Source organism: Paenibacillus sp. GCM10027630 (assembly GCF_042676305.1).
In the GTDB taxonomy this organism is placed as follows: domain Bacteria; phylum Bacillota; class Bacilli; order Paenibacillales; family NBRC-103111; genus Paenibacillus_S.
The window spans coordinates 1-48,925 of sequence record NZ_JBHTGY010000088.1; the positions used below are offsets into that span (position 1 = coordinate 1).

Sequence of the window (48,925 nt, forward strand, 5' to 3'; positions counted from 1 at the left end):
TCACTGAACCTCTGTCTCATCTCACCCACACCGGACACCTCTTCCTCTTTGTAATTTAATTATCTGCATTCTCTTATGAGGTGTCCACTTTTTATTCTAGATCTATTGCTTCTCTTATTCTAACGTAACGGATGCTGCTTATGTTAAACGTCTATTAAACCTGTACCTCAGCTTTGACCGCCTGAAGCAGCCTGGATTTCACCTGAGCTTCATAGAATTGGCGCAGCTGCACCTTTTCTGCTTCAGTAAATTGGTACTCACAATCACGTCCCTCATCTTGAGGGACGATTTGAAAAATTTCACCGGATCGGGTACAAACAAGCAACGCGGTCAAATCCGTTAAATCTGTAGGCATCAAGCTGTCCTCGGATAACTCGAAGCTCAGTTCTACATCAACCCATTGACTGTCACGCACTTCTATTGAGGCTTGTAATTGTAGAAACTTCAAATCTGCATTATGCTCTGACCCATATTGAATCATACTGCTACCTCTTTTCAATCATTCTCTGCCCAAGCTTTACCCATATGCAGTTCGTTATTTAACCAGATCCTTCAAGGCGAGCTCAATAACCGGATACTTATATTGAAATTCATATTCAACCGCCAGCAGAGGCATCACCTTCTGACCGTCAAGGAGCAGCGTAGATAACTCACCAAAGATCAGCTTCATCATAAATGCAGGCACCGGCATTCGATGTGACTTGTTCATCGCTTGAGCTAAGGCTCGTCCAAACTCATCATTGGTCACCGGATGTGGGGAGGTTGCATTTATCTGCTCAATAATATCCTCATTCTCAATACAAAATTCGATCAACCTGCATAAATCTTCTATATGTATCCAGGACATTATCTGTTTACCGCTGCCGATTCGGCCACCGATTCCAAACTTATAGGGAGTCATCATTTTGGGAAATGCTCCCCCGTCTTTCCCCAGCACGATTCCAAGACGAAGTTTAACTACGCGGGTCTGCTGAATCTGATCCATAGCCCGCTCCCATTGCTCTACAACCCCTGATAAAAAATCCATAACATTCGGGTCGCTGTGCTCCACGAAGGAGGCCTTCTCCGAAGTACCGTATATGGATATCCCTGATGCGTTGACAACAACAGACGGCTTGATCTGCATTCGGTCTACAATATTAGCGACTTTCCCTACCGTTTCAAGCCTTGATTGAAGAATTCTTTCCTTCGCCGCTTTTGTCCACCGCTGATTTATAGACTCTCCGGCCAAATTCACTATAGCATGCGTGCCTGCCATCAACTTAACATCCTTCTCCAGCTCCGACCAAGTAGCATAACGAATTAATGGATGTTTCGATGCTTGACGTTGCCTAGAGATAATGATCAGGGTATGTTTGCGTTCTAAAAAATATTGAGTCAAATGGCGACCCACAAAACCGGAACCGCCAGTAATGGCAATCTTCATCTCTGGTTCCTCACTTTCAGATTATCTCTATATATAAAAGCATTATATAACAAATTATACCCTAAACAAATCCCCTTAAAAGGACACAACAAAAAACACAACGCACGCATTGAATTAATTCCGCCAAATAGCGCCTCTAAGCCTGGTTTTATTCTTCCAAATCGAACGTAGGGACATGAAGATTTTGTCGTTTATTGTAACATCCTGTAAATTTATATTGATTACTTTTTTGGTAAAAAGTAAAATGAAGGCACTAGTAATGTATCGGAGGCTACTTGCTTGTCATTAACATTTAAAGATTTTCAACTACAGAAAATGTACGATCACGATCCTTTTACGATATACCGGGGCATAAATCCAGCCACTCAGGAAGCTTGTTGGATCAAAGCGTTAAAAGCCGATTACCCCTCACAAGAAGAAGTTCACTGGATAACAGCTGAATACGAGAATAGTTTGCAGCTTCATTTGGATGAGATGATTAAGCCGCTGCGCCTGGAGCCTTATAATAAGACCTTCCACCTTTACATGGAATATTCCAATGGGCGACCGCTCTCTCATTTATTGGCTTCGGGTCAATTGGAAATCACGCTGTTTTTACGTGTGGCCATTGCTTGCACTTCGGTTTTACTTAAACTGCATCAATCCAAAAACATTCATTTAAACATCACTTCCCATGCCTTTATCATTGAGCCGGATAAATGGAGCGTGCAGCTCACCGATTTCAACGATCTGCTGTATCTTTCAAATAACAACCCGTCTATATACGAGCCAATGATGTTTCCAGCTAACCGTCTTCCCTATATGGCTCCAGAGCAAACCGGACGCATGAATCGGCAGGTTGATTATCGAACCGATATTTATTCTATAGGTGTTGTATTTTATGAACTGCTGACCGGTAGGCTCCCCTTTCTTTCGCGGGATGTCCCTGAGCTTGTTCACCAGCATATAGCCATGGAGCCTGATGCTCCGTCGCATATCGCATCTAACGTACCTAAGCTGATTTCTGACATCATTATGAAATGTTTGGCCAAACAGCCTGAGCATCGCTACCAAAGCGTATTTGAACTAAGACGTGACTTGGAGGCATGTCAAGAGGGCTTCCTTCAAGCAGGCTTCCTAGACTTCGATAGCTTGCCGGATCTGTCCCCTGCTGTCTCCGATAACTTCCGAATTCCGGATGCTATATACGGCCGGGAAGCAGAACTGCTGGAGCTTCGCGAGGCTTACAAGAGAACCTTGCTCGGCAGCAATGAAATGGTACTTGTGTCAGGTATGTCGGGGATTGGCAAGTCGTACCTTATTCAACAGTTTCAGAAATCAATTCAGCGAGAGAAGGTACTGTTTATTTCCGGCAAATTCGAACAGTACAACCGAGATACTCCCTTCCAAGCTATCATTCAAGCTGGTCAGCAGCTCATTCAGTACGTATTAACGATGCCGGATGAAAAATTTGCGGTTTGGAAGCAGAAGCTTGCTCATGCTGTCAGCCCGAATGGACAAGTGTTGATTGATTTGATCCCTGACATGGAGAAAATACTCGGCAAGCAGCCTCCGCTTCCAAAGCGGCCTCCAGTCGAAACGCATAATCGTTTCCTGCACACTTTGCAGCAATTTATAGACGTTTTTGCAGTAAAAGAGCAGCCTCTTATTATTTTTATCGATGATTTACAATGGGCGGACAATTGTTCCTTACAGTTGATTCAAGATCTGGCATCACTTGCAACTTCTTCATATCTCCTGTTCATTGGAGCTTATCGAGCGAATGATATTACAGATGCACACCCGCTTCGCTGGACGATTGACAAACTGGATCGAATGTCCAATATTCATTCTACATATCTTGACCTTGAGCCGTTGAATATCGATGAAATCATCCAGATGCTTAAGGATATTCTAATGCCTGATTCTGACCTCGGGCTAGAGGAATTAGCTTCCTTAATGATTCAGAAAACGAAAGGGAATCCTTTTTTCACCAAACAATTTTTGCATTCGCTTTATGATCAGCAGCTGCTTGAATTTAATTACGAAAGCAGTCAGTGGAGCTGGAGTATTAGTAAGATGAAAGAATTCCACATTACAGACGATGTAGTCGAGCTTATGCTTGATAGAATCCGCAGGCTTGCCCATCCGGTGCAGGCTTTGCTTATGCATGCCTCCTGTATCGGGAGATTATTTTCAGTCGAGCTGCTTGCACTAACAGCTTCAATCCCACCTGAGCATATTGAAGCTCATTTGACTGCAGCATTTCATGAAGGCTTGATCCTTCCGTTGAATAAAACACAATCGGGCGACAACGCGGCAGCCTACAAGTTTTTGCATGACCGTGTACATCAAGCCGTATATTCGCTCGTTACCAAAGATCAGAAGCAAGAGCTTCATTACCAAATTGGCAAACAAATGCTGCTGTCTATAAATCCGGATGACCATTCCGACTATTTATTCGTCATGACGAATCAACTGAATATGGGCAAAGAGCTGCTAACGCTAACTCGGGAGAAGGAGCAGCTGATAGAGCTCAACTTAAAAGCGAGTAAAAAAGCCAAATCAAACACGGCATACGAAACTGCGTTAAAATACGCAACTCAGAGTTTACAGCTGCTGGATAAAAACAGTTGGATTAGCCAGTATGAGTTATCTTACGCCGTTCATGCGGAGCTCGCTGAGCTGGAATATTTATGCGGACATTTTGAAGCAGCCAAGCGCTCCTTCCAGCTCATCCTCAAGCAAGCACGTACCCAGTTGGAGAAAGCTGACGTCTACAATTTAATGATAGTGCTCTATACAAATCTGGGTCTGCATGAGCTGGCGATGCATATAGGTCTGGAGGGATTGCAGTTATTCGGAATTTCGATACCTCCGAAGGTTAACAAGGCAGCCATACTGTGGGAAATGGCAAAAGCCAGATGGAATATGACTTCCAAAAAGCCAGAGCAGCTGTTCGATCTGCCTCCAATGACGGATCATGTTCAGCGTGCCGTAATGAAGCTTATGGTTAACCTGATCCCGCCAACCTATTATTTAGATTCAAATTTGTATGTATTCTTAATGCTCAAAATGTTTAATTATTCGCTGCGCAACGGTAATTCAGAAGGTTCCGCCCTCTCCTATTCAACCTACGGCGTTATTACCAGCTCTATTATGGGCAATCTCAATGGCGGTGTACAATACGGTGAAGTCGGACTTCGGTTGAGCGATGCCTATGATTGGCTGCCTATAAAAAGCAAAGTGTATTTTGGCCATGGAGCATTCACGAGCAACATAAAGCAGCATATTAAAACCCAAATTGATTACTTGAAGCAAGCCCATCTATTCGGGGTAGAGGGCGGAGATTTTGTATATGCCGGCTATTCCATTACGTTCAGCTTCTTCCTACGGCTGTTCAAGGGTGATGCTTTGCGTGATGTTTATGAGGAAGCGGATACGTACCAGCCTTTTGTCCAACGTTCACAGGACAAGGATACGATGTATATTTTAATGGTCCTGCAAAGGTTTATGCTTTTTATGAATGAGGATTCTCTCTCCCCTCAGCCTTTGTTCATGAATACATCCAGTTTATTCATCAGTCAAGATGAGCTGCAGCAGCTGCAAAACTTCAGTAATAAAGCTCCTATACATACTTACTACGCTCTTCAGCTAATGAGTTGTTACTTACTGGACAGTCTTGAGGAAGCCAAAGCAATTATGGAAGCCGCCGAGGAAACTTTGCAAGCCGTATTCGGTCTTATTCATGTTCATCTTCATTACTTCATGAGTTCGCTTGTTATGACCGCCCTCTATTCTGCTGTGAGCAAAACTGATCAAAGGCTGTACGATAAAAGGCTGAACAAATATTTGAGGTTTATGAAAAAGTGGGCCTATCACTCGCCAGAAAACTTTTTACATCTCAAACTGCTGATGGAGGCCGAGATAAATCGAATCTATGGGAATCATCTATTAGCGGCTGAACAATATGAGCAGGCCATTTTTCACGCAAATAAGCAAGGCTTTATTCAATATGAAGCTGTTGCCAATGAATGCGCCGCGAAGTTTTACATGCAAACCGGCAAGTTAAAAATAGCCAAGACATATTGGCATGAAGCTAAAGCGTTGTACACTCAATGGGGAGCTCTAAGAAAAGTCGCTCATTTAGAGGAAATGCATCCTTATCTGATTAGCAGAAATCCTGCGGATCAAGCAGTTATCGATGTTTCTACAATGGCTAAAGCTTCTCATGCTCTTTCCAATGAGGCGGTGTTTCATAAGCTGCTGGAAAGCTTTATGAGCATCGTGATCGAGAATGCAGGCGCGGAAAAAGGGCTTTTGCTTTTGATGCGGGAACAAGGTATGTATATCGAGGTCGAGAAAATTCCGGGCCAAACCTTCAGAGCCTTACAATCCATTTCTTTGGATGGGTATAATCAAGCAGCTATTACCGCTATACAGTATGCTGTTCGCACCGAGCAAACCGTACTGCTCAACGACGCCGCTAGCTCCGACATGTTTAGCAAGGACGACTATATCCAGCGTTGCCACCCTAAATCACTGTTAATTGTACCTATAATGAAGTTGGGGAAAATGGTCGGTCTTCTCTATTTGGAAAACAATTTGGCCAGCCATGTTTTTCAAGAGCAGCGCTTGGATACGTTGAAGCTGTTGACGGCTGAAATTGCCGTAACGATTGAAAATGCAAAGTTGTACTCCAATTTGGAATACAAGGATTACAAGCTTCAGCTGCTTGAGGAGCAGGAGAAAAATATTCGATTGCAGCTTGATGAGAAGGAGCAATGGGTTCAATCTTCCGAAGCAACTATGCTGAATATTCGAAAGTCTCAGCACGAGCTTATCAATAATGTGCAAACCATCCATGCATTATTAATGATGAATAAATACGACATGGCAAAGGATTATATCTCGGTATGGTGCAAAGAGATCGTTCAGCAGTCTGTTGTAAACTCTATCAAATTTCCGGTTTTAGGTGTCGTCTTGAACAATATTAGCCTATCCTGCATATCCAATAAAATCGATCTTCAGGTCAATGGCCATCTGGAGTGTACATTTGAGAGCTTGACACTGCCGATCAGTTATTTTTCCAGCATTATGCATAATTTGCTTAAAAATGCTGTGGAAGCCATTCCTCAGGAGGACCTCTTACGAACGGTGAGGCTGACAATAGAAGAGCAGGATCACACTTATATGCTCTCTGTGTTCAACTCAGGGTCAATAGTTAAAGAGGAGGATCTTAATCATATATTTGACAAAGGCTTCTCCACCAAGCCAGGGGCTACCAACTCTGGATTGGGCTTGCATATCGCACAAAATTATTTGCTTCATTATGAGGGCTCCATCGAGTGTCATTCCGTAGAAGGCTCTGGTACGACATTTACGGTTCATTTCAAGAAAAAGTAATCGGAGGTAGTTAAAAAAGCCTTAAGCCCTTGATTACCAAGGCCTTAAGGCTTTTTCTGCCGCCATAACGATAATAGCAGGACTTCCAATTTCACTTATCTTGTGAAGCAAAATAATCTTCGATAAAGCTTAACGCATCCGGCAAGTGCTCCGTCCAATATTTCCAGTTATGCTCACCAGGAAATTGCTGATACTTGTGCGCATATCCGATCTGATTGAGATGCTCATGATAATCTGCATTAGTGTTATACAGAAAATCCTCTGTCCCACAGTCAAAATACAAGGCTGGTCTCTGTTCGTCCATAACCCGTTTACTCGCGCATACTTGCAAATCATACTCTTGTGCATAGGGTCCTTGCAGAGGCCCAATCATCCTCGCTACGTCGCTGCGGGAAAATCTCTCAGCAACATAAGCTGTTGATGTGAGTGCACCAGATAAGCTGGCAGCCGCGCCAAACAAACCAGGATTACGTAAAGACAGCGAGAAGGCACCGAATCCTCCCATAGAGAGGCCGCATACAGCACGCGAATGAGCCGCCTTGATAGTTCGATAATGCTTGTCGATATCCGGTATCAGATCATAAATGAAATATTGCTCAAAGTTACCGGTTCCATCGTACCAATCCATATAAAACGTACCTAGACCGTATTCGCCATCATTTGGCATAACCACAATACTTTTGCGAAGCTGACTCGTGGATATCATCCGGTCCAAAGTCTGTTCTGCGTTTCCCTTAAGCAGCCAATGTGATTCACTGCCATACATGCCGTGCAGCAAATAAATAACAGGATAACATTGATCCGTATCTTCATAGCCTTCCGGCAAATAGACGAAACATGATTTACGCGCAAACAATGCCCCGGAGAAAAAGGGATGCGGCCGGACAGTCATAAGAAGCTCCTCCTAGTCAAGCACGGCGGTAATATGAGCCCGTGTAACTGACCAGTGAGATGTATTCCAGACAGCTTCTTTGTTCTTGACATACAATATTTGTGGGGAAGCGTGCTTCACACCTGTATCCTCGGCAATCTGGTTAGAAACCGGACGGGATTCGATGACCTTGACCAATACGTATTCAACGCCTGTATTCGGTTCCTTTTGCAAATAGCTTTCAAATTCATCCAGAGCATTCGAGCTTACAGGGCAAGTAGTGCTGTGCTTAAGAACGACAACCGGCTTTTGTGTGCTTCCTTCAAACAGTTCATTCCATTCATCCTGGCTTGTAATTTCTTTCCATTGAGTCATTGGTATTCCCTCCATTAGTTGAAATGCATGTTTTCAAGATTTGTCATTGTAATAAAAGATCTCAGCTTCTATTGTCTTGCCTAGATGAATAATGCCATACGAATATTGAGATTGACGCCGTTTATCAGTAGGAGAACCCGGATTGAACAGAAGAACGCCATTATGCATACCTTGGTAAGGCGTATGGGAGTGACCGAAAATAATCACATCAACACTCATGCCGTTAAATACGTCCAATGCTTGCTCCAGCGTTGATTTCCTTCCTCCATCCCCGTGGACCATTCCTATTCGATAATTACCCATTTGCAGCACCTTACAGCGTCCAAAACGTTCAACAATATCAGCACCATCATTATTGCCTGCAATACCGTCGATCGGAGCAATCCGCTCAAACAAGCCTACAACCTCTGCGTCCATCCAGTCGCCGGCATGCAGAATCTGATCTACTCCCTGCAGCCCTGCAACCAGAGCCTTCGGAAGCTGCTTTGCCCGCCCGAACATATGCGTGTCGGATACAATCCCTAAGCGCACTGAGATCTTCTCCTTTCTATTGGCTTTCCGAATGGAAAGACTGCATGGGATGCATTCGCAAAGTTTTGCTTCAGCAAAACATGCATCGTAAGCATTAACTGCAACTTGCTTCATTTTACCATAACTAAAGGAAAAGAAAAAAGCATCACAAGGATGCTCTAATCTCATCGATACAAATCAGGTTACTTGGTTACTCCGAACCAATCCAGTACCTGGGAAGCAAGAAGCTTTCGTTTGCCTTGAAACTCATGATAAATGCTCATTTTAAATTGCTTTAATGACTCGATTTTAAACAACAGGGTATCATCCTGACGGACTATCCTATAATCATGTTCTCCCAAAGTAACCCGTTTGTCAGTATCCTCGGGAGCCGTTTCCAGATAAAAGGTTTCATCAATATTCACTTTGCCGTTACTGTCAGTAAATTGAATAACCAGCTTGCTGCCTTCGTTGCTTGTTTCGTAATAGCTGTCTTTACTTAAATTATACGTGAAATTAACCTTAAGCTGTTTATTGTCCAACCATGTCTGGATATTGCTCAAAGAAATGGTATATGGATAAAAGGTAACATCCTTCAGTGTTGGATTTATTGCTTCGTTCAAAACCGCCAGATCCATCTCTACAGCATTGATGTAAGCATCGGCTTTATCTTCAACTCCGCTAAATCTTTGTTCGGTAACCGATTCACCAATAACAAGCCTTAATCCTTTAGTGCTTAACTCCTTAGGAATCTTGCTGGAGAAGGATAGAAGCGCCTTGCCTTGCGGATTCAGCTTCTGTTTAACCTCACGTATTTTAGTTGGATACAAAGCGTCTTCTTCTGTTTTGAAAAAAGCTGTCAGCCGCGGAATACTATTGGAACGTTTCTCCAAGTTGACTACCTCCACCTGTGCCTCCAGCAAAGTACTGTTTCCATCCGTATACAAATTCAATTCGCGCGGAGCGTATTGAGCTGCACGTCCTGCACCTGTAATGGGCTGCGACTCACCATAGGAGAGATAGGGTAGCTTAACACTGGCGGGAGGCAGCTTGAATTGTGCCATTTCTTCCGTTAGGTTTGCATTCACCTTTTCTTCAATGACGAGCTTGGTTTGGGCAAATGGATACGTATAAGGGACTTTAGCAACCACTTGCACATGGACAGGCACACCCGGCGGTACGCCGACTGCTCTGTCAGTCTGAATTACCTTCGCCTCCACTACGACCCCTCCATCCAGCTCATAGTAGGCTTTTAAAGCCGGAAAAGGCAGAGCATCCGCTTGATTATGGGAAACGGCCAAATCTGTGGTCAGGATATCCTGATCCTCCCAAGGGGTACGGCTTAGCTTCTCAGCCTTTAACAAATAGGTTCCCTGAGAATTCAGGTACTCTACGCTATCACCCAATTGGGGAATATCCGAGGAATCCGTTGGTATTCGAAGCGCGGCCATGGGATAGCTCAGCTTGAGCTCATTGCTTACAGTCACCGTCTGATTAATCAGCAAATCCCATACCTCTGAAGCCGCTGACACCGGCAGATGAACTGCCTTCAGCTGCAATTCTTCTGTCACCTCAGGCTGTAACAGCAGGGAAGCTGCACCTGTTTCCAATATACTCTCAAGCGGGTACATAGCACCGTTGGCGGCACGCAGAGTGTACTGATAGGCCGGCATGCGGATACTGGCTTTCCCCTTATTCGTCAACTTAAGCAGTAGCTTGTAAGATAAGGTACTATCCTTTTGCTGCAACGACCAACGGGATACATCCAGGACAACAGGCATACTGCCTATAAGCACCGACCTGCTGCGTACTATGGGAGCCATAACGGCTGATGCCGGATCAGGGAATCGAATATCGCCAATATTGGTCTCAAGCTCCGAGCTTGAATAATTCCACTGCGTAATTCGAAAAGTCAGCTCCTCCAGCAGCGTCGTATCATTAACCGGGGCATAGAACGAATAATCAACTCGCTGTCCGGCAGGAATCTCCTTTTTCAGTTTGTCCTGAGGGATCAATTCAGCTTTAAATTCGGCTCCTGAAGCATTTATGATTTTGACCCAGTAATCCAAAAAAGATAGTTTACTTCCCGTTCCATTCGTTACGGTCATAGTAAAATATAACGTTTTTCCTCCATCGGCAGGCAGCACTACGGCACTTTTTAATTCAAACGAGCTGCCGCTGCCAATTGGCACCTGGTTTAATTGAAGAGTTGGATCAATCTCATCCCTCAAGTAGCTTTCGCCTTCTGCATGCGCGGTAGTGCCAGAAGCAAATGAAAAAGTCACGGATGTAAAAATGAATATGAACCATAATAAAAGTCGCTTCGATACGAATGTCTTCAACTCACTGCTCCCCCTTCTCTTCCGGTGGCAATAAAACAATACGGCCGTCCTCCACTTGAACCCTGACTTTATTTGCGGAGCGAAGTCCAGTTGATTTAAGCATTTCTTCAGGAACCTGCAAGCGCCCGGATTTATCGAGAACGGCATACTCCACATGTGAATCCTCATCATTCTGCTGAAGGCCTTGCTCCAGTTCCTCCAGCTCATCGGCATAGGACTTGCGCCTAATAATTTCGGAGGAAGTTTTCCCGTCGCGGATGGCCACCACTCTATCAACCTTCTTCGCCAGCAGCGGATCATGCGTAACAATGACAACCGTCAATCCCAATCGGCGGTTCAAATCGCGAAACAGATCCAATATTTGATTCGCCATCTTCGTGTCAACAGAGCCTGTGGGCTCATCGGCAAGCAGCATTTTGGGACTGTTTGCCAATGCAATAGCGATGGCTACACGCTGCTGTTCACCGCCGGACAGCTCGTTTAGGCGGTTTTTGATCCGATGGCCGAGTCCAACCGCCTCCAGCAGCTCAAGGGCTCGTTCACGCTTGCGTTTACCTTGAAGCAATATCGGCAGCTCCACATTCTCCAGCGCCGTTAAATAAGGGATAAGATTACGCGCATTATTTTGCCATACAAAGCCTACCGTTTCACGCTTGTATTTAACGAGATCCTTCTCGTTAAACTTCAGCAAATCCTTTCCGTCCACATGCAGCTGCCCCGCAGAGGGGCGGTCCAGCCCGCCCAGCATGTTCAGCAGCGTTGACTTGCCGCTGCCGCTGTTGCCGATTATAGCCATCAGCTCGCCGGGCTGAACATGCAAATCCAATCCTTGCAGAGCTACAACCTCCAAATCGGCCACCTTGTAAATTTTTACGAGGTTATCACAATGAATCATGATCAGTCCTCCCCGAGCTTGACTGCTTGATGAATTTTTACCCGTGAGAGCATCGTGCCGAGTATGAATAGCCCCACAGTCAGCATGATGCTGACTATAATGTACAGCTGCAATTGATCACGCGGATCAAATGTAACCAGAAACGGCGGCACCTGGCTTGACGTCTGCATAGAGAGCTGAAACATAGGCACAAAAAATCGGCTGGTCAGGTTGCCGGTCAGCATTCCAATGGCAACAGCGGCACCTGAAGTAAGCAGCTGTTCGCCAATAAGCATCATAATGAGCTGGCGGAAGGATATCCCCATTGCTCGCAAAATCCCGAACTGCAATACTCTCCCTGATAGCGACAGTACCCAATAAAGCAAAAATCCAAAAAAGCTGATCACAATCGAAATAATAAAGCCTAATGTCATAACCCCATTGATCGCTAGCAGGAAAGGATCATTTTTGGAACGGATCAGCTCTTGCTTCGCATCGTTAAGCTTGGTCACCGGAATTTTCTTTTCCTCCAGTGCATCATAGAGCTCTTGGCTTTTGGCTCCCGGCTTCAGAGTCAACCACACATCGTAAGGCTCCAACGCCATATTGTTATGAATATAAGACAAGTGCCCCACGATCAGCATAGGCGCTTTTATCTTCTTATTTTTGGCATTGGCCGCACTTCCTGCAGAAGTCGTCGAAACGGCAGATTTATCGCTGAACAATGGATTCGGATTCCATGACGGCCAATAATCAACGATACCGAAAACATTGAACATCGTGCTTTCAACACCGTCCCAGCTCGCGTATAAATTGTCACCTACCTTGACATTGTGTTGATCTGCCAAGGTGCGGGAAATAAGCACCGCGGATGGACTGGAAGCCAGCACATTCAAGTAATCATTAAAATGATGATCCAGGAGTCCATTTCGCAGCCACGCCGTATTGCCAAAATCATCCGTATCAATTCCCATCAGCGTTGCTGTTCCACGCTCCTTCCCGATGGTGAAAGCGGCATTGGACTTCGTGAACACTTTAGCAGCATGCTCCACTCCGGGAAGCTGAGTAAAGGGAAGAAACGGCGGCTCCGAAAATTGCACCTTTTTCTTAGCTACCAGCAATTCTGTCGGATCAGGTTCACCCCCGCCTTCATTTCCCATACTTGGAGGAGGGGCATCATCTTCCCATTTTACTGACATCGTAATGTCGGCTCCGTTGCCGTACATTATTTTTTCATCGGCATTCTTGTTTATAGTCCGCGCAGCGCTTGCACTAAAGAGCCCTGTAGCCAGCGTTACGCTCAAAAAAACCATAATAGCCTGGTATTGTGTAATGGAGCGGCCTACCTGCAGTAGAGTGGAATATAGAGACGGCGGCCACCATCTCCTTCCTGCCTGATAAATGAGTCTCACTAACCAAGGATAAATTCGTAGTAGTAAAAAGCTGGCCCCTAGTATGAACAACGCTGGAATAAGGAACAGCAAAGGGTCCATTTGCAAGTCTGTAATGTCCAGGCCCAGCGATTGCATATCGCTCATTTTGGCACGAAACGTATGCAGTCCATACAAAGAAATGATCATTAAAATGACATCGATGAAATATTTATGCCAAAAGGATAGCGTGGTTTGCCTCGCCATCTGCTGCTTATGCCCCACAATCGTAGCCCTGGTTGCAAACAGCACTGGAAGCAGTGTCATAGCTAAGGAACAGAGCACTGCCATTACCCCGTATTGAAACGCAGTCTGATTCAATTTGACATCTAAAGCGGCCCGCTGCACAAACTCCAGAAACCCGTTGGACGCGCCCAGCATTTTCGTTAAAAACAGCCCGAAGAATGGTCCGCAAGCAAGGGCTATTCCGCCGAGCAGCAATCCCTCGAACACATACCCAAGCACGATCTGCAGCCTGCTAGCGCCACGGCTCCGCAATACTGCGATTTCGGTCTTCTGTCTGTCAATGATCAGATTGGAAACCATGAACAAATAGTAAGCCAGCATGATCATAACTGGAACATTCAACGACCATAACATTAAGCGAAGCTTTTCTTCTTTGACGAAATACCCATTCAGAGTTGGCAGCGCAGGAGCCTTAAGCGTGTAATTAGGAAAATGATTCGCCAAAAAATTTTCCGTATTCTGATAAGTCCCAATAAAGCGTTCTATCGAATCGAGTTTCATGTAGCTGTAATCCACAGCCAAGTACCATATGCTGGAACGGAGCTTAAGCAACTCATTGTGAGTTATTTCTTGATCAAACCAATCATAAGAGACAATTAAACTGGAGTTGTAGCTTGACAAAGAATTATACCAGTACACATCGTTATAATCCTTGCGGTCGATCACTCCTACGATTTTAAACTGGATTGGCGTTTTTACATCATCATCCCGAATAGTATACTGCTGGCCTACCACCATTTTCAGATTCGTCAGCCCCTGATCGACTACAACCGCCTCAATTACGCCATCAACAGGCTTTGACGAGGGCAGTTTCCCATCGACCAATCGAACATGCTCCGCAAGCCCACTAAGTGCTGTAATATCAGCCGTCCGTCTAATGGAAGAATCTACTTTGCCTTCATCAACAGGGACCATATTCCACCTATCGGTCGATCGTTCAATAACATATTCTTTTATAGGTAATTGAAAACGTTTCGGAGCTTCATTGCCCATATACTGATCCGCATCCTGAATCGCCTGCTTCGCCTGCTCCGCCGTCAGTTCTCCTGTAATGTAGATCGAGTTCCAAAATATACCTGGATACTGCTGTTTAGCATCCTGCAGCTGTTCTAAATCTTTTATTAATAACCGCTGCAAAATGGCATTAGTATAAATCGGCATGCTGCTGACAAGACCCACTGAGATGATCAAGCCAAGCAGCAGGCTGAATTCGAGCCATTTGTTTTTGACCATTTTGCGAATGATCATCACAAGAATTGCCACTTGCCATCACCTCAATTGTTTAGAATCACCTTCTGGCCTTCTTTCAGCCCTTTACGAATCTCGACCTCTGTTGCGGATACAATCCCCTTCTCAACATCGATCTCCTTGCGGCTTTCCCCGTCCAGCACCTGTACATAATCACGACCCAGGTAAGACCTCAGACCGAGCTTCGGAATGACCAGAACATTCTCTCTCTTTTCGGTAACTATGACGATATCCCCGCTGTTGCCGATTTCAATTTCCGACGGAAGGCCTTCAGTAACGATCACAATGGATTTGGCATTTTTGTCCTGAATAGCCTTCACATCTGATTGCGGAGCAGTTGCCGGTATTTGCGCCACTTTACCTTGATAGCTATTGGATTTGTATTTTATCGTTGCTTCCATTCCCACTTGAACGCCTGTCAGATCATTCGGAGTCGTTGTCTCATACACAAGCTTCATAGACCTGGGATCCGAAACCGTGAGCAGCGTTCTGTAAGCGGTTACCGGATCTCCCTGCTTGAGGGGGTCGATATAAGTAACAATTCCGTCTACTTCAGAGACTAGCTTTGTTTTTGCAAGCTGCTCTTTAAGCATCTCCAGCTGAATTTCTTCCTTTTGCACATCCAGCACCTTCATGCGAATCGCCAGAGCATTGCCACGCTGCTCGTCCTTGGCCAACTCAAGCGCAACCTTGGCTTTTTCCACAACAATATCCTGCAGGCGTATTTTCCCTTCAATCTCGCCTTTCTCCAATAGTGCAACTACATCGCCTTTTTTTACAACCGAACCCATCTGGACTAAGATCTCGGAGAGCCGGCCGCCTGATTCTGAATAATACAAATATTGCATTTTGTCAGAGGCAAAAATTCCGACTCCGCTGATTTGCTTAGTGACCGTACTCTTCTTCACTTCAAAAACCTCAAAATTCTCTTTTACCGGTTTAACAAGCGGCGGTTTTAAGGCTTGCTCCTCCTTAGGCAGCAGACTACAACCTGGCAATATTGAAATAAAGACAGCCCCGAACAAGATAGAACCTAATAATGGCCTAGAGCTTTTAGCTTTCTTCCACAATGTATCCATCCTCCAATGCGTACACTTGATCCACAATTTCCATAATTGCCGGATCATGCGTTGTTAAAATAATCGTCATTCCTTCATGCTGCACCAAATCTTTAAATACTTTCATCACCTGCAGCCCCATTCTACTGTCTAATTCAGCAGTAGGCTCGTCTGCCAGCAGAAGCTTCGGCTTATGGGCAATCGCTCTGGCGATTGCAACACGCTGCTGCTCCCCGCCTGACAATTCGAAGGGCCTATGCTTCATCCGAGGCTTTAACCCTACATAATCAAGAGCCTGTTCCGAGTAATCACGGTAGTGAGCAGAGGGAACCCCTGCGATCCTGAGGCCAAATTCTACATTCTCGAACGCAGACATGTAAGGAACCAAAGCAAAGGATTGAAATATTAATCCAAGCTGCGTTCGTCGAAGCTCATTGCGCTTTTTGTCGGAAATAACCGTAACATCCTGACCTAAGAAATAGACCGCCCCCTCCGACGGCTGATCTAAGGCACCAAGCATATTCAACAAGGTCGTTTTACCCGATCCTGAGCGCCCTTTCAGTGCAACGAGCCGTCCGGAGGTTATGCTTAAATTGGCTCCACGGAGAGCATGAACGGCAGCGATGCCTTTTCCAAATGTGCGCGTTACGTTGACCGCTTGAATAATCGGTTCCCTCGTCGCAAATTTGTCGACAGATGATGACATAATTCTGCCTCCCTTTCTGAAAGCGTTATCTATATGTTAAATGTAAACTTTTCCAAAACATAAAAATAGACACCAATTTGTTAGAAATTGGTGTCTATTTGTTCTTTTGCTCCTCATATTCCTTGGGTGTGCAGCCGACGGCCTTCTTAAAAGTTTTGGCGAAGGCTTTCGCATCGCTGAAGCCAACCGCCTCAGCTATCTCGTAAACTTTCATAGCTCCGGCCTCGAGCAAGCATTTGGCTGCTTGAATACGGATTCTCATCAATGATTCAGAAAGTGTTTCGCCCATCTCTTTGCCATACAAATCACTTAGATAACTGCGGCTCAGCTTCACATAATCGGATATATCCGAAGTGCTGATTTGCAGGTGATAGTTCTGCTGCATATAATAAACGGCCTTTCGTACGAATGGATTACGCGAGGACGGCTCCATAGCATCCGTGCCTGCTCCAGTCAGCCCCCCTGCAAGGACACGCATCGCCTGAATAAACCATTGGCCTAATGAATCCATATACAAATGCGCCTGAACAGCTGCCAAAGTGACATAGCTTCGCTCAAATTCATCCGTACCCGCATCCGGTCTATGCTGTCCGGCGAAAGCTGCCGCTAAGCTCAACAGCTCATAAATGAAGCTGTAAACCTGCATAACAGGCAGCTCCAGCTGCTTCAGCTTATCAACAACCTGCTCCGACCAATAAACGGCGGCTTCCTCATTGCGCCCTCCAATAGCACGCAGCAAATTTTGTTTTTCCTCCTGTGGAATTTGGCCTTCTGTTAAGAAATGTGCTGCCGGGTTCATATAATAGTCATCCGCTATCCACAGTTCCTTTCGAATACCACTATAGAAACATGCCTGGCGCAATCCGGCATGCTCATGGAGAATAGATCGAAGACGCTCAGGATGCTGTATCGGTGACACGGCTGTAATGCAGTAACAATCTGCTGTCAAGCCGCCAACATGTCGCAGAAATGCGCTTATTTCACCCGCCATTAGATAGGCCTCTGTGCCAGCACCCGACTCTCGATCTGCAAACAATAGAAGCTGCTGGTGATCGTTCAGCGTTACAAATGCTGTTGCTGAAGGCCAGCTCCAACGGGATAGCGATGTCCGCATCGCCGGGGTCACATATATCATCCAACTGGAGAGCATCGCTTCTCCTGTGAAAATCTCGGCCTCCAGCTCCTCATCTACCTGATGGTTGAGCCAAGCCTTCTGCAGCCTTAGTCCCCGCTGAGCCTGATTGGATTGCTGCAGCTGCTCTTGCAGCTCCTCTTGCTTACGCCTCTCGTCCCGCTGCTTCTGCAGAGCCTGCTTGGCCTCGGTGAGCGTAGCAACGAGCTGTTCAGGCTCCATCGTCGGCTTCAATATGTAGTCGCTCGCCCCCTGCTTCATCGCTTCCTTAACATATGCAAAATCATCAAGACAGCTAAGAACTACAACTCCTACGTCCATCCCGGTTAGTTTCAGCCGCTTAACGAGCTCAAGACCGTCCATGCGGGGCATTAGAATATCAGTAACAACCAGATCAATCCGCCCCAGCTGCAGCGCTTCCCAAGCTTCTTCTCCATCAACAGCCTCACCGGCCCATTTCAAGCCGTGATCCTCCCAATGGATCATCGTTCTGAGCACTTGCCGAATAATCGGCTCATCATCAACTACTAATACATTCATTGTTTACTCTTCCTCACTTTGATGCACCGGCATAGTCAATCGGATCGTTGTCCCCTGCCGCGGTTTTCCGGTGATATGCATAGTGTATCCGTTTCCATAATACAGCTTGATTTTCTCACGGATGTGACGCAGACCTATCCCGCTCATACGCTCCCGCATCCCGCCTCCGCTGCCGCCACTTCCTGTCATTTCTCCGTACTCTTCAACAACCATACCGACCCCATTATCCTCAACCTGACAATACAGGAGCTCACGTTCCATTTCCAGCCAAATGCGAATGCGGATCCAACCTTCCTGGCGTCCAGGCTCCAGTCCATGAATAATTGCATTTTCTATCAATGGCTGTAAAATCATTCGGGGTACCAAGCAGCCCTTCGCAAGTGGATCCACTTCGCTTTCCAGTCGAATCTTATCCCCATAACGGAAGGCTTGAATGTCCATATAATCACGAATCAGTTCCATTTCCTCACGCACCGTTATAAAATCGCCTTTTTTCCCCAAGCTCGCCTGCAGCAGCCGTACGAGTGAAGTAACAACCTCTGCAATTTGCGGTGTATGGTGCATTTTGGCTACCCATTTAATTGTGTTCAGAGTGTTATACAAAAAATGAGGATTTAGCTGGTATTGCAGCGCTTCCATTTCGGCTTCTTTTTTTAGGGACTCCTCACGTTTTACCTGCTTGATAAGCTCCTCAAGTCTGTTGAGCATTTGATTGTAGCTCTCACCAAGCTCGTTCCATTCCCGACTGCTGTGACGTACCCAATATGCTTGAAAATCACCCAGCTCAGCCCGGTTCATTAGCTTGCGCAGCAATTGCAATGGCTTTACAAAATAATGTCGGAACAAAAATGCGCTTACGATGCCCACAAACAGAAGCAACAAGAGCATAAGCAGCAAAGTTTGGGAAAAACCAATAGCTGGCTCACCCTCAAGCGATTGAGGAACAATGATTTGTGAAAACCATATAGCTCCAGGAAGCTCCAATCTTTTTTGTAAAATATAAGTATCATCCCTCCACTGCAAAGGGATAACCGCAGTACCTTCTTGACTTAAAGTTTCTATTCTCAGATCAACAGTTCTCAACCGGTCCGCAGTTGTTCTTGCATAGATCCGCTCACCCGTCGAATCGGTAAGCTCATTAACCAACAGGGGCATATTCCCGTATATATCCTTCATTACCCTGTCCAATTCTATCATTAATTGCACGGAGCCTTTTACTACATAAGTCTGGTCTGACAAAGGTACTGTATATACAACGTTATACCCGCTACGCTGTCCTTCCCCTTTTGCAAGAGGTGCTAAGGATCGTTCATTCTTCTTCATGGATGGCCGCGGCTGATCCAGAAGAGCGGCACCTTTCTGCGACTTGGTGCAGATCGAGTAACTCATGCTATCGAATGTAATGCACATTTCCGCCAAGTAAGGCAGGTTCGCCGTTTGCTCGCGGATCAAAAAATCAGCGTACTCCCTTAAGCCTCGTTCGTCTGCTGAACCTTGCAATACTCTTCCCTCCACCAAACGTTGAACAGCATAGTCATTACTCACGGTTTTCACCATATAATCGAGCCCGTTGAACGTTTGCTGCAGCCTTTGCATTGCCTGCTCATGCAGCTGAAGCACATGGCTGGACACTTCACGCTTCGCTTGATTCGATGATTGGAAGAAGATGAATACAACAGACCCTGTTATAGAAACTGAACAAACCAGAACAATGTAGAGCATCATACGCAACATGAGAATATAACCACCTGGAGCTGCTTTATTTTATTAGAAAAGCTTCTGTCGAAGCCCTCTCGATGAAGATACATTCGTGTCTTAGCGGTAGCTTTTCTTGCAATATCAGACTTGTTCAGCTCCGCTGAAAACTTATAAGTCTGATATTATTAGAAAACCTCTATTCGAGGCCCTTTCGATGAAGATTGATAGCAAAAAACTCCTCTAAGTGTTCCATGTGCAGTTAGCCTCACTATACTTTTAGCGAGGAGATCCCTGCACATACATAACCCTAAACAACACGCCGGTACTGCACCTACGTGAGTGAAGGGTATACGGAAGTAATTGTTCCGTTATCACTCGAAAAGTCCAAAAATCAGAGTGATAACGGAACAATTACTTCCGTTATTGCTCTGTTTTTCGCATAAATGCTCCAATTCGGCCAACATAACGGAATTCCCACTTCCGCTATTGCCCCAGATTGAAGGCGGCTGATGGAATAGCGGAACTTTCCGTTCCGTATTAAATCCTCCACAGCCCATCGACGCTATCCCTATAAAAATCCCCTTGATCATGGGACGCATTAAAGATCTTAAGCTCTAATATAGCTCTAATCCAAGCAAGGTAGGCAGGTTACTCGCTCATGCTTCATTCCTTCGAAAAGCTTTCTGATCGAAACTCTTTCATTGAGGATACATTTCCATCTTACAGGCGGCTTGTCTTGTGAGATAAAAAGGGCACCCTCGCAAACTTATATTAGAAACGGTGGCTCACTTTAGTGCTCAAAGGCACTTATAAGTTTAAAAAACCCATGAGCCGGAAGCTCATGGGTTTCTAAGCGACATTATGGCGTTCCGGCCATTTGCAGTGCTTGTGATGAAATTTCATCCTTAAACCGAGTCATGCAATTGCACAAGAAATCTTTTCTGCAAATCGGACAAGGCTCGTTCAACAAACGGTTAACATGCGTCGCTACAGTAGCGCCGGTTGCAGCGTCCTTCTCATAAATAAGACGGCAGGATGTGCGGTCCTTTAAATTTACTACAATTTCAAACAATCCGTTTTTCGGGTTGTTGCTGACAATCTTGGCGTCGACAACCTGTGGTTGATAAGCCATTGTTTTCAGCACCTCTCTTTATGTAAATGTCTTGTTACCTCATTCATATCGTGTAGCAATCAAGCTGTAACCTCACGATTTTGCTCGCACTCTTCTTGAATAATAGCTTGTTTTACTTATCGCCGTCAAGTAAATTGCCCAATCCGCCGAGGATGCCTCCCTCTTCCTTACGTCCACCGGCTTTGGAAGCCGATAATATGCGGTCCGCCAAGCGGCTGAACGGCAATGATTGAATCCATACACGACCTGGACCGCGAAGGGTAGCAAAGAATAACCCCTCACCGCCGAATACTGCACTTTTGATGCCCTTTACCATTTCGATATCGTATTCGATATCTTGTGTCATAGCGACCAGGCAGCCGGTATCGACTCGCAGCATTTCCCCGGGCTGCAGCACTCTTTCACATATTGCGCCTCCGGCATGAACGAAAGCCAAGCCGTCTCCCTCGATCTTTTGCATAATAAATCCTTCGCCGCCGAAGAAACCAACACCCAGCTTGCGCTGAAAGGCAATGCCAATAGAAACTCCTTTCGCTGCACATAGAAACGAATCCTTTTGGCAGATCAATTTCCCGCCTAACTCGGATAAATCCATCGGTAGGATACGTCCTGGGTAGGGGGAAGCAAACGAAACATGCTCCTTGCTGGAGCCATGGTTTGTGAACACGGTCATAAACAAGCTTTCACCGGTTAGAAGCCTTTTGCCTGCACCGAACAGCTTTCCTACAAATCCTTTATTCTGATCGCTTCCGTCCCCGAATATCGTCTGCATCTGAATGCTTGCGCTCATCATCATCATGCTTCCTGCTTCGGCAATGACGCTTTCAGTCGGATCAAGCTCGATTTCAACGTACTGCATTTCGGAGCCGGCAATTTTATAATCAATCTCATGTGCATTCATATTAAGAATCCCTCCTTATAATGAAATATAACATGTTTTACAGATTTAACTTAATTTTACATTATCTAAGTTTCAAGAATCCAGCTGCATCGGCTGCTACTCTGCGAGCCTCTTCCACATCATCTGCTGAAGTTAAGGCTACAGCCATCCGGCGGCCTACTTTTGTCTCTGGCTTACCAAACACTCTCACCTGCGTATTTGGCAGAGCCAATGCTTGTTCTATTCCTTCAATCCGGAATTGCTGATGCTCATCCCATGCTTTAAGAGTATGCGAGGCGCCCGGAGTCAGCAGACGGATCGTAGGGATCGGAAAACCGAGTATAGCTCTGACATGAAGTGCAAATTCCGATAAATCCTGGGTCACCATCGTTACCATTCCTGTATCATGCGGACGCGGTGAAACTTCACTGAAATACACTTGATCTTTGCCCAAAAACAGCTCGACACCGTAAATTCCAGTTCCTCCTAGAGCATCCGTGATCGTTTTCGCAATTGCTTGCGCTTGCTCGATTTGCTTTAAGCTCATATCATGGGGCTGCCAGGATTCGATATAGTCGCCATCCTTTTGGACGTGACCAATAGGAGCGCAGTAGGAAGTGCCGGACACGGAACGAATAGTAAGCAGTGTAATTTCTGATTCGAAGTGGATAAACTGCTCGACAATTACCCGAGTTTTTTTGGCGCGTCCGCCTTCCATCGCATAATTCCATGAAGTCTCTACATCCTCCGGAGTACGACACACACTCTGTCCTTTACCAGATGAACTCATAATCGGCTTAATGACACAAGGAGTTCCAATCGACTCAACTGCGGTCTTCAGCTCTTCCAGGCTATCGGCGAAAGCATACTTAGCCGTCGGCAGCTGCAGTGTTTCTGAAGCCAAACGTCGTATTCCTTCCCGGTCCATCGTTAGTCGGGCTGCGGTTGCGGTTGGCACAACCCTGAAGCCTTCCTGCTCCAGCTCCACTAGCACATCGGTGGCAATGGCTTCAATCTCAGGCACGATCCAATCCGGCTGTTCCTTTTTAATCAGCTCCCGCAGCTGGTCTCCATCCAACATATTGATCACATAGGAGCGATGAGCAACCTGCATAGCCGGTGCATTCGCATAACGGTCAACTGCAATAGTCTCCACCCCGAGCCGTTGAGCTTCGATGACTACTTCCTTCCCGAGCTCTCCTGAACCGAGCAGCATCATTTTCTTCGATTGTCCTGATAATGGTGAACCGTACATAATTATTATTCCTCCTAAGAGCTCCCCGTAAGAAAGCTGACTTCGTAAGTATTTACAAAATTGATTGAATAAAGTAATTGATAATAGCGACTTTCAGTAATAAGTATCGCCATAAATTATAGCTTATTTGCTGATTTTTCGCATCTATGCCTTTTAATAGATGACCGAGTCGAGAATGTCACTTTTTTTTAAGAGAAAGTATGTCAAATCATTACGCTGGATGTATAATATTGGATAAACAGTACAGATTAAAACTAAAGGCTTACTTTTATCAAGTAACTTATGATACACTATAAATATAGAGGGAGATGATAATAATGGGCGATCATTCACTTTGTCCGAAATTTGAAGCAGCTTTCGAAATTTTGGGGAAACGTTGGACAGGCCTCATCATCCATTCACTATTGAATGGGCCGCGCCGCTTCAAAGATATTTCGGAAATGATTCCCGGCATGAGCGACAGAATGTTGGCAGAACGCTTCAAAGAACTTGAGGCAGCCGGACTAATCCTGCGCCATGTATATCCTGAAACTCCGGTGCGTATCGAATACGAGCTGTCGAATAAAGGGAGAGCACTGCAGCCTGTTATGGAAGCTGTTCAGCATTGGGGCGATAATTGGATGCATATGAGTTGCCCTGAAGCAAAGGAATAAGAGTAGAAATTCATTTAAGGCATGACGGGTTCGGCATTACTGATAACCGGAAACACAAGTAATGGTTGACCGCACTTCGGACTTTCACAAGATACCGGACTCGTTCTGCTCACTACCCGTACAACACAATAAAGACGATTCAAATTGAATCGTCCATATCCTTATATACAGAAGCCTTAAGAGGCTTCATTTTGATGAAAACGTTTCTTTCTGCTTCGCATGGCTTTAAGTATTAATAAATCCAGCTCCATGCTCTTTTTCACAACTACAGGATTAGATAATTCATACCCTTGAACATTTACTAATTCATTTAACTCTCCAACATAGGAATGAATTCTTTTTTCTAATTTGGTGGCTATGATCATAATAATTGCCTCCTTGTGTTGAGTTACCGTAATAACGGCAATGCAAAATTACAATTAATGGCTTGTTTCATGCTACATTTTAAGTTACATTAATAATGTTATTTATTAGATTTAATACAGCTATTATCTCGTAATCATTTTAAAAAAGTTGCAGACTGGCGTTTGTTAGTCATTAAGTTTTCTAACACTTTACTAACATCTAGAGGAGGGAATTCATGTCTAAAATATTGCTGATTGAGGATGATCAAAGTATCGCGGATATGATTTCCATATATTTAGCAGAGGAAGAGTATGTTGTTCATTGGGCTGCCGATGGAAAACAAGGCATAGAGCTGTTTCACTCCATTGAACCGAATGTTATAATTTTGGATATTATGCTTCCAGATACGAATGGCATCGATTTATGCAGGCAATTTCGTACCGAGTCTTCAGTTCCTATCATGATGATCTCTGCCAAAAGCGAAGTATCGGAACGTGTCAAAGCGCTAATTATAGGTGCGGATGATTATTTATGCAAACCCTTTAGCATGCGGGAGCTTGCCGCCAGAACCGGAGCTCTGCTGCGAAGATCAACCATGGACAAGGCGCCGGCGGCCGATGTAACTGAGAAAACGTACCCACACACCATTAAATTGGACTTGGAAAAACGCTGCATCTATTTACAAAATCATGCTGTAGAAACAACCTTCTCCGAATTCGAGATTATGCGTCATTTTTGGCTGCATCCAGGTAAAGTTTTTTCACGTGAAGAACTCTTAAATAATATCCGTGGTATTGATACCTTTGTGACCGAACGTTCCGTAGATGTACATATTACTAACCTTCGAAAAAAAGTGGAGGCCGATCCCAAAGAACCGAAGCATATAAAAACCGTTTGGGGCGTCGGCTACAAATTTGAACTTTAACACAAAAACTCCTGCTAGTGACTATGCGACAATTCGCGTAATCCCTTGCAGGAGTTTTTATTTCCCGTGTATCTATCTTCTCGTATTATGGTCATTCGGGAATACACGTTGTACCAAAGTGTTAAATTCGTTCATATATGCCGACAGGTCAACACCTCGCTGCTGCTCTTTCTCGTAAAAACGGATTCGCTGAACAAAATTAGGGTTCGCTGATACGAATACTCTTTGAATATTGGGCGGAGACATCGCCAAAACCTGGCTTTTGATTTGAGATGACATGGTCATACTTAATCCTCCAGAATCTCCCCAATTAATTCTCGCATTGCCTTTGTCCGTTCCGAATAAGCCGATTCCGCCCTTGGGAGTGACTTGATTCGCCATCATATCAGGATGGCTTTCAATATCAGGATTATGCCCGTCCGGTATTACTGCAACATATGCGTTCGTTTCTGTCAGCAATACGGTAACAGCCTGTATACCTTGATTCCTTTCCAGTGGTTTAGCCATTTCAGGTGAAAAACGCCATGCTTTTGTCAAATGGCTGTTCGTCATATCCAGCTGTTGGAAGGAGCCCGGATTAGCCGGCTTCGATCTTCCGGCCTGTTCATTCAACCACTTCGACTTTACTCCAAGTGTATTATCTTCGTTATTGCGGCTATCCCTGTCAAATTGGGCATGCAGGTTCGATGACTCCACTCCGCCCCCAGATACTTTATGCTGCCCTCCGCTGCAGCCGGCAGCTATAACCAGCAGTCCGCTCAATATGCCAACCCTCCAAATCGTCCAGCGAAATGGAATCATTCTCAAAGGTTTCTCCTCCTAGAACTTTCCTTCAGGAAAGTTTACTTCGAATGCATCATAAATCAATTCATCGATGTATGCTTAGGATGGTTTCCAAATCAGGAAAATATGCGTTCACCTGAACAACCAAAGAAAATCAAACAACGTCCAAGGATAACACTGCATTTGTATGAAAAAAGGAGCAAGCTTCTTTAGAAGCCTACTCCCTAATCTGTACCTCGGGTGCAAACGACGACAATTAATCTTTGTCCGACTCGCCTGTCCGATCTATTTCTTCAAGCAATTTGCGTACGGCTTCCGGAGACAATTCTCCTGCCTGCTTAAACCGCAGCAATTGTTCTTTTATATTTTGGCCGATCTCCTCGTTTTCTGCCTCATCCTCGGTATAGGAAGGATCAAACCATACATAATCTCCATCGGGTCCATTGCGCAAAAACGTTTTATTCCAAGCCTCCGGGTATAAATATGACTGTTCACTGAAAACAATCCCCAGCACATCATCACTGTCCAACGGCATTAAATGATGAAAATTCTCTTCACCTGTACTTTCCGGACCCATAGCCGCCACCTGCTTATGCAGGTATGCATAATGAAGATAATGCTCCCCAGTCAGCTTGTCCTTGGCAACCTCATATAGCTCCAGTTCATCGCCGCTAAGCGCCTTGACTGTTTCCAATCGCTGCTGAAGCCATTCCGATGGAATTCGCTTAAACTCCTTGAATGACATTTCCATAACTGTGAGCCTCTTTCTGCATGCCTTTATCCGGCTTCGATTTTTGATTTTGCGCCATTTTCCGTGCCGATCACCCTAGTACTTGGCAGCCTTAAGGAACGGCGCGGCAGACGCCATTTAAACAGAACAGAGAGCATCCGCAGAGCTACTATCAGTACAAATAAGGTTATAAGATGATAAGGTCCTTGAAACCAGCCCAAACCTATCATCAATCCGGCTAGCATCCCCCAAACCGCATATATCTCATCTTGAAGTACGAGCGGCTTGCGTCCAGCCAATACGTCACGTATTATACCTCCGCCTATCCCAGTCATTACAGCAGCAACCATTATGGCACTAATCGGATGGTTCATATTAGCGGCATAAAGAGCACCTTGAATGGAAAAAGCTGCGAGTCCAATAGCGTCAAAAAGTGATTCCCACGTTTTCCAGCGGCGAATCCAGCTGACTGGCACAATAAACACTAGCCCCGCAGCAATTAGTGCTGTTTTCAAGTACATCCCTTGCTCCCATAAGGTTGTTACAGGAACGCCGATGAGCAAATTCCTTACTACACCGCCGCCGAAAGCCGTTACTAGAGCAAGTACAAAAACTCCAAGAATATCATAATCTTCTTCCATCGCAACAACCGCACCGCTCACTGCAAATGCTATCGTACCGATAATACTGAATAGTTGTAGGTTAAGCTCAAGCAGTTCCATGTCTTTTTTATATATTCCAATCCAGTGTAACTACACTGCCTGTACGGGATGATTCGTAAATGGCTTCTAATACAAGATTATTGGCCAGCCCGGATAGTCCTGATGTGATCGGTTCCTTTCCTTCACGGATACAATCCACAAAATGATTGCTTTGCCTTACCCGTGAGCCCTCATCATTATCCGGAACACTGAGCTCAACCTCTGCCGTACGGTCAAACAACTCCGTAAAGAGCTTGCCTTTATTTCCGCGAAGCGTCGCTCCTCCCTCTGAGCCCATTACATAAAGGTAAGGCTGATTGTCCAGCATATCCGTGTGCGCCGCCCAGCTGACATCCAGAGTTAGAGTGCTTCCATTATCCAGCTTGATTAAAGCCGTCGCCAAATCCTCAACATCGTAGGTGCCGTTCCAGTCCGGTTTCCCCCATGTCCCGATACCTTTACGCTTAGGACCAAATTCAGCATAGGTTGTGCCAAAAACAGAAACCGGTCTTGCATTGCCCATCAAATGAAGGGATAAATCAAGCATATGCACCCCAATATCAATTAAAGGCCCGCCACCTGACTTCGACATTTGAGTAAACCAGGTACCCCAGCCTGGTATTCCTTTACGCCTCATCCAGCCTGCCTTTACATTATAGATTTGCCCAATTGCACCCTTGTCGATTTGCTCTTTAACTTGAAGGTTAATAGCTTCCCAACGCATTTGATGGGCAATCATCAGTATTTTGTCAGAAGCCCGGTGTGCTCTAATGATCTGCTTGGCGGAGGCAGCGTTGATAGCCATAGGCTTCTCCAATAATACGTGTTTTCCGGCCTCCAAAGCGCTTATAGCAATAGGAGCATGCATTTCATTAGGAACCGCAATAATAACCGCATCCAGATTAGGGTCCTGAAGCAGCTCTTCGTAGGATGCATGGATCTTTGGAATTCCATGCTCCTTGGCTCTCGACTCAGCCAATGAAACATATACATCGGTTACAGCTGCGATAGCAGCTCCCGGTACTTTTTTAAATTCATTCATGTGTACATTGGCAATGTTACCAGCGCCTATAACGCCTATTTGGATAATTTTGTTTTCCGGCATCTCTCTAATTCCTCCAAGGTTAACTGTTAAGTATAAACTGTAAAATACTATACCATAAAGCCTTGAAAATTCGCCAATACAAAATAACGGTTATATCGCCATAACAGCGAATGAACCGCTATAAAATGCCCATATCCTTCGCTTTTTGAGCCGCTTCTTTACTGCTCTTCCCGCCAAGCTTGCGCAAGATGTTCCCGACATGCACCTTGATGGTGCGGATCGAAACTACGAATTTATCGGCGATCTGCGTTTGTGTGTGACCTTTTTCAATGAGATCCAGTACCTGGATTTCTGTGGGGGTAAGAAGGTCGCGCAGCTCCTTTACTCTAACCTCATGCTCAAGATCCTTTAGACGACGGAATTCTTCACGCATTTTGGCTGCAACGCTTGGATGAATGGAGCTGCGGTTAGCGAAAGCATTGCGAATCGATTGCGGGATCTCTGTAAAGTTCGATTTCACCATATAGTCGACAGCCCCAACCTTGAATGCCTCGAAGATAAGCTCCTTCTCCTCCATGGAGGTAAGCATAATCACTCGTGCCCCCGTACACTGCACAATTTCCGCAGCGGCCCATATTCCTTCAGGGCTATCAGACATCATAATATCCATCAACACGACATCTGCTTCCACACGCTCAAGCAGCTCCACAGCAGCTTGGCCTGACGAAGCTTGGCCGACTATGTCCAAGTCCGTTTCTTTGCCCAAATAGCTTATTAAGCCCCGAAGCCAATCCTGATCGTCCTCCACGATAACAACACGTATCCGGTTCATCCTCCAACGCCGCCTTTCTTTTTAGGAAAATTAATAAATACCGAGGTGCCATGGTTAGGCTTGCTGTGGACTTCCATCGTGCCTTTATGCTTCTGTATGATAGTGTAGCAGTAGGATAAGCCCAACCCGAAATTAAGCTTCTTACCCGATTTAGTTGTATAAAAAGGATCAAATATCCGCTTCAGCTGCCTTTTATCCATTCCTGCACCCGTATCTTTAATTTCCACGGCAAGATTGCGTTTCGTTTCTGTCAGCTTAACTGTCAGGAGTCCTCCTTGAGGCATCGCTTCCGACGCATTTGTCAGTACATTCGTAAATACCTCAATCACCTGAGCCCGGTCCGCCCAAATGACTCCTTCACAACGAAAATCTCTGGCAATCTCAATGTTAAGGAAGCCTGGCTCCAGCATATTCAGACAATGGTCAAGCAGCAGCGAAAGCTTCTGCTCCTCCATATGTAAAACTACCTCTTGCGTTTGGCCCTGAATACGATAAATCATATCATATATATGCTGGGAAGCATTCATAATCACTTCAATATCGTTAACGAGCTGCTGAGGATCCGGCTGCACGGCTTCGGATTTGATTTTTTCACTGAATAATCTGATTTTACCTACATCATTTTTTATGGCATGATTCAATATCGATGTTCCAGAAGTAATCGCACGCAACGTATAGTCGAGTTTTTGATTCCTTATGGATATTTGCAGACCCATGAATCCATAGCGGAAGCTTGATATTAAAATAACGGCTAAGGTGAAGCCGATGACAGCGGCATTATAGCGCCACCATTCATAGATTCCGAAAAAGGCTGGCAGCACATACATCGTGAATAAAGCAAAAAATAACGTCGGCGCCGCAGCCAAAGCCGTCAGCATCCGGAGCTTCCGCAAAAATGTATTCCGCTCTTTAATAGCCCCGTGAAGCAGCATCCCTATTCCAATCATAATGTATGGAGTCGTCCAGCATACAACGTACCGGTATGGAATGGGATCTCCGGGTGCAGAATCGAAAGCGAAGGAGACTGCAGCAGGCAGGATAAGCAGCCATGCTAACTGTCCTTTCCAACGCCATAAATCCGCATTCGGGTGGTAGATCAATGAAAACATACAGAAGGTATATGGAAGTCCATAGTAACATATGAGTGAGAATATCGTTTCAGCATGGCTCAATATGCGCACTACGGGTTCAGCGAGCCACCCTTGTTCGTACAGGTAAGGAGTTAACTGGTCATGAATAACTGCGGATAAGCCGCCGGATCCGCCGGTAAAGGCAATGCTGGCTATCCAGCGGGTTGTTGGCCTTCTCGGGTCCGTAACCAGCAGCAGCAAACCGATCGTCCATAATCCTATCAGCACAAACAGCATAACGATCCGACACATCCGTTTCAAAAGAATAATAAGGGTGATTCATAGTTTTTACCTTCTGAAGCCGATTAGTCCAAGTCAAATCCTAATAGTTTAAATGGAATAATCCTTTTGCAGCTGCTCGAGCTCCTGTAAGCTGCGTTCCGCCCAGTGAACCGTTTGCTTCAGCTGTCGAATCTCTGAATGAAGCGCCCGTTCCAATGATGTACGGTAATCCTGTACGGTACCATGAAACGTCTTAAGGGAGTACCGGGGAATCAAAGCTATCTCCTGAAATGCCAATGCACGGCGCTGGTGGAAGAACGGAACGTTGGGATCCATAGGATTATGCAAATCCCCCTGTGTCGGATGCTTAATAACCGCCAAAATTTTCACAGCTATTTTTCCGGATGGAGATACTTCAACAACCTCACCTGCGTACTCACCTGTCTTGTACTCCGCGGTAACTACACTTCCAATCTCAAACTGTTCGCTCATGGGTTTCCTCCTAGAATTTTTTTGAATGCAAATCGGGTATCCCAATCCTCTTACGAGCATTGACGGATCTAGCTTCTTCCTAAGCGAATTCTTGAAACCATCGATGTAAGTCATCGACAGCCTGCATTCGGTATCTTTTGCGTAAAACTCCGTCCGGCCCAAAGCCCGCTAAACAAGGCACACTTTCAATCTTCCACTCTAAAGCAATCTGCGGACAAAAGTTAATATTGCATTTCACAATGGGCAGCGTCGGTTCAAGGGCCAGAATGACCTGCAGCATACGTTCTGTCATTTTGCAGGTGCCGCATAGCGGGGTGTAGAAATAAATGAACTGCCGCTCTGTCTTTCCACTCAGCTCCCACTCCTTCAACTGCATCTCTGTCCATTCCGTCAAAGTCTGACCCTCCTTTTTTTGTAAATAGGACTTGCTCACTTTACACTAGCTGCAAAATCAAGCTCAATTCCTCTCAGCGGGACAGCTATTCTGTAGCAAAATGTTGATCCAGCCGCTCCAGACTCAGAAGAAAATGCTCTAACAGGCTAGGAATATCGTCTATCTGTCTCTCGTCAAGCTTTCTTAAAAATTGTACAGTCAGATGATTTTCCAGCTTCACAGGCTGTTTGCCATACTCCATATGGATACTTTGGGCTATACTAACTTTATCTCCCCATATGTCAACCATCTGCTTGGCAGCTAATGCGCAGTCCCGCTCCATATCATGAATTGGGAAAATAAATGTAAGCTCCAGACCACAGCCTGGCTGTTCACCGGACTGAGCCAGCAGCTCTGCGGCCAAGTCTGCAAGGGATGCCGTCAACAGGATACGGCCAATTACTTGCCCTCCCTGCTTTCTTACCGCTTCCATTCCAAAGCTGCGAGACATCGTAGATAACTCAACCCGATCCGTTCGTTGAATAATTTGAACAAAATCGTCTAAATCCATGTCATACATGGCGCCTTCAAAGACAACTTTTAGATTATCATAAATAGTTGGATCAAACATGAGGGCTATCTCCTAAGTTAATTTAACTCTATATTTAACTTGCTTCCTCTTGGACAAATCAGTACAATGTAATCATCTAGAGCAAGGAAGGTGTACAACATGTCGGACGTGAACCAAACAAGCAATGAAGAAGTACAAGCACCGAAAAAAGTCAGTTTAGCTGACGCTATTAAGAACAAGCTTGCGCAAAAAAAGCAAGAGCAAGCCGATGCCAAGGCTAATTCGCAGCAACGGGGCGGCAACAGCGCCGTAATGAGAAGCCAGAATAACAAGAAGCCTAACAATCAGCGTCGCCGTACCGGCGGGAGTTAAAAAGAAGGATGAGCTACGTAACCCAAGCTCATCCTTTTTTCTTTGATTAATTAGCATAAAAAGTTAATGGTTGACTTGGCTTAACCTGGACAAACACACTCATCCTTTTGCTGACGCAGCCGTTTATCCTTGTCAAGTTTAAGACAATCAAGTGTACATCAATTCACGCTGTTTCTTTATTTCATCGCTAGCCAAGTACTCGTCGTACGTCATCATTTTGTCTATCAAGCCATTCGGTGTAATTTCCATGATGCGATTTGCTACAGTTTGGATAAACTGATGGTCATGCGATACGAAGAGCATTGTACCATCAAAATCAACCATTCCGTTGTTAAGTGCCGTGATGGACTCCAAATCCAAATGGTTGGTAGGTTCATCCAGAATAAGGACATTGGCGCCGCTCATCATCATTTTGGACAGCATGCAGCGAACCTTTTCGCCCCCGGATAATACACTCGCTTTTTTCAGCGCCTCTTCCCCGGAGAACAACATGCGGCCCAGGAAACCGCGCAGATACGACTCATCCTGCTCCTTCGAATATTGACGCAGCCAATCTACCAGATTGATATCTGTGTTGAAGTAAGAGGAGTTATCCTTAGGGAAATACGCCTGAGTAGTCGTAACGCCCCATGTGAATTCGCCGGAATCTGCTGGTGTTTCCCCCATCAGCACTTGGAACAATGTGGATTTGGTGTTTCCATTCGGTCCGACAAAAGCAATTTTGTCACCTTTGTTAATAGTGAAGCTGATATTGCTGAATATTTGTTCGCCATCTATTGATTTGGATAGCTTATCAACAGTTAGCAGCTGTTTGCCCGCTTCCCGTTCAGGTTGAAATTTAATAAACGGATATTTCCGCGTGGATGGCTTGATATCTTCCAAAGTAAGCTTTTCGAGCTGCTTTTTCCGTGAAGTGGCTTGCTTTGATTTGGAAGCATTTGCACTAAAGCGTTGAATAAAGGCTTCTAATTCTTTACGCTTCTCATCGGTTTTTTTGTTGGATTCCCGGGTAAGCTTGAGTGCTAATTGACTGGACTCATACCAGAAATCATAGTTGCCCACATAAAGCTGGATTTTACTAAAATCAATATCGGCAATATGTGTACATACTTGGTTTAAGAAGTGACGGTCATGGGATACTACAATTACAGTACCTTCAAAACGGGCCAGGAAGTTTTCCAGCCAGTTGATCGATTCAATATCCAAATGGTTGGTAGGCTCATCGAGCAGCAGAATATTCGGATTTCCGAACAACGCTTGTGCGAGCAGGACACGAACCTTCTCGTTACCGCTTAATTCCTTCATCTTTAGCTCTTGCATATCCTTGTTAATACCGAGACCGATCAATAGCTCAGCGGCATCCGACTCCGCTTGCCAGCCATCGAGTTCCTGAAATTCACCCTCCAGATCGGCAGCACGCATACCGTCCTCTTCGGAAAAATCCTCTTTGGCATAAAGAGCGTTCTTTTCTTCCATTATTTCAAACAGACGCGAATGGCCCATCATTACAGTACGTAACACTTCTATTTCATCATATTCGAAATGATTTTGTTTTAAAACTGCCATCCGTTCGCCAGGAGTGATGCTGACTTCCCCTTTATTGGCTTCCATTTCACCGGATAAAATTTTAATGAATGTTGATTTTCCGGCCCCATTGGCTCCGATCAATCCGTAGCAATTTCCTGGAGTGAACTTGATGTTTACATCCTCAAACAATGCTCTCTTGCCGTATCTTAAAGTTACATTTGATACTGTAATCATTAATTCTTCCCTACTCTCTTAAATTATTGCTTTGATGCTTTAATTGCTCCCAAACATAAATTATAGCATAAGAAGCCCGTCTTTTCCCAATGGAATTGCAAAATATTAATGTATTTTCATAAAAAAGGCTTCAAATAAAAGCTTTTCTTGCAATATCAGACTTTCTAGTTTCAACCGGAGCTGATCCAGTCCGATATTGCAAGGAAACCAACAAATGGAGTCGCTTTTATTTATTAGCCTCAATCTGCTCTATGAGCTCCGACAATTCAGCCCAACGATCCATAGTTTGTTCAAGCTGCCCTGATAGCTGCTGTTCTTCTGCGAACAGCTCCTGCACTTTTCCGTAATCGCTGCCTGCCCGCTCTATGCCTTGCTTCACCTCTGCCAGCCGATTTTCAATTTTTTCAATCTTGCCTTCAATCTCATCCCATTCCTTTTGCTCCTTAAAGGAAAGCTTGCGAGGACGAGTATTTTCCTTGCGGCTGGAATCGACTGCTTCCGAGGAGGATGAAACGTTGTCTTTAAGCTGTCCGGCTGCGGAAGCCTGCTGCTTGCGAACGTTAGCCGCTGCCTGCTCCTCAGCACGAACAGTCTCCAAATATTCGGAATAATTGCCATTAAAACGACTTATAGTTCCGTTCTCAAAAGCAAATAGATGATCAGATGTCCGATCCAAAAAGTATCTATCATGCGAAACGGTAATTACTGCACCCGGAAAATCATCCAGATATTCTTCCAAAATGGTCAATGTCTGAATATCCAAATCATTGGTCGGCTCATCCAGAAGCAGAACATTCGGCTCTCCCATCAAGGTTCTCAGCAAGTATAATCTGCGCCGTTCTCCGCCTGACAGTCTACCGATAGGCGTCCATTGAAGCGAAGGAGAGAACAAGAAGCGCTCCAGCATTTGGCCTGCTGTAATAGATTCGCCATTCGCTGTACGGATCACTTCCGCTACGTCCTTAATGTATTCGATGACCCGCTGCTTCTCGTTCATTTCTACATTTTCTTGTGTGTAGTAAGCAAGCTTTACAGTTGTGCCTGTTTCTATTGTACCTTCATCCGGTTGAAGTCGACCTGCCAGCATGTTCAGAAATGTGGATTTACCGCTGCCGTTAGGTCCAATGATGCCGATTCGGTCATCCGGCTTTACAATATAACTGAAATCTTTAACCATATTTCGCCCATCGAACGATTTGGAAACATGCTCCAGCTCCATGACCTTCTTACCAAGCCGACTTGCCCCAAGCGCCATATCCAGCTGTTCAGCGGGTCCATCTACCTTGCGATCCCGCAGTTCAACAGCCCGGTCAATACGCGCCTTTTGTTTAGTCGATCTGGCTTTGGCACCGCGGCGAAGCCACGCAAGTTCGCGACGCAGCAAGTTCTGACGCTTGTCCTCCTCGGAAGCTTCACGCTCCATGCGTTCGGCTTTTTTCTCCAGAAAGGTCGCATAGTTACCTTCATAGCTGTACAGCTTTCCATGATCCAATTCGAGAATGCGATTGGTAACGCGATCCAGAAAATAACGATCATGTGTCACGATGAGGAGAGCACCCTTCCACTTCGCCAGAAATTCCTCCAACCATTCCACCGTTGTATGATCAATATGGTTAGTCGGCTCATCCAGAATGAGCAGGTCAGCCGGTTGGATCAGCACTCTTGCCATTGCTACACGTTTCCGCTGGCCTCCCGACAGAACCCCAACTTTTTGTGTGAAATTTTGTATGCCGAGCTTGGTCAACACTGTTTTGGCAGTGGTGCTAGCCTCCCAAGCATTAAGCGTATCCATCCGCTGCTGTACCGCAAATAAGCGGGATTGCCGCTTTTCATCCTCAGGCGCTTCTTGCAGTAAAGTTAATGCTTCCTCATAATCCCTTAATGTTTGCATCAGTGGGGTATCCCCATAGAACACCTGCTCCAGTACGGTGGAGTTTGAATCAAACTCAGGATTCTGCGGCAGATATTCAACGCGAAAATGATTGGCATGCACCAGTTTACCCGAATCAACGCTTTCTAGTTTAGCAATCGCCTTCAGTAAGGAGGATTTGCCTGTTCCGTTTACGCCAACCAAGCCTATCCGCTGTTTTTCGTTAATATGAAAGGAAATGTCATCAAACAGCACTTTCTCCCCATAGCTTTTGTTAAAATGCTCTATCGCTACTAAATTCAATGATTACATCCCCTTTGATTCATTAGTAAAACTAGGCTCCACTACATAAGCCGCTAGCAAGGCAATCGTATTCCACACGGCCTCGCTATGGGTGCGCTCCATACTGTGAGAAGCGTGCACTCCCGGTCCAACTAACGCTGCTCTAATGTTGCTTCCTCCACGCAAAGCTGCGGATGCATCGGAGCCATATTGCGGATAGATGTCCACTGCATAGGACAACTGATCTCTTTTGGCTAACTCCACCAGCTTACTGGTCATTTCATAATCGTAAGGCCCAGACGAATCTTTGGCGCAAATGGAAACATCAAACTCTGTGCAGGACAGATCATCTCCCATTGCACCCATATCAACAGCGATCAGCTCATCTATTTCCGGAGGCAGGTATGCCGCACCATGCCCTACTTCTTCGTAGGTGCTTATTAACAGCTGAAGTGTACAAGCTGGAATAATGCTTTCACGCTTTAATAGCTCCAGCAAACCAAATAATGCCGCAACACCAGCTTTATCATCCAAATGACGTGATTTTATATAACCATTTGCCTTAAATTCAGCTCGTGGGTCAAATGAGATAAAATCCCCAACTTCAATTCCTAGCTGCTTAACTTCCTCTACAGTCTTAACAGGCTCATCCAGTCGAATCTCCATAACCGATTCTTCCCGTTTCAATTCTCTGGCATCGCTATATACATGAACAGAAGGTTTCGTTGTCAAGATGGTACCGTCATAGCTGCGTCCATCTCTTGTATGCACCTTGCAATATTCATTCTCGACAGCCCCCATCATATACCCGCCAACCGATGTAAAGCGTAGAGTTCCAGTCGATTTGATTGATCGGACCATGGCACCCAAAGTATCGACATGAGCTGACAATCCGATCACCCGCTCCGTCTGCTTGCCTGGTACGGTAATGACACCGCAGCCTTTTTTAGTATAGCTTATGGTATAACCTAGCTTTCCAGCTTCCGATGCAACCAGCTTCGTAATGTTATGGCAATAACCACTCGGACTGGGAGTTTTCAATAATCGCTCCAGTATGTTGTGCACATAAGCTTGGTTAATTTGGGATTTCATTGGAATCCTCCTCTTGTTGTATGGCCCTCCAAAGCGAGTTTCCCTCTGGAAAGCTCTTAAGTATTTGCTTCCGACAAATTTTTCATGTAAGCTTACAAATGAACAAAATGAAGGAGGTTTTTTGCCCAATGTCTGAAAATTTGCCACCAAAAACCTGTACAATCGAACGATTAGTTACCAAGGAAGATGATGTAGAAAAAGTAATTCGTGGCGAAAAAACAGCCACCCGCCGAAACGGCCGTTATGCCGATATCGGTGAAATCATGGAATTAAAAGGCCAAAAATTCGAAGTATATAAGGTTTACCAGCAATCGCTTGGTGAACTGACAGACGAGGCTGTTCAAACTGAAGGCTTCGATAATGTGGAAAGCTATAAAAATCACATATTATCCATGCATGCCGGTATGCCTTGGCTTCCGCACATGAAGGTCTGGGTGCACGAATTCCGCGCTGTATAAGCGAGTTATCGCCTGCATCTTCCTTTGACAAGCGGCTGCATTATCCCATTGAGATGTGAGCATTTGTCAAAGCTGAACTGCACGTACAAGCTGTTCTTTATATTCAACGAAGCAAAAACAGTGTAGTCTTCAATAAAATGAATGCTACACTGTTTTATTAACCTTTTCAAGTTTGGAGGCTTTAATCTTGTATTCCTGGCTAGTCTTTATCCACGCAGTAAGCGCATTAGTTTCAATCGGACCTTTTATTGTACTAATCCCTATGTTATCCAAGCTTAGGACAGCAGAAGGAATCCTGCTGCATTCTTATCTAGATTCATTTCATTTCGTTGTCCGTTTATCTAAACATTCCGGCCATGTCCTGGTGTTCTCCGGGCTTCTGCTGCTTTGGCTTGGCGGATGGCCATGGACTACACCGTGGATTGCAGGGACGTTCATCGTACTTATTGCTTCATTATTTTTTATGGCCCGCGCCTTTTCCCCAACGATCCGTCGACTCAGGCAGCCCGAGCATGACCGAAAAGCTTTGGTAAACAAGCTGTCACGCGCTTTATATTACTACATGTCGATTCTGTTTATCATGTTATGGATGATGATGATGAAACCGGCTCTTTGGTGAATATCCATTCACTTGAGCCGGTTTTTTCAGCTGTCTAAAATTAAGATTGAAAGTCAACACAAACACTTGTACCGTCTAGCACCTGTTTCATGTGCTCTTTAACGCCCAAATGAATCGGATGTCCATCATAAGCTTGAAGATCCTCAAGGGATTCGAACTTAGTAATCAGAGCAATGTCATAGGAACGTTCCAAATGAAGCACATCAAGTCCTACTTCAATATATTTTAAGACTGGAATTTCCCCTTCCATATTGGTCAGAACTTGAGCTGTTGCTTTTACGGCTTCTGGGCTGCGGTCTTTCAGTTTAAAAAATACAACATGAGTTATCATCAATAAACGTCCTCTCTTTAATAAAAATAATAGTTCAATATGTACAGTAAAAGAAATATGCGGCAAATGCACATATTCCTTTACTCTGATACCACCTATCACTTATTGACTGTCTGGTTAGACCATTCTTCGACATCCCATACGTTAGTTACCCAATCTTCATAAAAATCCGGCTCATGACAAACGAGCAGTATCGTGCCTTTAAATTCTTTTAATGCACGCTTAAGCTCCTCCTTGGCAACAACATCCAGATGGTTCGTCGGCTCGTCAAACAGAATCCAGTTGCTTTCCCGCATCAAAAGCTTGCACAGGCGCACTTTAGCTTGCTCACCACCGCTCAGCATGCTCATCGGCCGGGTGATATGCTCATTCTTTAGTCCGCAACGGGCTAAAGCGGCCCTTACCTCATGCTGGTTCATACTCGAAAACTCATTCCACACATCATCGATAGGTGTCAAATTGGGAGCTTTTACTTCCTGCTCAAAGTAGGCGGGAAATAAAAAATCACCTAAATACGTTTTACCGCCATATGCTGGCACCTTACCTATGATCGTCTTCAGAAGAGTGGATTTACCTACACCATTACAGCCGACGATAGCAATTTTATCACCACGCTCAATGGTCATGTTCATTTTGGGCAGAAGCGGTGAGTTGTATCCAATTACTAAGTCCTGACCTTCAAAAACGGTTTTACCGCTTGCCCTAGCTTCTTTGAACTGGAACGTCGGTTTAACCGCAGTTTCAGGACGATCTATCCGGTCCACTTTATTCAGCTGCTTCTCACGGCTTTTTGCGCGGCCTGAGGTGGACGCCCTTGCTTTGTTACGTTGAATAAAATCCTCTTGCTTTTTAATATATTCTTGCTGCTTTTCGTACGCATCAATATGCTGCTGTTTATTCATATCTGCCATTTGCAGAAACTTTTCATAATTAGCTGTATAACGTGTAAGCTTAGAAAATTCCAAATGATAAACAATGCTTACAACCTTATTCATAAATTCCGTATCATGAGAAATCAAAATAAAGGCGTAAGGATAGTTTTGCAAATAGTTAGTCAACCAATCAATATGCTCGACATCCAAATAGTTGGTCGGCTCATCCAGCAGCAGCGCCGTGGGCTGCTCTAGCAGCAGCTTAGCCAATAGAACCTTGGTCCGCTGACCGCCGCTCAGCTGTGCTACATCCCGGTCCAAGCCGATCGCGTCCAAACCAAGACCATTGGCCATCTCTTCAACTTTGACATCAAGCAGGTAAAACCCGCTATTTTCCAACCTGTCCTGAATTTCCCCCATTTGCTCCAACAGCTGCTCCAGCTTCTCAGGATCCGCATCTCCCATTTGCTCGGTTATACGCATCATTTCGGCTTCTTGTTCAAAAAGCGGAAGAAATGCATCATTAAGAACGTCACGAATAGTTTTGCCGGGAGTCAACTTTGTATGTTGATCCAAATAGCTGTATTGAACCCTTGGGGTCCATTCCACTTTGCCTTCGTCTTTTAATAACTGACCTGTCAAAATATTCATTAGCGTGGATTTACCCACACCGTTAGCTCCAACTAAACCGACATGCTCACCTGCTAACAATCTGAAAGAAACCTGCTTAAACAAAACTCTGTCACCAAATGTATGGCTTAAATCTTCAACTGTCAACAAACTCATTGCTCTTCGATAATCTCCTGTCTATTGTAAATAATTGTATATTTTTAGAAATTGAAATAATAACAAGACATATTATTATATCACTTTCGCCATTCGACAGGGAATAGGATGTTCAAATTTTTACAACGATAACACAATCGTTTCCAAGGTGTTAGCGTCGATGATACCGAACGAAGCAAAAGTAGACTTATATTATCATTTGACCGCTTGTCCAACGCTTTGTCGATCAGCAAATCGCAAATGTTTTGCAAATCAGGCTGCATTTGCTCACCTTCACGTAATAAACGCTCAATGCCCATATCAGACACACGATTGTAAAAGCCATCGCTGCAAAGAAGGAAAGTGTTGTGCTTTGTAAAGAAACCTGTACGCTTTATAAGCTTCAATTCTTTTTGCATGCCAAGGCACTGCAAAAGCACATGCCGTTTCGGATGCTTGCGTGCTTGCTGGCGAGTCAATCTGCCTTTGCGAATCTGTTCAGCTGTCCATGATTGATCCTTCGTTAGCTGGGAGAGCCGATTTCTACGGCTTACCTTGTAAATACGACAATCGCCTATATGACAAATAAAGTATGTTTCACTAAACAAGAAAATAAGGGTCAGAGTAGTACCGAGCCGACTCCCGAAAAGCTTGCCTAATTCGATAAGCTGATTATTCACATCATGAAATAAACGATCTGTGGAAGGAGCAAGCGCTGACCAAATATTTTTTGATCGAAGCAAGGAAGGAAGCTGCTCGTCCAGCCATTCCTTTACGGTCTCCAGCGCAGTCTCGCTGGCTTGTCCTCCGTCACCGCTCCCACCCATACCGTCAGCAATCACAGCTACAGCATACGGTTCCCCTTTATCAGTGGAACCGATGCGCAACAATGAGCGGTCCTCATTGACCATCCGAAACCAACCTGAATGGGTAGCGACTCCATACTGCCAATGAATGGCAAATGTTGTTTTCAACCCTACGACCCCATTTTAAACGTATAATCGATATTAATTATTTTAACTATATCACCTTCTTGCAAAGAATACATCCGATAAGGCACTAAAATTTCTCCATTTACACGGGTTCCGTTACGCGAACCAAGATCCTTCAACCAAAATGCTTCATTCTCGCGAACAATTTCCGCATGAATTCGTGAAATCCCTTCTTCATCATGAGCAAGATCAACCTGACCTCCCGGTCTGCCAATTACAAAAGCAGCCTTGTTGATCTGAGCTTTCCTGGCTGACCCGTCACAATTCCATTCCAGATATGGAGCGGCTGCTTGGGATTTTTGCAGATGAGCTACCTGCTTTAAAAGCTGAGTTGCCCCAGACGGTGTCAGAAACGTTGTCCGCTGCTCGAGGCTCTTGTAGTATGTATCTGGTGTAGGATTAGTTATCTCAGTTGAACTGCCAGCAGCTAGTTTAGATTCCAACCTTGATACAAGAGGGATAGACGAGTCTTCTGGAGAGGGACCCGAATGTGCTGATTGATCTCGTTTCGGCACAAAAAAAGGCACTAAGCTGCCTTGGTCCGCGGTTTTGGTGCTCTCCTCCACTCCATCCTGATTAGGTCCAACTTTCCAAAAATCCATTTCCATATTGTCATCGTCCTGCGATGGAGGCTTCCAGATCCACAGAATGTAATAAACAACATCTACTGTTAACAACGATAAACCGGAGCAGATCATTAACCAAGCCTCACCTGAATAATCCAAATACAGCTTCCATATTAAACATAGAACAAGAAAGCCAACCAGCATAACCGGAATTTGAAGCTTTCTTCGCTGTTCTGGCTGATGCATCTGTTCTGCTTCCTTATCCAATAAAAGAGGTGAAGGTGGAGCAACCGAGAACTGTGATGCCCCAGTAACACCACCACTAAGCGGCGCCGATAGCCTTGCCTTCATGTCCTTCTCCATAACGGTAGCTTCAAGGTTGTTCGCATGCTTGTGGTTAAACCTCGCAGATTGCTCAGAGTAAGACTGCTTTTGTTCTTTAGCCGGTTCAGGTTCATTTAAAGGGAATGCAAAAGGTCGCTTAGACATTCCTTTATCTAATTCAATCCTGTTTACGCTGCTATTAGGTTGATTCATATGTTTAAGCAGCAGTTGCTTAAGCATAGGCAAATTAAAAGATTCATCCATCAAATAGTTCATAAGCTCTTGATAACCGCTGCCCGATAATTCAGTTACTTTATGGATCAGCCTTGAGGCCAAATGCTGTAAATCCGCGGACACCGAATTTTTGTCAGTTAAAAGCTCTTTAGGTACATAGGTAAGGTACATATCACACCAATCGTCGCTGCAGTAAATATAATCCTCCTTTAGAACATATCTTCCTTCTTGCAGCATGTAAATATTGCTTGAGGCAACAGTATCCACGATTCGGTATAGCAATGTAAAAAACTGTTTGATATTTAAGCTTTCAAGACGCAGCCAGTGTGTGAGCATCCGTTTGCCTGTGATGTTGTAATACAGCTTGATATGCTGATTGATCTCCTCTATTTGCATTTCAAGCAGCTGAGGGATTTTATTGATCTGCAGCATGTTGACCTGGAATTCAGACAGTTCCTCCCTGCGAAGACCTTCAAGTGAAGATAGCACCATATAATGTCCATTGCGGGTAACAAAGTCTACTTGCAAGCCATATAACTGCAAATTCATTCCTTGCTCCTCCTTTCACTATGAAATTTGTAAATAAGTCGCTGTCGCAGCCGCAGGCAGTACCGCCCACATAAACGGAAATCGAAAATTTTGCGAAGATTTTGCGAAGCCTTTCAATTGTTTCGTGTCCTTCCAAAGAAAAAAGAGCAGCAGCATTCTCGCAATTAGTACACCTCTCCTCTTCCATTCCCATCTCCACAGTAGAATCAGACAGCTAATACAAGCAGCATATACGAGCGAATACATAATGCTCTGAAGTACAAATTCCGCCCCCGTTAAAGCTCCCAGCGCGGCAAATAACTTAACATCACCCGCTCCTACCGCATGTATCCAATACAACAGCAGTAGCGGAATAAAGCCTAATAACGCACCTATTAAAGCAAAGCCGGCCCCTGAGTACCCTTCAGTCGCAATATGCAGCACAATACCTATAATTAAGCCGGCTGCCGTAATCCGATTCGGTATTTTTTGTTGAACAATATCCGTTGCAAATGCAATGGCAAGCAGTCCACCACTCAATACAGCAGCGATCATCAACTTCCACCTACCCATGCTCGCTCAAACGCTTTTTTACGAATAAAAATCTTCTTTCTGAAAAAGGGAACATTCAGCTGAAGCTCATACTCCGCCTCGATACCAATAAAAACATTCTCCTTATCGTTGAAATCCGGCAATGTAACATTGATTACTTTGAGCCGATCCTTCTTTAGACGTGTCTGATTAGCATAAAGCGCTACAACAGGAACAAATGCATTATTCAGTAAAGGCTTGTAGACAGCCTCGATTTTCTTTTTTGTTTCATCTGTCCCTGCTTGAGCAAGCTCTTCTAGCTGCAGCCTTTGCGTTTTCTCCATCCCATCAGAGCAATTACTGGATCTGGAATCCATCTCTCATACTCATCGATAAATTGCTCCGTATTAACTGCACCCTGCTTCACCGAATATATTTTCCCTAACGCAAGATCAATCCAGCCATTTACTGAGCTTTGATTCCATTGGCTTTTGGCGCCGGCATAAAGCAGGTCGACGGGATACATATTGACTGCTAAAACCTTGGTCGTCTCCGAAACAGCAGACTGCAATGCCATCTCGGTTAACGATATTTGGATAAAGGCAATAAGCATAAGAACAAAAGAAAGAAACAACGGTAATACAAGAGCAGCTTCCAGCACGATTCCTCCCTCCTGATTTCGGATCAGCTTCATATTCCACCTCCATGAGATGTTAGTACGCCATTACACCCGTTTTAATGATATGACAACGCGTCCCTTTTACCTCGCACGAGTATAATTCTGCAGCCCCCAGAACCTTCATTAATCCTGGTAAAAACCATAGCTTTACTGAAGTTGTAGCCGTTCCTGACAAGTAGGTTGCGCTTTGCTCTAAAGGAATTCCGGTGTTTAATTCGATCAATGATTGCATCCGTGAGAGCAGCACCTTGTCTCGGCTGTGAAGAAGCAGGAACATTCGCAAATAGTCTTTGTACGACAAGGTAACAATGCTGCCAAATTTTTTAGACAACGGAACCTGCTCACCCTGTACAAGCTTGATCATATCCATCTGAGCTTTCACGGCCCCTTCGGCAACTGCAGCCAAAAACACAAGAAGCGGAGAACCTGCATTCAAGGATTGAATATGCGGTTCTGTCAGAGCCTCAGCAGTCCCCACTGCAAGCCGGAAAACAAATATTTCCGCATACGCAGCTGAATAATTGCCTATACATGAATTCGCTCCATACAGCAAATATTCCAGCTCTTGATTTACTAAGGTGTGGCTATCAGGCTGAGACAACTCTTTGGAGGTCTTGGGTTGACCGGAAATCTTCTCCAAGCCCAGTGTCCTATAGTTAAACTTGCTGATAGCAAATTCGTCCAAGTAAAACTCATCCCTGACTTCTGATAGAACAGATTCTAGGGAAGAAATAAGATTCATTGCACTCATTCCAGCTTTATCTGCATTAACAAGATTAAGATCAGGCACAGGCTGTGCCAAATCGATTTGGCGGTTTGCTCCCATGTAGCGTTGGTAAAGACCTGTACTTCCTTTAACTGGATCTCCCTGCAGAGTGACATAATGCTCTTTAAATGGATCTGTCGTACTTACAAGGCTGCAGCTGCCCATTGCCTTCGTTACTTGATCCAAATAGGGCTGCGCTTTACTGCGCTGTTCCCGTTTGGAGGTGGCTACGGCGTTCTTATTCTTATTTCGTTCGGTTTCCTTGCCCCCTTGCTTCACATACAGCTCGTTTACCTGCTTCCAAAAAAGTTGATTCGTATTGTCCGCATTCCTATAATTGTTTGCATCAAACAGCAGAACACTGGCGAGCTGAGCTTCAAGTCCCGAAAACACCGCCACAGCTCCCGCCGCCTGACTACCATATTCATCCAGCTCCTGCCTTTGAATTATATGAATTCCTTGAAACGCTTGATTGGCGGGATAAGCAGGAGAAGAGCCAGTTGACTGGGTATCTATCGACCGCAATTGTTCATTCAACTGATCATTTGCTGAATTTGCTTGTGCCAGCGCCTCCTCAAATAATTTCAAATAAGCTTTTAATTCAGACACGTCCATGGATGATTTTAATTTCAACATAACCAACAGCTCTGCGTACTTAATTACATCCTCCAATAATCGATCCAAATCACTAATTGTATCATTCAAATCTGATATTTGAGCTTTCAATTCTGATTGCGTGTCGTATAATCGATCAAGAGCGGCCGCTGAATCCGAACCTGATTCTATTAAGGATCTTATTCGAAGATCAATTTTCTTTACTTGATCCCTTAAATCTGTCAAATCCCGTTTAGCATTCTGAATGGATTGCTTGACCTCAGTAACAGTATGAATACCAACTCTATCGCTAAGCTGGTTCAACGCTTCCAATTGGACCTTGTAGTAAGGGTGTACAGATGTGGCCTTTTGATGGATGGATATCCATTCCTTCCATGCTTGATCAAGATAGCCGTCTCGTTCTTCGAGCAGAGCTTCAATTTTCACCGCATTATGTGCATATTGGGAGGCCTGTGACATGGTAGCAGCCAAGCCTGTTTTCTTAAATTTATCTGCTATCTCCAAGGAATAAATCATTGGCGCACGATATTTCATTTCCTCCAAAATTTGTTTTTTAAAAAAGATATGATTTCCGAGCGTATACATGGAGGTTATGCCCGATCCATCCGTTTCCAACTTTTGATCAATGAAGCTGAAGCCCCCCGCGGTAACAGAACCGGACATATTTTCTGAGACAGTTTTCAGAAATAATGCCTCGGATTTATCCTTTTCCTGCTCCAGTGCATACAGACCATACTTATGCAGCTGCGGGGAAAAAGCAGACAGAGTAGAGCGGACTCCCGTTTTCACCGCATTCTCCGCTTCCTTCTCTGCTACTTTAAGACGTGAAAAATCGATCAAGAGGGCGCATAACAAAAAGACCGGAACCAAAATCATTATCAAATACAATGAAACTGCTCCATCCTGCTCCAAGATCAGCTCCCTCCAACGTCTCACATAATCTCGCTCCTCTCATAACAAATCGCTTACGTGCAGACCGTTAATTATTCATGAATAACAATCACGATTCCGCTCCTTTCCAGCTCCTGCCTCAAGCTTGCTGACAGCTTAACCTGGCTATTACGGGATTGCTTAAAAAAGTGCCAGACCACTCCTTTGACTGCTGTCCCATTCTGAAGAAGTTGAGCGTCCTTGGGCATTTGTTCATTACGAAGCTGGCTTTCACTAAACGTATAGAATGCCTGGTGCGCCACCTGATTTGCATCCATTGCATCTACTACTCGCTGTGTATCCGCATTGACATTAATAGTTAGCTCTCTTCCATTGACGAGAGTTTGCAAATATAGGACTGCTGTTTTGTGGCTGTTAATAACAACCGGTTTCTCTGGGACTGATTTGGGCTCTATCAAAGTTAAGAGTACATCGCTTGGCTTTATTCTGCCTTTTACTTCTTGGATAAAAGTTCGAGTAAGGTCAATGACCCGGATTGTTTCTACGGGATCGATTACTTGAGCTGCCGCTGAAGCTTGTACTTTACTCTCCAGTCTGTGCTCTACGTAGCGAGGGGAATGGAAGGGTTTGGCCAGATGAACGCTCACTTCCCGGCTAATCCCATTATTCTTGTACTGCATCGATCCATTCCACTCCGATGAGACTGCGTTCCCAATCCGCAGCAGCTTCCCCTCGGGGCCGGTATTTGCTTTTTGTCCTGCGACAGGCAGCGTTACCTGTGAAGCTGCGTTCGGGATCAGAAAAGAAAACAGATCGGATACACTGTCACTATTCAACCTCCAATACAAACCATCGTCCTCTCCAACCGTAAAAGCGCCTGTAATCGGATTCTTTTTGCTGTTGTCCCAGACGAACGCGGCACGATCTGCAGCAATTCCCGCCGTTTGATAGGCAGATGAAGTTTGAAACACAAACATCGCTAAAAACAACAATGAGATCGTACTCAATAATATAAGGGGGAGCACAAAGCTCGCTTCGATTGTAAAGCTTCCATTTGTATCCTTAAGCCACAGCTTCACTCTATTACAGCTCAACCTCGCCCCCACAATCATCTGCCATTTTCTATGGACTGATTGAATTTGCATCGTTTACAATGGAACCCGATTGTCCGGATATTTGCGTATTTGCGGAATTAAATAAATCACCCACCCATTTCATAATCCACTTTCTAAAAGTAAAGTGTTCAAATGTATGAAGTATTTGATTTTCAGAAATGCAAAAAGCCTAGTCAAAAATAATGACTAGGCTGATTTTCTTATTGCGAGTACTAAGATGAATATGCCGTTCAATCACAAAGCCGCCGCGCAAGTAATTATGGAAAATTCGGAGCACCCTGCGTTCAATATCCTGGAGTATCTAATTCAACCTTCAACACATCTTTGAAATCAATCAACTCCCAGTCTGCCCCTATATCCACCTTAATGAGATGTGTCCGTGGGTTTATCCAATCTACAACACCATTAATCTGTCGATTACCGTATTCCTTAAACACTATTATGCTGGCTCTGAGTGTATGCAGCATTGATGATCTTAGTCTGCCATACAATTCCTGCTGCTCCTCTTCAGTCAATTCAGGCTTGGTCTGTTTATTCTTCTGCTCGTTATGTAAATTAATCCTGTCTTTGTGTTCTGGTAACATCATCCGGCTGCTCTCCCACCTTCCATTTCCTTCAAGCTTTTTCCCCATGTTCGCTGTCACCCTCCATGTAATGGAATTCCCCAATATTTGGCTCCCTTTCTCCAAAATTTCCGTTCGTACCTTCTCCCACTGAAGCAAAAGATTATGATCGTAGCCGCGGCATTTGAATCTAGCCTGTATCCCTTCGGCTGCGCGAACTTCTTCAATTATCTTAATACCTCGCTTACGCAGCTCTGCCTTCAATTCCATTAACTCGGAGTGAGCACTGTCCTGCGCCTTACCAAGACTCATAACATAAAGAATATCTAGTTTCAGTTTAACTTGATTAATTCGATTGATGTCGCGTTGAAGTACATCCATCATTACGGGCAGGATAATCCCCATTTTGACAAACTGAAGCTCACCAGGTGTAAGTAGCGGCGCTTTTTTAATGTGACTTTCCAAATAGATCGCCTCCATATATGAGAACATATGTTTGTATAATTCTAAGGATAGCGAACATTAGTTCTTATTTCAAGAGGAATTTTTTAAAATGTGTGTTTGATTAAAATAGAGAGCTTTGATTTGATGCGGTTTATGTTAATAAAGACAGCAAGCTTTTACAAAATAAGTATGAGACTCATACTCACAAAAAAGACAGCGGCAGTCTAGGACGCAATAATTGTAGAGTGAAGGGCTGGGCATCCAGCCCCTCCTCATCAAACCGTACGTGAGGTTTTCCCTCATACGGCTTTCCGACGTTCTTCACCTCGAGCATTACGGTGTCCC

44 protein-coding genes are annotated in these 48,925 nt (G+C 44.8%); 6 read left to right on the forward strand and 38 right to left on the reverse strand.

Annotated elements, in window-relative coordinates; all coding sequences use genetic code 11:
• Positions 1-154: 154 nt before the first annotated feature.
• Positions 155-481: a hypothetical protein gene (locus ACFQ0C_RS33185; RefSeq protein WP_258213416.1), complete on the reverse strand. Its 327-nt coding sequence runs from the start codon at positions 479-481 to the stop codon at positions 155-157.
• A gap of 54 nt (positions 482-535) precedes the next feature.
• Entirely contained in the window at positions 536-1,426 is an 891-nt protein-coding gene (locus tag ACFQ0C_RS33190; protein WP_379373365.1) for a TIGR01777 family oxidoreductase, read from the reverse strand.
• Between the two features lie 279 nt (positions 1,427-1,705).
• Here ACFQ0C_RS33190 and ACFQ0C_RS33195 point away from each other — a divergent pair, with 279 nt between their 5' ends.
• The gene (locus ACFQ0C_RS33195) at positions 1,706-6,811 is read left to right on the forward strand and encodes an AAA family ATPase (protein WP_379373367.1); all 5,106 of its coding nucleotides are present in this window, start codon (positions 1,706-1,708) and stop codon (positions 6,809-6,811) included.
• Between the two features lie 91 nt (positions 6,812-6,902).
• Here the strand turns inward: ACFQ0C_RS33195 and ACFQ0C_RS33200 are convergent, their stop codons facing one another.
• From ACFQ0C_RS33200 to purT, 13 genes are all read right to left on the reverse strand, one after another.
• Positions 6,903-7,703 carry an alpha/beta hydrolase gene (locus ACFQ0C_RS33200; protein WP_379373369.1) on the reverse strand — a complete coding sequence of 267 codons (801 nt, stop codon included), beginning with the start codon at positions 7,701-7,703 and terminating at the stop codon, positions 6,903-6,905.
• A gap of 12 nt (positions 7,704-7,715) precedes the next feature.
• Positions 7,716-8,057 carry a bacillithiol system redox-active protein YtxJ gene (ytxJ, locus tag ACFQ0C_RS33205; protein ID WP_258213420.1) on the reverse strand — a complete coding sequence of 114 codons (342 nt, stop codon included), beginning with the start codon at positions 8,055-8,057 and terminating at the stop codon, positions 7,716-7,718.
• A 33-nt stretch (positions 8,058-8,090) separates the two neighbouring features.
• The gene (locus ACFQ0C_RS33210; RefSeq protein ID WP_379373372.1) at positions 8,091-8,588 is read right to left on the reverse strand and encodes a metallophosphoesterase family protein; all 498 of its coding nucleotides are present in this window, start codon (positions 8,586-8,588) and stop codon (positions 8,091-8,093) included.
• 182 nt (positions 8,589-8,770) lie between these two features.
• A complete protein-coding gene (locus tag ACFQ0C_RS33215; protein ID WP_379373374.1) occupies positions 8,771-10,909 on the reverse strand; it encodes a hypothetical protein in 2,139 nt (712 codons plus the stop codon).
• Between the two features lies 1 nt (position 10,910).
• Positions 10,911-11,804, reverse strand: a complete 894-nt coding sequence (locus tag ACFQ0C_RS33220; protein WP_379373376.1) for an ABC transporter ATP-binding protein — start codon at positions 11,802-11,804, stop codon at positions 10,911-10,913.
• Between the two features lie 2 nt (positions 11,805-11,806).
• Entirely contained in the window at positions 11,807-14,722 is a 2,916-nt protein-coding gene (locus ACFQ0C_RS33225; RefSeq protein WP_379373378.1) for an ABC transporter permease, read from the reverse strand.
• A gap of 11 nt (positions 14,723-14,733) precedes the next feature.
• Entirely contained in the window at positions 14,734-15,777 is a 1,044-nt protein-coding gene (locus ACFQ0C_RS33230) for an efflux RND transporter periplasmic adaptor subunit (RefSeq protein ID WP_379373380.1), read from the reverse strand.
• Positions 15,761-16,471, reverse strand: a complete 711-nt coding sequence (locus tag ACFQ0C_RS33235) for an ABC transporter ATP-binding protein (RefSeq protein ID WP_258213426.1) — start codon at positions 16,469-16,471, stop codon at positions 15,761-15,763. Before ACFQ0C_RS33235 ends, ACFQ0C_RS33230 begins: the two co-directional genes overlap by 17 nt.
• 94 nt (positions 16,472-16,565) lie before the next feature.
• A complete protein-coding gene (locus tag ACFQ0C_RS33240) occupies positions 16,566-18,143 on the reverse strand; it encodes a response regulator transcription factor (RefSeq protein ID WP_379373382.1) in 1,578 nt (525 codons plus the stop codon).
• A 3-nt stretch (positions 18,144-18,146) separates the two neighbouring features.
• Positions 18,147-19,877, reverse strand: coding sequence for a sensor histidine kinase (locus tag ACFQ0C_RS33245; protein WP_379373384.1), 1,731 nt, complete (start codon positions 19,875-19,877; stop codon positions 18,147-18,149).
• Positions 19,878-20,700: 823 nt separating this feature from the next.
• On the reverse strand, positions 20,701-20,973 hold the full coding sequence (locus tag ACFQ0C_RS33250) for a hypothetical protein (RefSeq protein ID WP_171652011.1): 273 nt from the start codon (positions 20,971-20,973) through the stop codon (positions 20,701-20,703).
• 112 nt (positions 20,974-21,085) lie between these two features.
• Positions 21,086-21,874: a TIGR00266 family protein gene (locus ACFQ0C_RS33255; RefSeq protein ID WP_379373387.1), complete on the reverse strand. Its 789-nt coding sequence runs from the start codon at positions 21,872-21,874 to the stop codon at positions 21,086-21,088.
• Positions 21,875-21,935: 61 nt separating this feature from the next.
• Complete coding sequence (purT, locus tag ACFQ0C_RS33260; protein WP_379373389.1) at positions 21,936-23,108, reverse strand: formate-dependent phosphoribosylglycinamide formyltransferase; 1,173 nt, start codon at positions 23,106-23,108, stop codon at positions 21,936-21,938.
• Positions 23,109-23,425: 317 nt separating this feature from the next.
• On the opposite strand from purT, the gene ACFQ0C_RS33265 reads away from it, so the two are divergent.
• Entirely contained in the window at positions 23,426-23,761 is a 336-nt protein-coding gene (locus tag ACFQ0C_RS33265; RefSeq protein WP_258213431.1) for a winged helix-turn-helix transcriptional regulator, read from the forward strand.
• Positions 23,762-23,937: 176 nt separating this feature from the next.
• Here the strand turns inward: ACFQ0C_RS33265 and ACFQ0C_RS33270 are convergent, their stop codons facing one another.
• Positions 23,938-24,126, reverse strand: a complete 189-nt coding sequence (locus ACFQ0C_RS33270) for an aspartyl-phosphate phosphatase Spo0E family protein (RefSeq protein WP_258213432.1) — start codon at positions 24,124-24,126, stop codon at positions 23,938-23,940.
• A gap of 215 nt (positions 24,127-24,341) precedes the next feature.
• Here ACFQ0C_RS33270 and ACFQ0C_RS33275 point away from each other — a divergent pair, with 215 nt between their 5' ends.
• Positions 24,342-25,031: a response regulator transcription factor gene (locus ACFQ0C_RS33275; RefSeq protein ID WP_379373392.1), complete on the forward strand. Its 690-nt coding sequence runs from the start codon at positions 24,342-24,344 to the stop codon at positions 25,029-25,031.
• 72 nt (positions 25,032-25,103) lie between these two features.
• Here the strand turns inward: ACFQ0C_RS33275 and ACFQ0C_RS33280 are convergent, their stop codons facing one another.
• The 9 genes from ACFQ0C_RS33280 to ACFQ0C_RS33320 form a co-directional block, all read right to left on the reverse strand.
• Positions 25,104-25,832, reverse strand: a complete 729-nt coding sequence (locus ACFQ0C_RS33280) for a YhcN/YlaJ family sporulation lipoprotein (protein ID WP_258213548.1) — start codon at positions 25,830-25,832, stop codon at positions 25,104-25,106.
• A 238-nt stretch (positions 25,833-26,070) separates the two neighbouring features.
• Positions 26,071-26,565 (reverse strand): hypothetical protein, encoded by a 495-nt coding sequence (locus ACFQ0C_RS33285; protein ID WP_379373394.1) that lies wholly within the window; start codon positions 26,563-26,565, stop codon positions 26,071-26,073.
• 26 nt (positions 26,566-26,591) lie between these two features.
• On the reverse strand, positions 26,592-27,266 hold the full coding sequence (locus ACFQ0C_RS33290; protein ID WP_258213435.1) for a trimeric intracellular cation channel family protein: 675 nt from the start codon (positions 27,264-27,266) through the stop codon (positions 26,592-26,594).
• Between the two features lie 7 nt (positions 27,267-27,273).
• Positions 27,274-28,350: a Gfo/Idh/MocA family protein gene (locus ACFQ0C_RS33295; RefSeq protein ID WP_379373397.1), complete on the reverse strand. Its 1,077-nt coding sequence runs from the start codon at positions 28,348-28,350 to the stop codon at positions 27,274-27,276.
• Between the two features lie 118 nt (positions 28,351-28,468).
• Positions 28,469-29,122, reverse strand: a complete 654-nt coding sequence (locus ACFQ0C_RS33300) for a response regulator (protein ID WP_379373399.1) — start codon at positions 29,120-29,122, stop codon at positions 28,469-28,471.
• On the reverse strand, positions 29,119-30,489 hold the full coding sequence (locus ACFQ0C_RS33305; protein ID WP_379373401.1) for an ATP-binding protein: 1,371 nt from the start codon (positions 30,487-30,489) through the stop codon (positions 29,119-29,121). The genes ACFQ0C_RS33300 and ACFQ0C_RS33305 overlap by 4 nt, the downstream gene beginning before the upstream one ends.
• Before the next feature lie 93 nt (positions 30,490-30,582).
• On the reverse strand, positions 30,583-30,966 hold the full coding sequence (gene kapB, locus ACFQ0C_RS33310; RefSeq protein WP_258213439.1) for a kinase-associated lipoprotein KapB: 384 nt from the start codon (positions 30,964-30,966) through the stop codon (positions 30,583-30,585).
• Positions 30,967-31,045: 79 nt separating this feature from the next.
• Entirely contained in the window at positions 31,046-31,360 is a 315-nt protein-coding gene (locus tag ACFQ0C_RS33315) for a thioredoxin family protein (protein WP_379373403.1), read from the reverse strand.
• An 85-nt stretch (positions 31,361-31,445) separates the two neighbouring features.
• Positions 31,446-31,970, reverse strand: a complete 525-nt coding sequence (locus ACFQ0C_RS33320) for a hypothetical protein (RefSeq protein ID WP_379373405.1) — start codon at positions 31,968-31,970, stop codon at positions 31,446-31,448.
• Positions 31,971-32,069: 99 nt separating this feature from the next.
• Here ACFQ0C_RS33320 and ACFQ0C_RS33325 point away from each other — a divergent pair, with 99 nt between their 5' ends.
• Positions 32,070-32,282 (forward strand): hypothetical protein, encoded by a 213-nt coding sequence (locus tag ACFQ0C_RS33325; RefSeq protein ID WP_379373407.1) that lies wholly within the window; start codon positions 32,070-32,072, stop codon positions 32,280-32,282.
• 147 nt (positions 32,283-32,429) lie between these two features.
• Here ACFQ0C_RS33325 and ACFQ0C_RS33330 read toward each other — a convergent pair whose 3' ends face one another.
• From ACFQ0C_RS33330 to ACFQ0C_RS33340, 3 genes are all read right to left on the reverse strand, one after another.
• On the reverse strand, positions 32,430-34,043 hold the full coding sequence (locus ACFQ0C_RS33330) for an ABC-F family ATP-binding cassette domain-containing protein (protein WP_258213443.1): 1,614 nt from the start codon (positions 34,041-34,043) through the stop codon (positions 32,430-32,432).
• 226 nt (positions 34,044-34,269) lie between these two features.
• Positions 34,270-36,216: an ABC-F family ATP-binding cassette domain-containing protein gene (locus tag ACFQ0C_RS33335; protein ID WP_379373410.1), complete on the reverse strand. Its 1,947-nt coding sequence runs from the start codon at positions 36,214-36,216 to the stop codon at positions 34,270-34,272.
• Between the two features lie 3 nt (positions 36,217-36,219).
• Positions 36,220-37,287, reverse strand: a complete 1,068-nt coding sequence (locus ACFQ0C_RS33340; protein ID WP_379373412.1) for a M42 family metallopeptidase — start codon at positions 37,285-37,287, stop codon at positions 36,220-36,222.
• A 128-nt stretch (positions 37,288-37,415) separates the two neighbouring features.
• Here ACFQ0C_RS33340 and ACFQ0C_RS33345 point away from each other — a divergent pair, with 128 nt between their 5' ends.
• Positions 37,416-37,745, forward strand: a complete 330-nt coding sequence (locus ACFQ0C_RS33345; RefSeq protein WP_258213446.1) for an ASCH domain-containing protein — start codon at positions 37,416-37,418, stop codon at positions 37,743-37,745.
• 184 nt (positions 37,746-37,929) lie between these two features.
• Positions 37,930-38,364, forward strand: a complete 435-nt coding sequence (locus ACFQ0C_RS33350) for a hypothetical protein (RefSeq protein WP_258213549.1) — start codon at positions 37,930-37,932, stop codon at positions 38,362-38,364.
• Positions 38,365-38,404: 40 nt separating this feature from the next.
• Here the strand turns inward: ACFQ0C_RS33350 and ACFQ0C_RS33355 are convergent, their stop codons facing one another.
• The 10 genes from ACFQ0C_RS33355 to ACFQ0C_RS33400 all read right to left on the reverse strand — a co-directional run bounded on the left by ACFQ0C_RS33355 (position 38,405) and on the right by ACFQ0C_RS33400 (position 48,601).
• Entirely contained in the window at positions 38,405-38,695 is a 291-nt protein-coding gene (locus tag ACFQ0C_RS33355; protein ID WP_379373414.1) for a Dabb family protein, read from the reverse strand.
• Between the two features lie 98 nt (positions 38,696-38,793).
• Positions 38,794-40,353, reverse strand: a complete 1,560-nt coding sequence (locus ACFQ0C_RS33360) for an ABC-F family ATP-binding cassette domain-containing protein (RefSeq protein WP_379373416.1) — start codon at positions 40,351-40,353, stop codon at positions 38,794-38,796.
• A gap of 80 nt (positions 40,354-40,433) precedes the next feature.
• A complete protein-coding gene (locus tag ACFQ0C_RS33365) occupies positions 40,434-41,306 on the reverse strand; it encodes a PP2C family protein-serine/threonine phosphatase (RefSeq protein ID WP_379373418.1) in 873 nt (290 codons plus the stop codon).
• 2 nt (positions 41,307-41,308) lie between these two features.
• Positions 41,309-42,997: a DUF6382 and FHA domain-containing protein gene (locus ACFQ0C_RS33370; RefSeq protein ID WP_379373420.1), complete on the reverse strand. Its 1,689-nt coding sequence runs from the start codon at positions 42,995-42,997 to the stop codon at positions 41,309-41,311.
• Between the two features lie 18 nt (positions 42,998-43,015).
• Complete coding sequence (locus ACFQ0C_RS33375; RefSeq protein ID WP_379373422.1) at positions 43,016-43,531, reverse strand: A24 family peptidase; 516 nt, start codon at positions 43,529-43,531, stop codon at positions 43,016-43,018.
• Positions 43,531-43,851, reverse strand: a complete 321-nt coding sequence (locus ACFQ0C_RS33380; RefSeq protein WP_379373424.1) for a hypothetical protein — start codon at positions 43,849-43,851, stop codon at positions 43,531-43,533. The genes ACFQ0C_RS33375 and ACFQ0C_RS33380 overlap by 1 nt, the downstream gene beginning before the upstream one ends.
• Positions 43,824-44,201: a TadE/TadG family type IV pilus assembly protein gene (locus tag ACFQ0C_RS33385; RefSeq protein WP_379373426.1), complete on the reverse strand. Its 378-nt coding sequence runs from the start codon at positions 44,199-44,201 to the stop codon at positions 43,824-43,826. Before ACFQ0C_RS33385 ends, ACFQ0C_RS33380 begins: the two co-directional genes overlap by 28 nt.
• Positions 44,202-44,220: 19 nt before the next feature.
• Positions 44,221-46,503 (reverse strand): hypothetical protein, encoded by a 2,283-nt coding sequence (locus ACFQ0C_RS33390; RefSeq protein ID WP_379373428.1) that lies wholly within the window; start codon positions 46,501-46,503, stop codon positions 44,221-44,223.
• A 47-nt stretch (positions 46,504-46,550) separates the two neighbouring features.
• Entirely contained in the window at positions 46,551-47,552 is a 1,002-nt protein-coding gene (locus tag ACFQ0C_RS33395) for a hypothetical protein (RefSeq protein WP_379373430.1), read from the reverse strand.
• 305 nt (positions 47,553-47,857) lie between these two features.
• Positions 47,858-48,601: a YhjD family protein gene (locus ACFQ0C_RS33400; protein WP_379373432.1), complete on the reverse strand. Its 744-nt coding sequence runs from the start codon at positions 48,599-48,601 to the stop codon at positions 47,858-47,860.
• Between the last annotated feature and the right edge of the window lie 324 nt (positions 48,602-48,925).

Coding starts and splice junctions, on each gene's coding strand:
- ACFQ0C_RS33185 (WP_258213416.1), bottom strand. CDS start 481: ATGATTCAATATGGGTCAGAGCATAATGCAGATTTGAAGTTTCTACAA.
- ACFQ0C_RS33190 (WP_379373365.1), bottom strand. CDS start 1,426: ATGAAGATTGCCATTACTGGCGGTTCCGGTTTTGTGGGTCGCCATTTG.
- ACFQ0C_RS33200 (WP_379373369.1), bottom strand. CDS start 7,703: ATGACTGTCCGGCCGCATCCCTTTTTCTCCGGGGCATTGTTTGCGCGT.
- ytxJ (WP_258213420.1), bottom strand. CDS start 8,057: ATGACTCAATGGAAAGAAATTACAAGCCAGGATGAATGGAATGAACTG.
- ACFQ0C_RS33220 (WP_379373376.1), bottom strand. CDS start 11,804: ATGATTCATTGTGATAACCTCGTAAAAATTTACAAGGTGGCCGATTTG.
- ACFQ0C_RS33235 (WP_258213426.1), bottom strand. CDS start 16,471: ATGTCATCATCTGTCGACAAATTTGCGACGAGGGAACCGATTATTCAA.
- ACFQ0C_RS33240 (WP_379373382.1), bottom strand. CDS start 18,143: ATGAATGTATTAGTAGTTGATGATGAGCCGATTATTCGGCAAGTGCTC.
- ACFQ0C_RS33245 (WP_379373384.1), bottom strand. CDS start 19,877: ATGTTGCGTATGATGCTCTACATTGTTCTGGTTTGTTCAGTTTCTATA.
- ACFQ0C_RS33250 (WP_171652011.1), bottom strand. CDS start 20,973: ATGGCTTATCAACCACAGGTTGTCGACGCCAAGATTGTCAGCAACAAC.
- ACFQ0C_RS33255 (WP_379373387.1), bottom strand. CDS start 21,874: ATGAATGCACATGAGATTGATTATAAAATTGCCGGCTCCGAAATGCAG.
- purT (WP_379373389.1), bottom strand. CDS start 23,108: ATGTACGGTTCACCATTATCAGGACAATCGAAGAAAATGATGCTGCTC.
- ACFQ0C_RS33265 (WP_258213431.1), top strand. CDS start 23,426: ATGGGCGATCATTCACTTTGTCCGAAATTTGAAGCAGCTTTCGAAATT.
- ACFQ0C_RS33270 (WP_258213432.1), bottom strand. CDS start 24,126: ATGATCATAGCCACCAAATTAGAAAAAAGAATTCATTCCTATGTTGGA.
- ACFQ0C_RS33275 (WP_379373392.1), top strand. CDS start 24,342: ATGTCTAAAATATTGCTGATTGAGGATGATCAAAGTATCGCGGATATG.
- ACFQ0C_RS33280 (WP_258213548.1), bottom strand. CDS start 25,832: ATGATTCCATTTCGCTGGACGATTTGGAGGGTTGGCATATTGAGCGGA.
- ACFQ0C_RS33285 (WP_379373394.1), bottom strand. CDS start 26,565: ATGGAAATGTCATTCAAGGAGTTTAAGCGAATTCCATCGGAATGGCTT.
- ACFQ0C_RS33290 (WP_258213435.1), bottom strand. CDS start 27,266: ATGGAACTGCTTGAGCTTAACCTACAACTATTCAGTATTATCGGTACG.
- ACFQ0C_RS33295 (WP_379373397.1), bottom strand. CDS start 28,350: ATGCCGGAAAACAAAATTATCCAAATAGGCGTTATAGGCGCTGGTAAC.
- ACFQ0C_RS33300 (WP_379373399.1), bottom strand. CDS start 29,122: ATGAACCGGATACGTGTTGTTATCGTGGAGGACGATCAGGATTGGCTT.
- ACFQ0C_RS33305 (WP_379373401.1), bottom strand. CDS start 30,489: ATGCTGTTTGTGCTGATAGGATTATGGACGATCGGTTTGCTGCTGCTG.
- kapB (WP_258213439.1), bottom strand. CDS start 30,966: ATGAGCGAACAGTTTGAGATTGGAAGTGTAGTTACCGCGGAGTACAAG.
- ACFQ0C_RS33320 (WP_379373405.1), bottom strand. CDS start 31,970: ATGTTTGATCCAACTATTTATGATAATCTAAAAGTTGTCTTTGAAGGC.
- ACFQ0C_RS33325 (WP_379373407.1), top strand. CDS start 32,070: ATGTCGGACGTGAACCAAACAAGCAATGAAGAAGTACAAGCACCGAAA.
- ACFQ0C_RS33330 (WP_258213443.1), bottom strand. CDS start 34,043: ATGATTACAGTATCAAATGTAACTTTAAGATACGGCAAGAGAGCATTG.
- ACFQ0C_RS33340 (WP_379373412.1), bottom strand. CDS start 37,287: ATGAAATCCCAAATTAACCAAGCTTATGTGCACAACATACTGGAGCGA.
- ACFQ0C_RS33345 (WP_258213446.1), top strand. CDS start 37,416: ATGTCTGAAAATTTGCCACCAAAAACCTGTACAATCGAACGATTAGTT.
- ACFQ0C_RS33355 (WP_379373414.1), bottom strand. CDS start 38,695: ATGATAACTCATGTTGTATTTTTTAAACTGAAAGACCGCAGCCCAGAA.
- ACFQ0C_RS33360 (WP_379373416.1), bottom strand. CDS start 40,353: ATGAGTTTGTTGACAGTTGAAGATTTAAGCCATACATTTGGTGACAGA.
- ACFQ0C_RS33370 (WP_379373420.1), bottom strand. CDS start 42,997: ATGAATTTGCAGTTATATGGCTTGCAAGTAGACTTTGTTACCCGCAAT.
- ACFQ0C_RS33375 (WP_379373422.1), bottom strand. CDS start 43,531: ATGATCGCTGCTGTATTGAGTGGTGGACTGCTTGCCATTGCATTTGCA.
- ACFQ0C_RS33380 (WP_379373424.1), bottom strand. CDS start 43,851: ATGGAGAAAACGCAAAGGCTGCAGCTAGAAGAGCTTGCTCAAGCAGGG.
- ACFQ0C_RS33385 (WP_379373426.1), bottom strand. CDS start 44,201: ATGAAGCTGATCCGAAATCAGGAGGGAGGAATCGTGCTGGAAGCTGCT.